We start from the raw sequence: 57,671 nt of genomic DNA on the forward strand, positions 1-57,671 counted from the left end.
CAAAACTGTCCTTACTCGAAAGTAAGAAGTAATTTTAAAGCTATTACCATTCCAACAGAATGGTAATGAATTGACTGTGCCAAATAACTTCTTTCTACAAGAGAAAGTCATTATTYGTATTGGTCACTCAGTTCATTGAACCCAATTTGTTTCCGAAGAAACAGTCTTTGCCTAAGCAAAAACTTATTGGATTATCATCAACGAGTGCCCACACAGATTGATAGGTTTATATTGTTAAAGAGCGTTGCTTTAAAAGAAACTTTTCTTTCGAAGCGGAGGTGAATTCTAACGAGATAATTAAAAGAGTCAAACACTTTTTTAATTTATTTTTCTCATCGAGTAAAACCTCGAGACTAACCGCTGAAGCCTTGTGGCATCTGCCGTGTCAGTGGATGCGCATTATAGATAACTGAACTTTCTTGGCAAGTGTTTTTGCTAAAAAAAATCAAAAAAACTCACGTTCGATGAATAAACAATCAAAGCGTACAAAAACAGAGCTAAAACTCATTATTCCCAATGAGTTTTAGCCTGAAAACTATATAAAGGCGTATGCATCCGCAAACATACGATCACTACGAGCTTGCTTATTTTGGGTAAACAACTCTCTCGCTGCCCCCGCCATTTCAAAACGTCCCGCTATATAGATATCGTAATCTTGTAAGCTATCAAAGTCTGCATTAATAGCTTCAAGAACATTGCCCACTTTACCATCCCAGTTGTCAGCGGTTTCTTCAACGACCGGAATAAAGTGAATATTGCTGTATGCTTTAGCAATTTCAAGCAACTCTTGTTTGGCATATAACTGACGACTATCTCGAGCTCCCCAATATAGATATATAGGGTTTTCCCTCTGCTGAGCAACACAATGATCTAAAATAGAGCGTACATAGCTAAATCCGGTGCCACCCGCAATTAATAGTAAAGGTCGCTCACTTTCCTCTTGAATCCAAGCATCACCATGAGGTGCGTCGATCATGATATGGCTATTATCATTCAATGCCGCTTTCATTGCTTCGACGACTTCCAAAGCATAAGCATTGTGTTCTGCTGCGCCGATGTGTAATTCCAACTCCCCCTCATGACGACATGGGCTGCTTGCAATAGAAAAAGGTCGCTTGTCTTTCTCGGCCATCTCAACCATTAAATACTGGCCTGCTTTAAAGCTGACAGGGGATTCAGGGTGCAACAAAATCTGGTAGGTATTGCATGCTAAAGGCTCTATTGACTTTACTTTACATTGAATACTCATGGTTTCCTCTCGCTTACTCTTCAAAAGTAAGGACTAAATGACTTTCTGTATGAGCTAGACAGGGAAATATCCAGCCTTGTTGTTGTTCTTTATCGGTGAGCATCGGTTCTAATTCGTAACTGATATCTCCCGACACTTTCTTACACATGCACATTGCACAGGCCCCAACCTGACAACGATGTGGGAAGCTTATATTATTGTTGAGCGCAGCTTCCAACACCGTTTGTCCAGCCGGGACATCAAACTCTATCTTGCTAGGCAAGAGTGTCACTTTATGTATCATTCAATACCCAATTGGTGCCAGATAGCATCGATCTTAGCGACTAATTCTGAGTTTTTCTTGATTGGGATCCCCCACTCTCTAAGTTTTTCATTCCCTAGTTTATTGGTTGCATCCCATGCCATACGGCTAACACCTGAAGCAGTTTGAGTATCAAGATGGCTATCACGAGCAGGATCCATACGAGTTGTTACCGCCCAAATTACATCATTCCAATCACGAATATTGACGTCACCATCGCATACAATCACAAATTTTGGTTCGACAAACGCTTCAAGTTGAGACCAAACATTATCAATCACCTGACGGCCATCACCAACATTTTGCTTATTGATAGACAATAGAATCATTTCACCAGAGGTTGGCCCCTCCGGTAAGTAAATATCTAATATCTGCGGCATACTTTGTTTAATCTCAGCAAGCTTCTTCTCAAAGTCGATGACTAATGCTTTTGGCTCACAGTGAGATAGGGCTAGCTCCGCATCCCATTTTATTGTGGCATCTAAACCCATTTTAGAACCTAGACCGACAACTGGAGAAGCAAAGTCGAGTGAATCTATCGGGGTATTTTCAATCATTAAAGTGTCGCGAACTGGATCCATATTGACCGTCATCGCTTTAGACACCTCACGCCAATCTCGTGCATTAACCGATTCATCGCAGACTATCACGTACTTGGTATACATAAATTGACGTAAAAAAGACCATACTCCCATCATCACCCGTTTGGCATGACCAGGATATTGCTTTTTCATAGTCACGATCGCCATACGATACGAACAGCCTTCAGGAGGAAGGTAGAAATCTTCAATCTCAGGGAATTGCTTTTGTAGAATAGGCACAAAAACTTCGTTTAATGCCACTCCTAATACGGCTGGCTCATCAGGTGGTCGTCCTGTATAGGTGCTGTGATAAATTGGCTTATTGCGCATAGTAATATGCGTAATAGTGAAGACATGATGCTTTTCTTTTTCGTTATAGTAACCAGTATGATCGCCATAAGGGCCTTCATCGGCAAACTCAGTTGGATCTATATAGCCCTCCATTACGATTTCCGCACTCGCGGGGACTTCAAGATCATTACTCACTGATTTAACCACTTCGGTACGGCTACCACGTAGTAACCCAGCAAAAGCATATTCTGATAAAGTATCAGGAACAGGTGTTACCGCACCTAGAATCGTCGCAGGATCAGCACCGAACGCTACGGATACTGGAAACAATTCACCAGGATTAGTTTCCATCCAGTCTCGTAAATCAAGAGCACCACCACGATGGGCTAACCAACGCATGATAATCTTGTTTTTACCGAGCTTTTGCTGACGATAAATACCCAAATTTTGTCGTTTCTTATTCGGACCTTTCGTGACGGTTAAACCCCAAGTCAATAATGGCGCGACGTCATCCTGCCAACAACTCATCACAGGTATTTTATCGAGATCAACATCCTCTCCTTGCCAAACAATCTCTTGGCAAGAGGCTTTTCGCAACCTTTTTGCGGGCATATTCAAAACTTGCTTGAACACTGGTAGCTTATCGAGAGCGTCTTTAAACCCTCTCGGTGGCTCAGGTTCTTTTAAATAGGCGAGTAATTTCCCTACTTCACGCAGTTCTTGAACATTGTCGCGCCCCATGCCAATTGCCACACGCTCTGTCGTTCCAAACAAATTGGTCAATACGGCATAATCGTAACCAATAGGGTTCTCAAACAACAGTGCCGGACCGCCAGCACGTAATGTACGATCGCTAATTTCCGTCATTTCATAATGCGGATCAACGGGGTGAGAAATGCGCTTTAGCAGGCCTTTTTTTTCAAGGTGATCGATAAAGTCGCGTAAATCCTTAAAACTCATAAGCTTTCTAGTGGCTGGTTAAACTACAAGCAGTATACCAAAAAGAAAAATTATCAGATCCCCATTTTTATTGTGGGTACCTGAACAAAAGAAGCATCAAGGAGAGAGAACTTGTAAAATTGCGCGGTCTTTCACACTCTTATCCTGTGTGACTAATTCTTCCAACCATGAGGTATAACCTTGGTTCGCCAATTCCCTTGCGACAAAAGTGACATCTTCTTTTAGCGCCATCCGAGAGATTAGAAATGCTTTTACGTCAGTACTCATCGGTTTTATTCGCGTTAAATTGCGTAAAGCTTGTTGCTTTAAACTTGGGTTATGCGTTGCTAACATAATTTGTTGTAGTGCAAATTCGTCAGCCACCATTGCTAACCTATCCAACTCACCGCGACTCACTTCATCGGTTTTCATTAACCAAAGGAGTTTATAGACCTGAGGATCTTCGCTCACTTGAGCCAAACGTACCATCACTTGAGTTGATGGTAACCAGCTTGTCACGAGTTCATCAGTGAGTTGATTAGTAAGCGTTATTATTGCATCGGGGGATAAACTATCGAGTTCTCGAATGAGTAGTGCTTCTCGGGTTTTCTTTTGATATTCCGATCCTGAAAGCCAAGTTTTTAGGTCCAACTCATTACGCTCCGCTTTTAGTACAAAATCGAGCGTTGACTGATCTTGTTCCCAACGTTTCATTAAACGGTTTGCGACAGCGGGATAATTAAAGGCAGGGACACTAAACTCATAGCCATCATTACGTTCTAATATTTGATAGGTCGGAATCTTGCGTTTTTGCTCTTCAACAAAAATAGCCATTTTAGGCGTTAAGATAATATTTTGCTGTTCGAGTTTTTTGAGTAATAGATAACGAGCAACCTCTTGCTGAGGTAAAGCTAGGCGTTCTAAAGAAAAATCTAGTGAATCAATACTATCTTCTATGACGTACTGTAACAACTCGCCGACTTTCTGGTGAATCTGTTCGCTTCTCAGCCATTGTTCTGCGCGTTCTGGTTCCATTTCCGTTGCGGAAAGATTGGTTGGCCAAAAAACGAGAAACAGAGACAGGAGAACTGATGACAACATTCCTTGTTGCATATTAACCTCCTTGTAACATTCGCATCCATTTTGCGATTAACTGCTATTGAATGCAAACAAAAACGCCACTGATTCAATCAGTGGCGTTTTTATTTTAAACTATTTTATTGACGGCGCATTGCATCGAAGAACTCATCATTGGTCTTCGTCATAGCAAGCTTATCAATTAGGAATTCCATTGCATCCGCTTCACCCATTGGATGAACGATCTTACGCAGAATCCACATTTTTTGTAGTTCGTCAGTCTTAGTTAGTAACTCTTCACGACGAGTACCAGAACGGTTGAAGTCAATCGCTGGGAATACACGTTTTTCTGCAATCTTACGGTTTAGGTGCAGTTCCATGTTACCTGTACCTTTAAACTCTTCGTAGATTACTTCATCCATCTTAGAACCAGTATCAACTAGCGCTGTTGCGATGATAGTTAAGCTACCACCTTCTTCAACGTTACGTGCTGCACCAAAGAAGCGTTTTGGACGATGTAATGCGTTTGCATCCACACCACCTGTCAATACTTTGCCTGATGATGGAACTACAGTGTTATAAGCACGCGCTAGACGAGTAATCGAATCAAGCAAAATAACCACGTCTTTCTTGTGTTCAACAAGACGTTTTGCTTTTTCGATAACCATTTCTGCCACTTGTACGTGACGAGATGCTGGCTCATCGAACGTCGATGCAATTACTTCGCCTTTAACAAGACGTTGCATCTCAGTTACTTCTTCTGGACGTTCATCGATAAGAAGTACCATCAACTCACATTCAGGGTGGTTGTACGCGATGCTTTGTGCAATATTTTGCAACAACATTGTTTTACCCGCTTTCGGCGGAGCAACAATCAGACCACGCTGACCTTTACCAATAGGTGAAGCCAGATCCAGAATACGAGCCGTAATATCTTCTGTTGCGCCGTTACCACGTTCCATAACCATGCGCTCATTGGCATGTAGAGGAGTAAGGTTTTCGAACAGGATTTTATTACGTGCGTTATCTGGTTTGTCGTGGTTTACCGTATTTACTTTAAGCAATGCAAAGTAACGTTCGCCATCTTTTGGTGGACGAATTTTTCCGGCAATCGAATCACCTGTACGCAGGTTGAAACGACGAATTTGACTTGGTGAAACGTAAATATCGTCAGGACCAGCAAGGTAAGAGCTGTCTGCGCTACGTAGGAAACCAAAACCGTCTTGCAGAATTTCCAGAACCCCATCGCCAAAAATATCTTCACCACTTTTTGCATGTGCTTTAAGGATGGCGAAGATTATGTCTTGCTTTCTTAGACGAGCAAGGTTTTCTAAACCTAAGCTTTCGCCAAGTTTGACAAGATCAGACACAGGTCTGTTCTTCAGTTCTGTTAGATTCATGGTGGTAGATGCTTGTTTAGTCAAAATAGGATCTGTTTTCTAGTTAAGATGGATTTGGTCTCTGGATCGACCAAGAAGAGAATACTTGTTTAATTAACGTGCGATAAATTATCACTAAATACTAGCCTAGTCTATCTTTTGTTGCCCTTCAAAAACAAAACCGTGTATTTGGTTAAATACACGGTCTACATTGGCTACTTGCTTATAAGTTTGCGTCCAAAAACTCTTTTAATTGAGTCTTAGACAGCGCGCCAACTTTCGTTGCTGCAACGCTACCATCTTTAAAAAGTAATAACGTTGGGATGCCACGAATACCAAATTTCGGTGGAGTACCAGCATTTTGGTCAATATTTAGTTTACCGATAGTGAGCTTGCCTTCGTACTCGTCTGCGATTTCATCAAGAATAGGCGCAATCATCTTACAAGGACCACACCACTCTGCCCAAAAATCAACAAGAACTGGGCCTGCAGCATTGATTACATCGTTTTCAAAACCATCATCAGACAACTGCAAAATCTTATCACTCATCTTCCACTCCAATATATTTTTCGGGACTGGTTGGATGATAACCAGTATTTAGATGCTCTATTGGAATGTATTTACTTTCGTATTGCAAGCGTAAGCTGATATTCTATACCCATGAAAAAGACGCACATCACAGAGCAAAAGTTCGCCGATTTGGCTTTACAGCCCCAAATCATTGAAGGATTGGATAAAAAAGGGTTTGAATTTTGCACCCCTATCCAAGCCTTGGCGCTCCCGGTACTGCTCACCGGCCAAGACATTGCAGGCCAGGCCCAAACGGGTACTGGTAAAACGCTTGCGTTTCTTACTGCTACTTTTAACCACCTAATGACCACGCCTGAGCATGAAGGGCGTAAGCCAAATCAGCCGCGCGCTATTATTATGGCACCAACGCGTGAGCTGGCGATTCAGATCTTTAATGATGCTGAACCACTGATCGCAAGCACCGGAATTAAAGCAGCACTTGCTTACGGCGGCGAAAGCTATGAGAAGCAGCTCTCAAAACTGGAAGAAGGTGTCGATATCCTAATCGGTACAACTGGCCGTATTATCGACTTCTACAAGCAGAAAGTCTTTAACCTAAACCACATTCAAGCGGTTGTTCTAGATGAAGCCGATCGTATGTTCGATTTAGGATTTATTAAAGATATCCGTTTCTTGTTCCGTCGTATGCCTGAACCAAAAGAGCGTTTGAACATGCTGTTCTCAGCAACGCTTTCATATCGAGTTCAAGAGTTGGCATTTGAACACATGCACAATCCTGAGCACGTGGTTGTTGAACCTGAACAAAAAACAGGTCACCGCATTCAAGAAGAACTATTTTATCCATCTAACGAAGATAAAATGGCACTGCTTCAAACGATTATTGAAGAAGAATGGCCAGACCGCGCGATCATTTTTGCTAACACTAAGCATAAATGTGAATCAGTTTGGGGACACCTTGCTGCCGATAAACATCGTGTAGGTCTGCTTACTGGTGACGTTCCACAGAAAAAACGTGAGCGTATCCTAGAGCAATTCACTCAAGGTGAAGTCGATATTTTAGTCGCTACTGACGTAGCTGCTCGTGGTCTACATATTCCTCAAGTAACACACGTATTTAACTTCGATCTACCTGACGATTGTGAAGATTACGTACACCGAATTGGTCGTACTGGTCGTGCTGGCGCAAGTGGCAACTCAATCAGCTTCGCTTGTGAAGAGTATGCGATCAACTTGCCAGCAATCGAAGAATATATTGAACATACCATTCCAGTATCTGAATATGACGCTAGCGCGTTAATTCAAGATCTTCCTGCGCCAGTTCGTTTGCGTTCAAGTCGTCCGCAACAACGTCGCACGAATACTGGTGGTTCTCGTTCAAATAATCGTCGCTCACCAAACCGCTCTCGTCCGCGTCCACAAAAGGAATCTTAAGTCGCCTATGAGCCAAGCAGTCTCTTCCCCACTTTACGCAGCCATCGACCTCGGGTCGAATAGCTTTCATATGCTCGTTGTGCGTCACATTGATGGCAGCGTTCAAACAATGGCAAAAATAAAGCGCAAGGTTCGCCTTGCCGCCGGCTTAGATCAAAACAATGCGCTAAGCCAAGAAGCCATGCAGCGTGGCTGGGACTGCTTGAGTCTTTTTGCAGAGCGACTGCAAGATATTCCTGAAAAAAACATCCGCATTGTCGGCACTGCTACCTTGCGTACCGCGACAAATGTGGATGTTTTTCTACAAAAAGCGAATGAAATTCTTGGTCATAATATTGACGTAATTTGTGGCGAAGAAGAAGCAGCAACAATTTATAAAGGTGTCGCACATACCTCGGGAGGCTTAGGCCGACGTTTAGTTGTCGATATTGGTGGGGCGAGTACAGAGCTCATCATTGGTGAGGGATTTGAAGCCAAAGCTTTAACAAGCCTTAAGATGGGTTGTGTTACCTGGCTAGAACGCCATTTCAAAGACCGCCAATTAACAGAAAGCAACTTTAACAACGCGATTCTGTCAGCAAAAGAAACATTGCGACCTATCCTTACCCAATACACCGACTTAGGTTGGGATGTTTGTGTTGGCGCTTCCGGAACAGTGCAAGCTTTACAAGAAATTATGCTGGCACAAGGCATGGATGAAGTCATCACTCATGCAAAGCTTAAACGTTTACAAAAACAAGCTATGCTAGCCGATCACCTAGAAGAGTTAGATATCGATGGTTTAACCCTTGAACGCGCATTAGTTTTCCCTAGTGGCCTCTCTATCTTAATTGCTATTTTTGAGCTACTTAATATCGATTCAATGACACTCGCAGGTGGTGCATTACGTGAGGGCTTAGTATATGAGATGGTTGATGAACTCAAGCAAGATGATATTCGCGTTCGTACGATTACTAGCATTCAAAATCGTTACCAAATTGACACCGCCTATGGCGAGCAAGTCGCAACACTTGCTCAACGACTACTTGAGCAATGTAGCCCTGAATGGGTCGCCGAAACTCAAGGTCCAATCTTATTAGAAACTGCTGCCAAACTGCATGAAATCGGTTTAACCATAGATTTCAAACAAGGCGGAAAACATAGCGCGTATCTACTACAGCACTTAGATTTACCTGGTTACACGCGTGCTCAAAAGCATCTCCTTGCTGAGATCACGCGTCGCTATAGAGAGCAACTGACCTCTCTACCGGAACAACATGCCCTTTCAGGGATTAGTGCTAAGCGAGTCTTACGCTTGTTGCGTTTAGCGGTGCTACTCACCCATCGCCGTAACCCAGCTTTAGAGCCTAAAGTGATTCTAAAATCTGATGGCGAAAACCTAACGTTAAGTATTAACCGTTTATGGTTTGAAGCAAACCCATTGACGGCAGCAGAACTCGAAATAGAAGCTAACCGCCAATCCGATATTGGTTGGCCACTGGTCATTGAACTTCTATAAGAAAAGCTCTCTCGTTCAGAACAAATAAAAAAGCCCGCATTTAATGCGGGCTTTTTTATTTTCGTCGGTATCGCATAACCTAAGAAGTTGCGTTCGTCACGCCCATCAACTTAAATTCCGGATTAACCGCAGTGAGTTTTTTCACTAAGTAATTCAGCAATACACCATACATAGGAACGAATAGTCCCAAGCTGATAATTAACTTAAAGCCATAATCAACTAAAGCAATTTCAGTCCAGTGCTGAGCCATAAATGGATCAGGGCTTTGGTAAAACGCAACAGAGAAAAACGCTAACGTATCAATTGCATTTCCAAACAAGGTTGAACATGTTGGTGCGATCCACCATTGCTTCATTTGACGCAGACGGTTAAATACTGACACATCCAGTACTTGGCCTAATAAATAAGCAAAGAAGCTTGCCGCTGCAATGCGTGCAACAAACAAGTTAAATTCACTCAACTGACCTAAGCCTTGAAATTGGCCTTCAAAGAAAACAACAGACAAAAAGTAAGACACAACTAAAGCAGGTAGCATCACTAAGAAGATAATCTTACGAGCCATTTTTGCGCCAAAAATGCGGACAGTTAAGTCAGTAGCGAGAAAGATAAACGGAAAAGTGAAAGCACCCCACGTGGTGTGGAAGCCAAAGACTGTGAAAGGTAACTGAACCAAATAGTTGCTTGATGCAATAATGATCAGGTGAAACAATGCTAAATAAAGAAGGGCGTTGCGCTGCTGCGCAGGGGTGAAGTTACTCATGCGATACCTTTTTAATTTGGTTTGGGGGCGAGGGAACCCAAATCGAATTCAGCTAGAAATTCCAGCGAATCCTTACCAACAATGTAAATAAAATAATGCTCAACTGAGCGGCGAGCGATTATACATTAACCGCTCAGAGTCGCAAGTATGAGTTTAGTGAATAAAAGAGCATCATCGCGACATTTAAACTAAAAGCCGCGTTCAAACAATGACGCTAAATACGCAAGTTCCTCTTCGCTATTTTGTACGCCTAATGCCTCAAACCACACACATTCACTATAATGTTCTGCTTTAAGAAAAAGCTGACAATCTTCGAAATCAATCAACCACGAATGAATATCCGCATCGCATTGTTTCTCAATAACAGATGCCGATAATATCTGTAACAGGCGTTCACCTAACTCAGGAAAGGTATCAAAATCAAAATGAGGCGCTCGAATAACAATCCGCCCTTCCGTAGGTAAAAACTCCATAAGTCCAAATTCTGTTTGATGCTCATCCATTATGAGTAATGTGCTCCTGAATCAAATCTAAGAAAGGGTCAGCATATTTTTCTAGCTTACGTTGTCCAACTCCGCTAACTGCTAGCATTTCGCCATAAGACATCGGCAATATTTCTGCCATATCGATAAGTGTGGCATCACTAAAGACAACATAGGGTGGTAATCCATCTTCATCTGCAATGGATTTACGTAGTTTCCGCAGTTTCGCAAACAATTTTTTATCGTAATTTTTACTCGATAATTTATCTGATTTAGCAGCACGAGCCGCGGTGTCTAAACGGGGTACCGCTAATTCAAGAGCCATATTGCCACGCAATAATGGCCGTGCCTCTTCAGTTAATTGCAATGTGGAATTACGGGTAATATTTTGGAACAACAACCCTTTATGAATCAATTGTCGAAAAATACTCACCCAGTAGTCATGACTATGATCTCGACCAATTCCATAAGTGGATAGTTTGTCATGACCATTTTCTCGAATACGAATATTTTGCATTCCTCGCATCACTTCAACAACGTAGCCAATACCAAAACCTTGATTTACACGGTAGACACAAGAAAGTGCTTTCTGTGCTTCTTGAGTGGCATCAAAGTGTTTTGGTGGGTCAAGGCAAATGTCACAGTTACCACATGGCTTCTCACGATATTCACCAAAGTAATTTAATAACACTTGGCGACGGCAAGTTTGTGCTTCAGCAAACGCACTCATCGCATTGAGTTTATGGCTTTCAACTTGTTTTTGTGGACCGTCCGGTTTTTCATCAAGCATTCGACGCAACCAGCTAATATCGGCTGGGTCATAAAGCATTACCGCTTCAGCTGGCAATCCATCACGACCGGCACGACCCGTTTCTTGGTAATAAGATTCGATATTACGTGGAATATCAAAATGCACGACAAAACGGACATTAGGTTTGTTTATCCCCATACCAAAAGCGACAGTAGCCACAACAATTTGAATATCATCGCGTTGAAATGCTTCTTGTACATAAGCACGTTCGTCAACATCTAATCCTGCATGATAGCTTGCAGCTCGAATATGGTTATTGCATAGTTTTTCGGTCAGCATTTCCACTTTCTTGCGGCTACCACAATAAATAATGCCGCAGTTGCCTTTTTGAGTATCAAGGTAACGAATGACTTGCGAGACAGGCTTATGTTTTTCTAACAAGGTATAGCGAATATTAGGTCTATCAAAACTCCCCAAATGAATATGGGGTTCCACTAAACTCAAGCGGCTCATAATATCGTTGCGGGTTGCATCGTCAGCTGTTGCGGTAAGTGCCATAAATGGAACATGGGGAAAATGCTGCTTTAACTGCCCAAGAGCTGCATATTCAGGTCGAAAATCATGGCCCCATTGCGATATACAGTGAGCTTCATCAACCGCAATCATACTCAGTGGCAGGCTGGTTAGGCGCTCAATAAAATCGCGCATTAATACACGCTCAGGAGAAACATAAACTAACTTTAGAGATCCAGAGTGCATACGATTATAGACACTAACCAAGTTCTCACGCGACATAGTGGAGTTAACACATTCTGCCGCAACACCATTTGCCTTTAATTGATCGACTTGATCTTTCATCAAAGAGATCAATGGTGATATAACCAATGTAAGCCCTGAACGTACCAAAGCGGGAATCTGATAGCATAATGATTTCCCCCCGCCTGTTGGCATAATGACCAAACTATCTTGACCTTCTACCGCAGAATCAATCACTTCACGCTGCCCATCTCGAAAATCTTGATAGCCAAACACCTGTTCAAGAATGCTCTGTGGGGTGTTAATTGTGTCATCAGCCGATTGCGCTAAAAGTGTCGAGGTCATGTATTGTCTCAGTTATAAAGAATGCTCAATGCGCGCCTGCGCAAGGGGGGTCATTGTAGTGGGGAATGGTGGCGAATAAAACCGCAAATTGTTAGGTGTTTCTATAGTGCGCTCGTATACTGACCAATCCTGTTCAACATATAAATGAAGTGATGTTGTATGACACCTGAACAACAACAACGATCTCGTCAAGGCGTTTTGCTTGCGATCGGTGCCTACACTATGTGGGGCATTGCACCTATTTATTTTAAATCCATTGTAGAAGTACCACCGTTAGAAATTCTAAGTCACCGTGTTGTGTGGTCTTTCTTCTTACTTGCGGGTTTATTACATCTGAGTAAACGCTGGCGCTCAGTCCGAGATGTTTTGCGTTCCAAGCCCAAAATGCTCTACCTTGTTACAACGTCTATTCTTATTGGTGCAAACTGGTTAATTTTTATTTGGTCGGTTAATAGCAATAAAATGTTAGATGCCAGTTTAGGCTATTACATCAACCCCTTAGTCAATGTACTACTCGGCATGTTATTTTTAGGTGAACGACTCCGTAAATTACAGTGGTTTGCTGTTGCGCTTGCGGCCTGTGGGGTTCTCGTTCAGTTGATTGCTTTCGGCTCCGTACCTATCGTCGCAATTGCGCTGGCGATGTCATTTGGTTTCTATGGGCTACTGAGAAAAAAAGTCAGCCTTGATGCGCAAACGGGATTATTTATTGAAACTTTAATCATGTTACCCGCAGCCGCGGTCTACCTGTTGTTTATTGCAAACTCTGCTACGTCAAATCTAGCCAATAATCCGATGACACTAAATATTTTGTTAATCGCCGCAGGGGTCATAACCACCTTACCGCTACTCTGCTTTACGGGGGCAGCAACACGGCTAAAGCTATCCACTCTGGGTTTTTTCCAGTACATCGGACCGAGTCTGATGTTTACACTGGCAGTACTCGTTTATGGTGAAGCTTTTAGTCCCGATAAAGCTATTACATTTGGATTCATTTGGGCTGCATTGGTTATTTTCAGTTTTGATGGTATTACGACAAATCGCCGAAGTAAAAAAGTAGCCACGGCACAATAAACTTTTTTACAAGACAATCGAATAGTAGAAAGTTAAGCTTGGTCGTATTTACTACCAAGCTTTTTTTATTTTATGGAACGAGTCAGCTATCACAATACGATCAGCGATGCGATAAGTTTGATTGAAGCAAGCTACACACAGTTTGCCTTCTCACGTCACTATCATCTCGATTTCCATATTGGCCTCATCACTCACGGTGAGCAAAAATTCAATCACAACGGCAAAACAAATCACGTGGGACATGGACAAATCGTCATCATGCAACCTGATGAATTGCATGATGGGAAATCCACTCTTGAGGCCGGATATCAAACTCGAGTATTTGCTATCGACCCCGCTTGGTTTCAACAACTGACCGATCTTCAACACCCGACTCATACCCTTGCTTTTAAGCAAAGCATTGTTTCAAACACGGCATTATTTAATCATCTCAAACAAACCCATTGTCGTCTCTCAACATCCCATATCAGCCAACTTGAAAAAGATTGCCTGCCTTTTGATGGGCTTTATCAATTGCTGGAACAATTTAGTACGACCAAATCCATCAGTAACTATTCGCTCGGTGTGCAATCCATTCACACTCTCAAAGAGTATTTACTAGAACATCTTGATCAACCAGTGCGCCTCGAACAACTTTCAAACTTATGTCACTTAAGCCCGACACAATTTCAGCGCCATTTTAAAAATCAAATGCACATCACGCCTTATGCTTGGCTATATCGTTTGCGATTAGAACAAGCGATGAAGCTACTTCAATCTGGTTTAAGTTCAACGGATGTCGCTTATCGTGTTGGCTTTTATGATCAAGCTCATTTTGCCAAAGCTTTTAAGCAAACCTATGGTGTTCCACCCTCACAAATCATTGGCTGATCAAAATTTACAATCATGTCGGGACTTTCAACGTAATAATGTCCACCACATATCCCTAGTCAATAACAATCATGAACGAAATAACCACTCTGGCAACGTTAGCCACTGTCCACTTTGTTGCCTTAATGAGCCCAGGCCCCGATTTTGCCCTCGTTGTTCAAAACGCTACTCGTCACGGCCGACAAACTGGTCTCTACATCGCATTAGGGTTGTCTTGTGGCATATTACTCCACTCTATTTTTAGCTTAACCGGGGTTAGTTACATTGTTCATAAACACCCAATGCTATTTTCTCTATTACAAATATCCGGTGGTAGCTATCTACTCTATTTAGGTTTTGGAGCAATACACGGTGTTTGGAATAGCGTTACTCAATCAACGCCAATACAGGAAAAAACTGCAGAAAGTGTAATTTTAACCAATAAACGCCAAGCATTTTCCCGTGGATTTACAACGAATATTCTTAACCCAAAAGCCCTAGTGTTTTTTGTTAGCTTAATGTCGAGCCTCGTTCCTGCAGGTATGTCTCTGACAGGAAAAGGGGCTGCACTCATCATTCTATGGGGGCTATCTCTCATTTGGTTTTCATTTTTAGCTTGGGCGCTTTCAACTAAAAGATTGCAACGAAGGTTACACGCCATCGCGATCTACATAGACGGTTTATGTGGTGCTATTTTTACGTTACTCGGGGGCACAATTGTGTGGCAGGCGATCAGCGCTTTCTAGGTAGCGATTAAAGAATGAGTACGAAGTAAGACATCAAGCAACCTGACACAGATCACATTTATCTAGTTGTTTTATATAAATAAAAATCACTACCATTTACGAGTAATGGCAATTCTCTACTCCTCTTGTAAGAGATCTCTCACAAAAGGATAAGGATATCTCGTATTCTCTCTATGAGAGATCAAAGCAAGACAAATGTAAGTCACTAATACAAAAGGAAAAACGACAATTACCGTTATATTACAGAAAAGGTAATCGTTTTCCTTTTATTGCAGAAACAAGGAAAAAACGTAATATTAACCCTGTTGGAAGGATTCTGACACGGAACAGGAAATAGCCACGGATTAGGTAATCTTCAGGAAGAAGATACGGTTATTCAGGAAGAATAGTCGGCACGGATAGCAAATTGGACATTGAACGGAATCAATAGTAACTAGGATGGTTACTACTAAGGATGGGAAATGGACACCTCTGGACGAGGCAAGGACTAAACATCAGGAAGATGTAGGGACACCGCTCAGGGAACAAGTGATGAGAGCTAATCAGGATGATTAGTGGACCAGGATAAGGTCAAGGACACCGCTAGGATGGCGACGAAAGGAATACGCTGAAGGATTACAGCACACTATCATGGATTTGATGCATGGAGCACTTTTAGTAGCCGGATTGCTGCGAGTAAGACTATAACCCCGATGGGCCTTGGCCCTCGGGGTTTTTCTTTTCCCTCTACCTGCCTATTTCTTTCTGATGCGTTGTTGGCTACTTTCTCTCCTCCCATCACATAGAAAACTATGCTCAGGGATGTCGTTCAATTGCCGCCTAGCATCAGCTGAAAATAGATTGGTAGGTACGGTATTGCTCAGGGGATTCACTTATTTATTGCCTAGCTAAAACTTCCTCTACTTTGAAGTAACCACGAGCTTAGAAACCAAACTATCGACCAAAACATAATGGTTCTAGTGAAGCATTGCTTGAAAGAATCAGCTGCAAATAGATTGGTAGGTACGGTATTGCTCAGGGGATTCGCTTATTTATCGCCTAGCTAAAACTTCCTCTACTTTGAAGTAGTCACGAACGGAGAGACTAAATAATCAAACAAACCATTTCTTGATACGACTAGCTAAATCTGTACAGCTAAAAACTTTTTAGCTCATGATAAGCGAATTAGCCCAGTTAAAACCAAACAGATTAAATTATTTAATAACAACAACTTAGTTAACAAGCGTTACTTGATGTACAGCTTTTCTAGCTTTTGGACACCCATAGGCCAAATACTAAAAAGGAGTGCCGAAGCACCCCTTTGTTATTTGAATCACTGGAATAATTACAGTTTTTCTAAACGAGCATAAGCAGTCACTAACCACTTAATTCCCTCGCCATTAAAGGCAACTTGGACACGACTTTGTGGGCCACTCCCCTCAAAGTTAATAATGGTGCCCTCACCAAATTTCGCATGCATAACACGTGAACCTAAACTAAAGCCCGTTTCATTGAAGCTCTCTTTCACCACAGTTTGGCTAAAACGGCCACTGCTAGTTGGACGGCTCACTTTGGCTTTCATGCGGACTTCATCTAGGCATGTTTCTGGTAATTCTCGGATAAAGCGAGATGGCTTATGATATTTATCTTGGCCATATAAACGACGCATCTCAGCATAAGTAATGTAGAGTTTCTCCATCGCACGAGTCATACCGACATAGCAAAGTCGACGTTCTTCTTCCAAACGCCCAGCTTCTTCTGCTGACATTTGGCTAGGGAACATCCCCTCTTCTACACCAACCATAAACACGAGAGGGAACTCCAAACCTTTTGCACTGTGCAGCGTCATAAGCTGAACAGCATCTTCAAATTCATCCGCTTGTCCCTCGCCAGCTTCAAGCGCGGCATGAGTCAAAAATGCGGTGAGATCTGACAGTTCTTCTGCTTCTTCAGGTTTTTCAAATTGACGCGTTGCCGTAACCAGTTCTTCCAAGTTTTCAATTCGCGCTTTAGCTTTCTCGCCTTTCTCTTGTTCGTACATAGCGTACAAACCTGAATATTTGATTACATGGTCAGCTTGCTCATGAAGAGACATTTCATTGGTGTCATCTTCCAGTGCATTAACCAATTCAACAAAACGACTCAAAGCTCCAGCAGCTCGACCAGGTAAAACTTGCTCATCAAGCAACGCAACGCTCGCTTCCCACATAGTGCAACCACGATCTCTCGCAGCAAAGCGAATAGTCTCTAACGTTTTATCCCCCAATCCACGTGTTGGAGTGTTTACCACACGTTCAAAAGCGGCATCGTTAGCGCGGTTAGACATCAAGCGTAAATAACTTAAAGCATCACGAATTTCTTGGCGCTCGAAGAATCGCATACCACCGTAAATTCGATAAGGTAATCCTGCCTGAATCAATGCCTCTTCAAGTACACGTGATTGGGCGTTGTTACGATAAAGCATGGCAGCATCATTCAACGCGCCGCCTTTATCTTGCCATTCTTTAATTTTTCCCACCGCGAAACGAGCTTCATCCAATTCGTTGTAAGCGGAATAGACCGAAATGGGCTCACCTTCGACACCATCGGTCCAAAGCTCTTTACCCATGCGTTCAGTATTATTCGCGATCAGGGCATTGGACGCTTCTAGGATCGTTTTAGTTGAACGGTAGTTTTGCTCCAAACGAATGGTATTCACACTAGGGAATTCTTGGGTAAACTTCTCAATATTCTCGATTTTTGCACCACGCCAGCCATAGATTGACTGGTCATCATCACCCACGATCATTACATTCGACTGCGGACCCGCCATCATTCGAAGCCAAGCATATTGAATGTTATTGGTATCTTGAAATTCGTCGACCAAAATATGCTTAAAACGCGCTTGGTAATGCTGGCGAATCGCAGCTTTATCACGCAACAACTCATGTGTACGTAATAAAATCTCAGCAAAATCGACTAGACCTGCACGATCACACGCTTCTTGATACGCCGAGTACAACTGCAAGTAGGTTTTTGTTACTGGATCATGGTAAGCATCGATGTGGTTAGGGCGTAGACCCTCATCTTTTTTACCGTTAATCCACCAGCAAACCTGACGAGGTGGCCATTGTTTTTCATCGAGGTTTTGCGCTTTAATCAATCGTTTTAATAAACGCTGCTGATCATCACTATCAATGATTTGAAAATCTTCCGGTAGCTTGGCATCCAAATAATGTGCGCGAAGAATGCGATGGCAAATACCGTGGAATGTACCATTCCACATGCCTGATGCTGTCCCCATCATCAACTCTTCTATACGACCACGCATCTCAGCCGCCGCTTTGTTAGTGAACGTCACTGACATAATCGAGAATGGTGATGCTTGCTCCACCGACATAAGCCATGCAATGCGATGAACTAACACACGAGTTTTACCACTCCCTGCGCCAGCAAGGACAAGCATATTTTCAAGTGGGGCTGCTACGGCTTCACGCTGTTTATCGTTAAGGCCGTCGAGAAGTAAAGATGGATCCATCATGAGCAAGCTACTGGTTATTTATACATAAAAGTTGATTATAACCTAAACAGTCCCCTTGAATCAGAAGAAAAATCAGAATTTTTTTAAGATTTTTAACGGTTGCAAATCAAACAATTGCGCAACATTTTGTTATCATTTTGGCTCGTGATATAAATTTGATGAAAGTTTTTCCGCTGGTTTTCTATCCTTTTATGTAAGCAAGTTAATGAATTGGCTTGCGAAATTAAATCAAGGAAATCAGTCTGAGGATATTACTATGAAAAAGTCTAATCTTGCCGTTACCGCTGCCATCACTGGCTTAATTGCACTTGGTGGAACCATGCTAACAGCGGCTCCTGCGGTCGCAGCAGAAAAGGAAAAATGCTACGGCGTGGCGAAAGCAGGCAAAAATGACTGCGCAACAAAAACCAGTTCATGTGCTGGTACAGCCAAAGAAGATAATCAAAAAGATGCGTTTGTAGTCGTACCAAAAGGACTATGTGGAAAACTTGCAGGCGGTATGACTGAAAGTTAAACCTTTTTATGTGAGGTGTGTTGATGCTCAACCATCACACCTCTCGTCTTTTATATCACGACCATAATTAGGGATGATAATACGTGACTCGAACAACGCATCATCACAAAGTTGGGGTTGGTTTACGCTCCCCCCATCATGAATTTTTTTCTACTGAGCCTGCGCAATTATCTTGGTTAGAAATACACAGCGAGAATTACTTTCAACCCTATTCTCCAGCCAGAAGAGTGCTACAACAGTTACTCGAAGAGTATCAAATAAGCTGTCATGGTATTGGGTTATCACTGGGGAGCGTTGAACGAATTAACCCTATTCATATTCAACAACTTCGCACGTTAATCGATGAAGTCGATCCAATCCTGGTTTCAGACCACTTAAGTTGGAGCGAAAATGGTGGTCATTATTTTAATGACTTACTACCACTTCCTTATACTGAAGAAGCACTGAACGTGTTTTGTCGTAATGTACTTGAGGTACAAGACGCACTAAAGCGTCCGTTGCTTATAGAAAATCCATCGAGTTATCTCAAGTTCAATCATTCAACCATCACCGAATGGGACTTTCTTGCGGAAGTTCACCGCCGTACTGAATGTCGCCTCCTGCTCGATTTCAATAACGTACATGTTTCTGCATTCAATCACGGCTTTGATAGCCAAACCTACCTACAAGCAATCCCAGCAGAAGCGGTAGATGAAATTCATTTAGCCGGATTTACCGTCAAACAATTGGAAAAAGGTGAGATTTGGATAGATACCCATAGCCAACCAGTCAGTGACGAAGTCTGGCGGTTATTTAAATCGTGGACACAGCAACATGGTACGCGACATACATTGATCGAGTGGGACTTAGATATCCCAGAACCTGAAATATTGCTCGCCGAAGCGAGTAAAGCCAGTCAATGCCTGTTTGAATTCGAAGAACAACGCGAAATCGAACACCCACAAGACACATTAAATAAAGACGTGAAGAGGCAAGTATCATGAATTTGTCTTTAGCTGAACTACAAGAACAATTTGCCAAATCACTCCATTATCAAGCCAAAGGTGAGCAATGCGATATTGTCAGTGATACTTTTTCAGCAGATGAACGAATGCAGATTTATCGCAATAATTTTATCATCAGTTTAAGTGAAGTCCTTCAAACAACCTATCCCATGGTAACCGCCCTCATTGGAGAAGAGTGCTTTGAGCAAATTGCGCGACAACATGTTTTAACTCATCCTCTCACGGTCGGAGATGTTTCTCACTATGGCGATGGGTTTGAATCGACCATTCTCTTATTTGACGAAGTGGCTAAAGCCGCGCCGTACTGTGCTGAAGTTGCGCGCTTTGAATGGGCTCAAGATCTTGCACAACAAAAATATAATACTCAGCAAATACGCCCAGCCAGACCATTAGCACATTTAGCCACGCTCAATGAAAACCAACATGGTGACATTCGCTTTCAGCTTCACCCTGATGTCATGCTTTTTCAAAGTGAGTATTCACTCTTTTCTTTGCAGCACGCTATCAATAACCATCAATTCGATGGGCTTAATATTAACCTTGCGGAACAAGGTGTCATCGCCTGTCATCGTGATGGGACGGTTTGGGCTCACACTCTCGAACACTCAGCTTATCGGCTATTAAGTGATATTCAATATGGCCAACCCCTGAGTGCAATCGCGGAACCATTATTGGCACAATTAAATGTCTTAATCGAGCTCAATCTCATCGCTGGTTTTTACATAAATGAGCTTTTGGACACCCATAGACCAGAACATCACTAAGGAGAATCGAATGACGAATAACACTCGCAGTATCGTTGAAACTTATGACGCCTTAATTGAGCAATTACAGTACGTTTTTGTTCCCGTTTTACTGCTGTTTTGTCGTTTATGGGTTGCTTGGGTCTTTTTCAATTCAGGAGTCATTAAAATTTCATCTTGGGATAGCACGCTTTATTTATTTGAGTACGAATACCAAGTCCCACTCATTCCTTGGACACTAGCAGCCTATATGGGTACCGCTGCGGAACTTATTTTACCGGTATTCCTCACATTGGGCTTACTGACTCGACCGATGGCAGCAATTTTATTTGTCTTCAATATCATCGCCGTTGTTTCTTATCCACTACTTTGGGAAAAAGGCTTTTACGACCACCAGCTGTGGGGAATGATGATTTTAGTGGTTGTAGTTTGGGGACCTGGGCCACTTTCACTCGACAAGATAATCAAAAGCAAACTACAAAGTTAGCTCTAACATTGAATACTTAATTTTTTAAGCTCTTAACGTACTAGACTCTTAACGTACTAGGCTCTTAATTTCCTAGACACTTAAATTCTTGAACTCAAAAAAAAACAGCCTCCCAAATGGAAGGCTGTTTCTCTTTATGCACTACCCGAAGAACTTAAAGTAGGACGAGTAGATAATGTGTTGCCCTAAGCTGTAATACCACAGTGGCGCAGTAAGGCATCAATTTGAGGCTCACGACCTCTAAAGCGTTTAAACAGTTCCATTGGCTCTTCGCTGCCGCCCATTTCAAGAATATTATTCAAGAAACTTTGGCCAGTTTCTTTATTGAAGATCCCCTCTTCTTCAAAGCGAGAGAACGCATCCGAAGACAAGACTTCAGCCCAAAGGTAGCTGTAGTAACCAGCACTATAACCACCAGCAAAAATATGACTAAAGCTGTGAGAAAAACGATTCCACTCTAGGCTTGGTAATACCGCTACTTTTTCTTTCACGCTCGCTAACGTTTCTAATACACGCGGGCCAACTTCTGGATCGTATTCCGTGTGTAAGGTGAAATCGAACAAGCCGAATTCTAGCTGACGTAAAATAAACATCGCTGATTGGAAGTTCTTCGCCGCTAACATTTTATCGAGCATTTCTTTTGGTAGAGGCTCGCCTGTTTCATAGTGACCAGAGATAAAGGCAAGTGCATCCTCTTCCCAACACCAGTTCTCTAAGAATTGACTTGGTAGCTCAACCGCATCCCACGGCACACCATTAATGCCTGAAACTGCACCCGCATCAACTTGCGTCAACATATGATGAATACCATGACCGAATTCATGGAATAACGTCACGACTTCATCATGGGTAAATAGTGCAGGCTTACCACCAACTGGCTTATTGAAGTTACATGTGAGGTACGCAACTGGCGTTTGTAATTCTCCAGCTAACGTAATTCGACGACCACGACAATCATCCATCCAAGCGCCACCACGCTTGTGTTCACGAGCGTATAAATCTAGGTAGAAACTACCTCGTAGCTGACCCTCACCATCAAAGATATCAAAGAAACGAACAGATTCGTGCCACGTGTCAATTCCCTCACGCTCTTTTACTGTCATACCAAAAACGCGGTTAAGTACTTCAAATAGACCACTAACTGCTTTTGATTCAGGGAAATAAGGACGCAGTTCTTCATCTGAAATTTGGAATAAGTGCTGCTTTTGCTTTTCGCTGTAATAAGCGATATCCCAAAGATTTAGCGTATCGACACCAAATTCTTTCTTAGCGAACTGGCGAAGTTCTTCCACTTCTCTCTCGCCTTGAGGCTTAGCTTTCACGGCAAGATCATTTAGGAATCCTAATACTTGTGCAGGATCTTCCGCCATTTTCGTTGCCAGTGATTTTTCACTGTAAGTATTAAAACCAAGCATTCGTGCAACTTCATAACGTAGCTTCAATTTTTCAGCGATCAGTTCTGAGTTATCCCACTTACCCGCATTAGGGCCACGATCAGAAGCACGAGTGACATAAGCTTCATAAAGCTCTTTACGAAGATCTTGATTGTCACAGTAAGTCATCACTGGCAAGTAAGATGGAATATCTAATGTGAGCAGATAACCATCCAACTCTTTTGCTTGTGCCGCCGCCTGAGCAGCTGCTAATGCCGATTCAGGCATCCCTGCTAATTCTTTTTCATCAGCCACATGTTTAGTCCAACCCATAGTGGCGTCTAATACATTATTAGAGAACTGCGAGCTCAGCTCAGACGTACGCTTGCTGATTTCACCGTAACGGTGTTGCTCATCGGCAGGTAGACCAATGCCTGATAACTCAAAATCACGTAGTGCATCAGTAATCGTTTTCTGTTGTGCGCGATTCAGTTGGGCAAACTCTTCACTCGCCTTAATCGCTTTGTATGCATCAAACAAACCTTTATGCTGACCAACCCATGTTCCGTAATCAGACAGTAATGGCAGACAGCTCTCATAAGCGTCACGTAACTCATCACTGTTCATGACTGAATTCATATGGCTCACTGGTGACCAAATACGACTTAGGCGGTCATCAGCCTCTTCAATCGGTGCAACTAAGTTCTCCCACGTTGGGTGAGTATTGTCTTTTAATACCGATTCGATTTTTGTGCGACAGTCTGAGATCACTTGCTCAACTGCAGGATGAATGTGTTCCGGCTTAATCTGTGAGAATGGCGGTAAATCCGTAAAGGTAAGAAGAGGATTAGACATAAAGCATTCCTTTTGTTGGAGTAAGCGAACTGACGGGTTCGTCTTTTGAGTATATCGAGTAATTTCAGCGTTCTGGATTCCATCACCAAAAATCACCGTGTTATATAAGTAAATATAGGTAAGTTAAGCGATTTTCAATAGCCATCATCATGGTTTCGTCATAGTGGCGGCTAAATGTCGTGAACAAGGCTCCCGTAGGCCAATTACTTTGAACTGGGTTTGAGTATATAATGAGCCATATTATTTCCATCTATACCTAACAAAATGAAGAAGTAGGTTCGCGAGAAGTCAGTACTAAACGAAAGCATCACTAAACGTTGCTATCGAATAGACGAACATCAACGCCACCAGCACTACTTCAAATTACAGGTGTATTTATTCAATACGGTCATGCGACCGTTTAGAGAGTGTCCTTTGCTTAGTTATCGTCATAGCTTCCACGCCGGAAACCACGCAGATGTCGTCAAACACATCGTACAAAGCCTAATTTTGAATGCCTTATGTCAAAAAGATAAACCATTCGTTTATCATGATACGCACTCTGGCGTTGGCCGTTACGACCTGACTCATGAATGGTCTGAAAAAACCGGTGAATACAAGCAAGGTATCGCTCGTATTTGGGACAAAAATGATATCCCAGAAGAGATTCAAAGCTACCTTGAAGCGATCAAATCACTAAATAACGGTGAAACTCTTCGTTACTACCCTGGTTCACCACGTGTGGCGCGCGCTCACTTACGTCGCCAAGACCGCATGGTATTAACTGAACTTCATCCAAGTGATTTCCCACTATTAGAACAAGAATTTGACCGCGATCGCCAAGTTGCTATCTACAAAGAAGATGGATTTAAACGCTTAAAAGCAAGCCTGCCACCGCAAGAACGCCGTGGTTTAGTGCTAATCGATCCTCCTTATGAGTTAGCAAAAGAGTATCGCGATGTGGTTCAAGCCATTGCTCAAAGCCACAAGCGCTGGGCTACTGGTATTTACGCGATTTGGTACCCGGTAGTTAACCGTTGTGATATCGAAGATATGATTGAGGGCTTAGAGGGATTAGGTATCCGCAATATTCTTCAAATTGAATTGGGCGTATCCCCAGACACCAATGAACGTGGTATGACTGCGTCAGGCATGATTGTTATCAACCCGCCGTGGAAGTTGGAAAGCCAAATGAATGCAATCCTTCCATTCCTTAAAGAAGCGATTGCACCAGTAACGGGCCACCACAAAGTAGAATGGATCGTACCAGAGTAAGTCTGTGTAAAATCTATTTTAAAAGAACAAAAATAAATCAGAAGGTAGATTGAGTTCAACCAATCTACCCTCAATATAAATAATAATCAGAATTAAAACTCATAGGGATCGTGTGGTTGGTTAAGATTACGCGCACCCGCATAACAATTGGAGAAAGTAATGGCGACTCATTTTGACTATATCTGTATTGGTGGCGGTAGTGGTGGTATTGCTTCTGCAAACCGAGCATCAATGTATGGCGCAAAAGTGGCACTTATCGAAGCACAAGATCTAGGTGGTACGTGTGTCAACGTGGGTTGTGTGCCTAAGAAAGTCATGTGGCATGGCGCTCAAGTTGCTGATGCAATGAACCTATACGCTGAAGATTATGGCTTTGATGTAGATGTAAAAGGCTTTAATTGGAGCAAATTGGTAGAAAGTCGCCAAGCTTATATTGGCCGAATTCACGAATCTTACGACCGTGTACTTGGTAATAACAAAGTAAATGTTATCAAAGGCTTTGCTCGATTTGTTGACGAGAAAACCGTCGAAGTAAACGGTGAACATTACACTGCAGATCATATCTTAATCGCAGTGGGTGGCCGTCCAAGCATTCCAAATATCCCTGGCGCAGAATACGGTATCGATTCAAATGGATTTTTTGAACTGAACGAGCAACCAAAACGTGTCGCCGTGATTGGCGCAGGTTACATTGCAGTAGAAATTGCAGGTGTACTACACGCACTAGGTTCAGAAACACATTTATTCTGTCGTAAAGAAACGCCAATCCGTAGCTTTGATCCAATGATCATCGACACGCTCGTTGAGGTGATGAATACAGAAGGCCCAACGCTACATACTCACTCTGTACCTAAAGAAGTGGTTAAAGAAGCAGATGGTAGCCTAACGCTGCACCTAGAAAATGGTGAAAGCCAAAACGTTGATAGCCTAATTTGGGCAATTGGTCGTCATCCGGCAACAGACGCAATCAACTTAGCGTCAACCGGTGTTGAAACCAATGACCGTGGTTATATCAAAGTCGACGAATATCAAGAAACCAACGTAAAAGGTATCTACTGTGTTGGCGATATCATGGAAGGTGGTATTGAACTGACACCCGTCGCGGTTAAAGCTGGTCGTCAACTTTCTGAGCGCCTATTCAACGGTAAAACCAATGCAAAAATGGACTACACCCTAGTTCCTACCGTGGTATTTAGTCACCCACCAATCGGTACTATTGGTTTAACAACGCAAGAAGCTGAAGAAAAATACGGTAAAGACAACGTGAAAGTCTACACCTCTAGTTTCACGGCTATGTACACCGCCGTAACCAAACATCGTCAACCTTGTAAGATGAAATTAGTGTGTGCTGGTGAAGACGAAACGGTAGTTGGTCTTCATGGTATCGGCTACACCGTTGATGAGATGATCCAAGGCTTTGGTGTTGCGATGAAGATGGGTGCAACAAAAGCTGATTTTGATTCAGTTGTTGCTATCCACCCAACTGGCAGCGAAGAATTCGTTACCATGAGATAAAGATATCTACCGTGATGCGATATTGTCGCTACAGTGAATAAATAAAAATCCGAGAGTGTTAAATCACGCTCGGATTTTTTTATACCTTAAACCAAGATTACTTTACTTGTTGCAGGTACTTGTACACCGTTGGCTCTGAAATATTCAAACTGTGCGCTACTTTCCCAACCGTTCCTTTCAACAAGAAGATACCCTCATTGTTTAAGTCGGTAACAATGGTAATTTTGTCTTCTTTAGACAAATCATCCAGCGCCACTGGGTAAGCTGCTAATACCTTATCAATGCGCATATCTACCATCTCTGGAATGCTCACCCCTAAGTGTTCATCAATTTGATCGTCTTCTGAAATGTTGGGATAGCCTGAAAGCAGTGAATCAATAAATCTTTTTGCATTCACAAATTGCTCGACCATCATATTGATACAAAGGGCTCCGACAATCTTCTTTTCTGAATCTCGTATATACAGCGTTGCGCATTTCAGCTTTTTATTTTCTTTCGATAAACCAACATAATTGCAGTGATAATCAACCGACTTATCTGTTGCTAAAGACTTAGCAACCAAGTTAGTTATCGGATCCCCGACTTTACGTCCACTGATGTGACCATTTCTGATCTTGTAAATAGACTGCTCTAAATCAGACACGTCGTGTAGAACAACTTCAACGTCTTCACCTAGAAAATCAGCCAGCATATCCACCATTGGCTCATAAAATGACAAGTAATCCATCCTAGGTGCTCCTTTCTTCCCCTTAAGAATATAATAATTTATCACAAATCCTCGAAATAAGTCAGTTTGTATAATTATTTTTATAAAACACAGCCATTTGAGATCATAATCACGGTTTAGTGATAATTTTTTAGTAATAATATATAAAACAAACCTCAAAACGATAATTTTTTATCTATTCGACCTCCTAAGAGTAAAATTTATGTGGAAAAAGCTTGAGCCATACCGCTCATCAATAGTGTTACTAATGGCACTTATCATTGGCGCAATCTTCGGTATCGCGGCACCTGAACTTGCACTAAAAGTAAAACCAATCGGTCAAATCTTTCTAAACCTCCTTTTCATGGTGATCGTTCCTCTGGTTTCACTTAGTGTTATGTCTTCAATTGCGAGCATGACTGACCTGAAAAAACTTGGCAAAATCCTAGGCCTTGTATTGGTTATCTCAATCGCGATGGCTTTCTTCCCTGCACTGGGTATTGTTGGCATCGCACAGATGTTCGACATCTCTCAAGGTGTAACTATCGACCTTAGCCAAGAGTTCACTGGCGGCAACGGCGGTATGGATTTCGTTAGCATGTTCACCACCAATGATTTTGTTGGTCTACTGTCTAAATCAAACATCCTTGCACTGATCATCATGTCTGTACTTGCAGGTATCGCGACAAGCCAAGCTGGTGAGAAAGGTCAGAAAATTGCTGAACTTATCGATGCTGCAAACGCTATCGTGATGAACATCGTAGGCCTAATCATGAAGCTTGCTCCTGTTGGTCTTGGTGCATTCTTCGCAGCAACAATGGCTTCACAAGACAGCTCAATCCTTGCTCCTCTAGCAACGGTTATCGGCCTACTTTGCGGCTACATGGTGGTTTACTACGTCGTTGGTGCTTGCGTTTACTCGTACATCGGTGGTGGTGTGAATGGTGTGAAACAATTCTGGAAATACGCAGCGGCGCCTTCTATTACGGCACTAGGTACTTGTTCATCTCTAGGTACACTGCCAGTAACGATTAAAACAGCTGACAACATGGGCATCCGTAAAGATATCTACGATATCTGTATCCCACTGTTCGTAAACTTAAACAAATCTGGCGTAGCAATCACTGCAGCAATCAAAGTGGTCTTCATCTACGCAGTACTTGGTCTACCGTTCACTTTTGATGTATTCGCTATGACTATGGTTATCGCGGTGCTATCTGCAATCATCATTGGTGGTGTACCTGGTGGTGCTTTCCTAGGTGAAATCTTCATCGTAACCACTCTAGGTCTACCACTTGAAGCAATTCCAGTACTTGTAGTAATCGGCACTGTGTGTGATGCACCAGCAACCGTACTAAACGTAGTTCACGACTTAAACGCAACACAAATCGTAGAACGCTTCATGGGTAAAGAAACACAACAACAAGAACAATCTCAACCTGTTGAACAATTGGCATAGGACACAGAAAAATGACAAGCAAACATATCGAAACAAAATTAGTTAACGCTGGCCGTAAATCACGTTTCCTACAAGGTTCTGTAAACCCAGTAATCCAACGTGCTTCTTCACTTGTATTTGAAAGTGTTCAACAGAAAAAACACGCAACAGCTAACCGCGCTAAAGGCGAATTGTTCTACGGTCGTCGTGGCACCCTAACTCACTTCTCTCTGCAAGATGCAATGTGTGAACTTGAAGGTGGTGCTGGTTGTTACCTATACCCATGTGGTGCTGCTGCAGTTTCAAACTCTATCTTGGCATTCGTTGAGTCTGGCGACCACGTGATCATGACAGGCGCGGCTTACGAGCCAACTCAAGATTTCTGTAACATTGTACTGAAAGGTATGGGCGTAGAAACTACTTACTACGACCCAACAATTGGTGCTGAAATTGCTGAACTAGTGAAGCCAAACACAAAAGTATTGTTCCTAGAGTCTCCAAGCTCAGTAACAATGGAAGTACAAGACATCCCTGGTATCGTAAAAGCTGTTCGTGCGATTTCAGAAGATATCATCATCATGATCGACAACACTTGGGCTGCGGGTATCCTATTCCCAGCACTTGAGTACGGTATTGATATCTCAATTCAAGCAGGTACTAAGTACATCGTTGGTCACTCTGATGCAATGCTAGGTACTGCTGTAAGTAACGAACGTTGCTGGGATCGCCTACGTGAGCGTTCATACCTAATGGGTCAAATGGTTGACGCAGACACGGCATACGTTGCACTACGTGGCCTACGCACTATGGGTATTCGTCTTGCGCAGCACGAACAATCAAGTATTGAAGTAGCAAAATGGCTATCTGAGCGTCCTGAAGTTGCTGTGGTTAACCACCCTGCACTACCAAGCTGCAAAGGCCACGAATTCTATGTTCGTGACTTCAAAGGTTGTAACGGTCTATTCAGCTTCGTACTGAATAAAAAGCTAACTCAAGAAGAACTTGAAGCGTACCTAGATAACTTTGAACACTTCACCATGGCTTACTCATGGGGTGGTTACGAGTCTCTAATTCTTGCTAACCAACCAGAAGAGCTAAACGCAATTCGTCCAGCAAACCCTGTTGACTTCGAAGGTACGCTAGTACGTATCCACGTTGGTCTAGAAAATGTTGATGACCTAATTGAAGACCTGGAAAACGGCTTCAACCGTGTTTACAAATAATCGCGTTTAACCAATCATATTATTTAGCACCATCGACAGGTGGTGCTTTCTTGGAGTTTCCATGCAAGTCGTATTTTCAGAACAAGCACCAGCAGCGGTTGGCCCATTTTCTCAAGCTATCAAATCAAACGGTATGCTTTACCTTTCAGGTCAATTACCTCTAGACCCTGCAACAATGAAATTTGCTGCTGACACAGTAAATGGCCAATCACTACAGATTTTCAAAAACATTGATGCTGTGCTCGCTGAAGCAGGTTGTGACAAAACTAAAGTTGTGAAAACAACTGTATTTCTTTCAGATATGGCGAACTTTGCTGAGTTCAATGGTTTGTACGCTGAATACTTCGGTGAACATAAACCTGCTCGTTCATGCGTAGAAGTTGCTCGTCTTCCTTTTGATGCTCTGGTTGAAATCGAACTGATTGCTGAACTGTAATTTGCTCCCAGCCTGATTAAAGAAATCTAAAAACCACCGCTCCCCCCGGTGGTTTTTTTATATCCAATACAAAATAATGATCAATTAACCAGCAAAACACCACTCGAAACGCCAACTCGCTTCCAAAACTACAACATACAGCAGTTGATTAATTCACCAACCAATCGATTGACAACATAAAAGTTCATGCATCGATCACATTCCGAATGAAATTCTGTATGCGAAGTATCATTTACAATACAGAATGCGCTGATTTTTGTAAGAAAAATCCTACTAAAACAAACTCTTAACAAAAAAGAAGCATAATTAAAATGAATAAAAAAATATCACTGATTGCTGTGTCGGTTGCTCTAGCACTTTCTGGCTGTGGTTCGGATGATTCAAACAGCTCAACGGCAACACCTGTTACTGGCAAGTTTATCGACAATGCTGTTGAAGGTATGTTCTATACCACAACGTCAGGTAAATCAGGCTTAACCGGTAGTGAAGGCGAATATCAAGCAATGTCAGGTGATACCATCACTTTCTACATTGGCGGCAAAAACGGCCTAAAAGTAGGTGCTGGTTCTACTCGTGATGTACTAACACCATTCGAAGCGGCGGGTAAATATGAGCGTGCTGTAAACCTAGCTATACTTCTACAATCTCTAGATTCTGTAAAAGATGATAATGTCCTTACGATTCCTGATGAACTGCGTAATCCATCTTCAGATATTTTAAAGAAAATGGTAAGCCTATCACTGGATAATCGAGACAGTGTTGAAGCGTTCATTAGTTCATTAGGCAACGATTACACCATCGTTGATGAAGAAGCGGCGATTGCACACATGAACGACTCTTTCGGAGAGATGATTCGTGGTGGTGAAGGTCGTAACCCATTTATCCAGCAAGGTAAATTCGTACGCCAAATTCAAGTCACACAAAACGCAACTCAAAGCGGCACTACAAACACTTTTATCCACGCCGACACCATGATGGACGAAACGCTATATAACCGTACCCGTGGTATGAGCGAAATGACAATCGAAATGGCAGATGCTGATAATATCCGTGTTATGGCTGGCTCTATCGATTCTAGTATCTCCGGTGTTCGTGCATCAGCATACTTGACTTGTCTAGATAAAGGACATGAGTGGTCAGAAGACTCAAATAGCTGTTCAACAGATGTAGCTCTTAATCCGAAATTTAGTTTAGACGGTAACTATCAATACTTATTGCGCGATATTACTAAAGCATCTAAAACAGATGAAGCGCCTGAAGATCGTAAAGTATTTATGCCATTCCGTGCTGATACTATCGCACAACTAAACCACTACACCGCTAACCATGTACGTAATGACCGAGCACCAAACGAAGATAAAGACAGATGGAAGCGCGAAACCATGTCGGGTTCTTACGATCCTGTAACAGGCATTTACACTGAGATCATGAAAGATACATCGCTTGTCATTGGTAGTAATGACATCGCCTGTGATAGCACCGGAAATAACTGTACCGATAGCCGTACCTCAGAAAAAGTATTCTACTCATACAATGTAGAAAAAGATGCTAAAGGTAATTTTGCTGATCGCTACATTGATTTTGTAGGTACTTGGGAAACAACTGCTATTTGTAATGATGGTCAAAGTGCTGTTATGACCACTGTTTTCACAGAAGAAGGTCAATATATTAAAGGTCAAGAATGTGGCACTGGAGGGTCAAATGATTCGTATTATGCATCGGAAGATCAACCAACGTCACCACAAGATATTACCGACACGGATCTGTACAAATATGACGTCACCAGTGACATGTGGTGGTTTGGTCAAACAGGACGTGAATCAAAAGCAACACTAACTGAACTGAATACCCTTGTCCGTTACTGTGATGCTGATAATTACCAACAAGGTGAGCCTTGTGTTGAGAATAATGGTTCTGGTGGCTCATTCGAACCTATTTACTATGTTAAATGGGAATACCAGCCAGCAGGTAAAAACTGGGACCAAGGTTTGCTAATCCGAACAAAAACAAACCGTTCTGGTCAAGTTGAAGACTTTAGCATCATGCAAAAAGTGAAATAATTTACTACTTTGCAAAAAAAAGAGCGGATTGAATCCGCTCTTTTTTATGCTGTTTTCATCACCACCACAGCGGTGATCATCACGATGATCCCAACCCAACCGATGGGTTTTAATTTCTGTCCAAACAGGAAGTAACCACCTATCGCTGTGCCTAAAATGCCAATCGCTCCCCAAGAAGCGTACGCAATCGCTAAGTCTATTTCTTTTACCGCTTGGGCTAATAAAGTAAAGGCACTCATAACGAGTAAAATAGACAACACGCCCCAGCGTTTATATCGGAAACCCTCTGAGCGTGTCAGAGCCATATTGGCCAGAATATCGACCAGCGCCGCCATAACAACAAAGCCAAAAGAGACACTAAAAAACTGATCCATTAGTTTTTCTCCTCTTTTACTTTAGGCCCATGATGGGGCTCTCCCAAAGTAACACATACAATACCAACCACCGCGAGGCCAAGCCCCACCAGTTGTTGAGCATTCAAGTCAGAATCAAATAAGAACAAAGAAACCACGGTAATGAGAGAGATACCAAGCCCCTCCCAAATAGCATATGCAACACCAATAGAAATTTGCTTCGCAGCTAACGACAAAAAGTAGTAAGAAATGGCAATGAGTAGGTACATAACTAAGTACCCCCATATCGCATCGTTATTGCTAATAAAGTTCATGGTACTCGTCCCCGCCACTTCAGCCACAATGGCAAGCAGTAAGAACATTCGTGCAAGAAACATCATTCACCTTCATAGAAAGAAATAACGGAGAATTTTCGCTTCATATCGCCAAGTTATCGCTGCAAGCACAGCATTAACAACTTCGCTTTTTTGAGTAATCTAAAAAGTAGAGATGGGAAGAAATTCAACGGTCGCAGTGAGCGACCCCTACAGGTTATCGCTGGGTAAGAAAAACCGAAAGGTAATTGAGATATTCAAATATGAATATCTCTCTAATTTTGTTCACTATAGACTGCTTTCTTGTAGTGCGGTACTGATCACCTGATGCAAGTGTTGGTGTAAAGGATGATTACGGTAAGTCTGCAAATAACCACCAGAAATCACAAAGTGACTAAATTCACGGTTAACCGTCGGCATAGGATAGCTTTCCACGCCATCCATTAATCGAGCGGTACTTTGACTAGCAAACATGATCGCATTTGTCTCCAGCAACATCTGCTGAGCCACTCGTAAACTGTAAGATTTCAGAATGACATTGGGTTGATAGCCCATGCGTTGATACTCTGATTCAACTGTACACTCGGGTTTATAAAGATCCGGAGAGGGTAAAGAAATGATCGGCAACTGAGATACGGTAGGCCATTCATTACAAAGTGATAGGGTCGGATGGTTTGATCTTGCGACGATCATACGTTTTTCCCGATACAGCGGTCGCATGTAGATATCACTTAATAAATCCGTTTCTTGATCCAAAATGCAATACTCGTGCAAGCCTTCCAACATCTCATCTTGGCTATAAGCACTCCAATGAGAAAAGCAAAACGACGCGTTGGGAAATGCGCGATAGCAATGTTTCAGCAGCACAGCCCCTTGTTCATCCATCAAAAAAGGATCAATAACAATAGAAATACGCCCGGTGTAACTGTGTGCATCGAAGTTTTCAAACTCATTCAACACTTTTTCTATCGGTCTTAGAATATTATCGAATTCTTCTGCCAAGCGTATTGCCATTGGTGATGGTTCAACGCCATGTGCTTTACGTACAAACAGTGACTCGTTAAACACAGCTTTTAGTTTCATCACGCCACGACTGGCGCTCGGTTGCGAAATACCTAATTGTTTAGCCGCAAGTTTAATACTCTTATTGTCGACCACGGCTTTTAGTAAACGCATTAAGTTTAGGTCTAAAGAATCAAGTTGATGAGACATCGTGCTACCCGTTAGAGGCGACTTATTAAATACAGTCAGGAAACATAACTACAGGCTTGCAGCATACTAAAGTTTCCTGACTTTGGTAATCGCTAACCCTAACCTAAAATAGAGACCTGAGAGGCCTGCCCATTGGGTCACATTAAATCAATAGGGTTAAGAAGTTACGCCAGAATTCACACACATCACATTAAGCAGTGACGTCCCTTTTAATTGGTTTACTTTACCACTGGTGAATAGGCCCAATCGTTCTTTCCCCCAATACGGAAGATGTATTGGCCAATCATTTTTTGTCATAACCTTTGAATCTAATAGCATTTCCCACTGCTGCTGATTCGGTAAGGTCATCCCTAACCCATTACATAAAGAAGCGGCCCCGTCATAGCTTAAACGATTCCACGGCAAGCCATTTTCCATATAAAACTGCTCATCGGTAGAGAGCATATAAGGAACTTGATAGCGGGTGTCTGAAAGCAATGTTTGCACTCGAATCGCCACTTCCGTGGTTTTCTTTGCTGGCTTGGCCGGTTCGACGGAGGTAAGGTTTGTCTCAATTTTTTTGCTTGGCGCAAAGACCGACGTGACTTGCTTTTGAGTCGTTTTCGTCGCTTTCGGCACCTCTTTGTGATCATTCAATGATGATTGTTGTGAAGTGGTGGATTGCGGAACGGTAGATTGTGGAACGGCAGATTGCGGAGCGGTGGAACGTTTTTCGCCTTTTACCACTTCACGGATAAAAGCTTCTTTGTAGGTCGTGAGCTGTTTTACTTGTGATAAATCACGTTTTGCTTGAGAGAAATCAGTATATGGACCAATTAGACACCGGTAGTCCTTACCCTCTTTTTTCATCCAAACGTCTGTCGATATACGAGCATAAATAGGCTTTGCTTGTGCTAAAGCAAGGGGCTCTACTAATAAGCCACACTGTATCCAAAAGTTGGATTGCTGACCACGAGGTTGCTGCTTACCCCATAAACCTTTGCCAATTGGACAAGAAGTATCAAGCATCGGCAGTTCTTGAGTCGATGATTGAGTCGCATCACAAAGAAATTCTTCTGCCATTGCTGAGGGTGACATCAACGGCAAAGCACATAATGCAATACCGGCAAGCTTTAACATCGTATATTTCGGTAATCGGGTCATATTGATATCCATTCGCTAATCTCAAATCTTTTCATACCCAGCCTTTGCTGCACATATCAGATGTTTGTCCGGGTATCTCTGCATTATTAATGACTCACTGTGGAGAAAAGATGAATGCAAAAAAAGAGCCGCAATTCATTGCGGCCCCCAGTGTAAATAAGATTAAGTGTTCAATTCTCCAGCGAAGATCACCCTTTATAGATTTTTGGGTTAAACACGTCGCGTAACCAGTCGCCAAGGAGGTTAATCACCAGCACCAAAGTCACCAATACAATCCCTGGAAACGCCGTAATCCACCAAGCGCCAGAGAAAATATAGTTAAAACCAATACTAATCAGAGCGCCCAAAGAGGGTTGATCCACCGGCAAACCCAGACCTAGGAAAGAAAGTGCCGCTTCCGACATAATGGCATTCGCAACTTGCACGGTTGAAATCACCAAAATTGGAGATAAACAGTTAGGCAAAATATGACGGAACATAATACGAGGCGCTTTGAAGCCCATCACTCGCGCAGCTTCAACATACTCTTTTTTCTTTTCTGCGAGTACAGAAGCACGAACCGTACGGGCATACTGTGGCCATTCGGCAACCCCGATAATCACCACCAGCATAATGACCGCATATTGATTGTAAAAATCACTACCAAAGCTCGCTTTGAAAATAGCGGAGACAATAATGGCAACCATCATGGTTGAAAAAGACAACTGAACATCAGCAAAACGCATCAGGAAGTTATCGATTCGACCACCAAAATAACCCGCAGATAAACCAATAACGATGCCTAAGAACAGTTGTAAACCAACCGCTAAAAAACCAATGGTTAGAGACAGTCTAGAACCATAAAGAATCGTGGAGAGTATGTCTCGGCCTTGCTCATCAGTCCCAAGCAGGAAGCGTTCTTCACCTCCCTCCATCCATGATGGCGGCAGTTCTGAGTCCATGATGTCTATTGATGCCAAATCATAAGGATCAGTCGGCGCAATCAAAGGAGCAGCTAACGCCAGCACCAAGAAACACATAAAGACAAAGAAACTGAACATGGCGACTTTGTCGCGCAAGAAGTAGTACAGAAAATCCGATTGTTTAAAACGAGCCCAACGTGACGGAGCTTCAGCAAGTTGTTCCATGATTAAGCTCCTTTACCAGTAAGGTTAACGGTTGGGTTAATAATGCCGTACATCAGGTCAACAATGGTGTTAGTGACAACGAAAATAAGCCCAACAAAGATAACGTAGGCTGTAATTAACGGCGTATCGACTCGATTAATCGCTTCCAAGAATAAGAAGCCTGTGCCCGGCCACTGAAAAACTGTTTCCGTCAAAATCGTATACGCGACCATGGTACCAATCTGTACTCCACCCACGGTCAATACCGGCAACATGGTATTTTTAAGTGCGTGTTGATAATAAATTTTGTTCAGTGCCAGTCCTTTTGCTTTAGCAAATTTAATGTATTCCGAGCTCAACACTTCCAACATTTCAGAACGCACCAAACGAATAAATAGCGGCAACATGATAGAGGCTAAAGAAATACAAGGTAGAACCAAGTGCGCTAAGCCATCCAGCGTGAAATACCCAGATTGCCAACCTAAAACATTCGCCGTTTCACCTCGTCCATAAGATGGGAGCCAACCGAGTTCAATTGAGAAGACATACATCAACATAATGGCGGTTAAAAAGACCGGAATAGAAATACCAACACTACTTAAAGCCATCACAACTTTGGTGAAAAAGCTTTTGGGGTGAATCGCAGAGTAAACCCCTAACGGAATAGAGCAGACAATAATGATCACTGCTGCACCAAAGACAAGCTCGAGAGTGGCCACTAACTTATCAAGAATAACGTCCACCGCCGGACGTTTAAAGAAGTACGAAGTACCGAGATCCCCTTGCAGGGCGGCACCGATAAATCGAGTATATTTGGTAATGAAGGGATCGTTGAGACCGAGATCATCTCGCAAAGCTTGACGCTCTGCTTCAGAAACGGACTGGCCTACAAGCTCACGCAACGGGTCACCCAAGTTATCCTGGATGGCAAACGCCACTAAACTGATCACAAACATCACTATCAGTGCCTGAAACAGGCGATTGACCAGAAACGAAAACATTCCTTGCCCCTTTATCTATCCATAGAATTCTGTCTGCCTTGAAATTCATGAAACCAAGACAGATGATACTTTCAGCCTAATATTGATACTTAATCCGACTGAAATAAAATTAAGTACATTCAACGTGTAGAATTAAGTGTCACTATCAACGTTTAAAATGAACATATTGATAGTGAACACTTACTTTAGTTTACCGCTTCACTTTAATTACTTAACCACTAGGTCGCCAAAGTAAGGCATTACCATTGGGTTAACGATATCCGCCGCTTTCACGTTAGATTTCGCGCCCCACGCTTCACTTTGCCAATGTAGAGGAACAAATGCAGCATCGTTGTACAGCGTTGCTTCTACGCCTTTCAGCATAGCTGCACGTTTAGCTGGATCAGTTTCGATGTTAGCCGCTTCAACCACTGCATCCATTTCTGGATTAGAGTAGTAACCACAGTTGTACTGGCCACGACCGGTATCTTCGTTACGCGTCATGGTTAGGAACTCATTAAAGTTCGCTGAATCTTCTGTATCTGAGTGCCAGCCGATCATCAACATATCTGCTGCACACAGGTCAAACTCAGGCCAGTATTGCGCCTTAGGCATGGTTTTAAGATCAACCTTGATACCGATTTTCGATAGCATTGCCGCCGCCGCTTGTGCCACTTTAGCGTCATTCACGTAACGGTTGTTCGGTGCCATCATGCTCAGAGTAAAGCCATCTTCATAACCCGCTTCTTTCATCAGCTGTTTAGCTTTTTTCAGATCGTAACGTGGTACCAGTGCAGTATCATGACCGACATAACCGTCAGGACTTTGTTGGCCTGCCGCAGTCGCGAAGCCTTTCATGATTTTCTTCACGATACCTTCGTTGTTAATCGCATGCACAATAGCTTGACGTACACGTACATCTTTTAATGCTTCATTACTGTTTTGGTTCATTTGGAACGTGATGATACGAGTACCCGGTAGCGTCACAAGATCGATGCCCTCAGCCGACTTCACGCGCTTATGGTCGTTCGGTGCTACTGGGTGAATCATATCCACACCACCAGAAAGTAGTGCAGCTACACGAGTCGCATCTTCTTTGATTGGTACAAGCGTAAGCTTCTCTACGTTACCTTCTGATTCCGTATCCCAGTAATCACCAAAGCGTTCAAACTCGACTTTTACGCCTTGTTCACGCTCAGTCACGATAAATGGACCAGTACCAGAAACGTTAGTTGATGCAAAAGAATTGCCGTGTTTCACTAACTCAGATTTATCTTTACCATCAGCGGTCTTACCTGAATAAAACTTACTATCCATTGGGAAGATATAAGTCGCCGTTTGAAGAACCAATGGATATGGACCTTTGGTCACTAGGTCAAAAGTGTAATCATCCACTTTCACAATCTTCTCATATGGGTCGAAGATCGCTTTAAAATCTGGTGAGCTTTGTAGACGGTCGAAAGTCCAAACTACATCATCAGCAGTTAGTGCGTTACCAGAGTGGAACTTCACTCCCTCACGTAGTTTGAAACGCATAGTCTTGTCATCAATACGTTCCCAGCTTTGTGCAAGACGAGGTTCAAAATCCATCTCTTGGGTGAAGCGAACAAGTGGATCAAATACCATGTGTGACATTTGCAGCGTACCGCCAGATAGCTGCTCATGTGGGTCTAAAGATACTGGGTCAGCTGCGTAGCCAACTTTAATATCTGCTGCCATAGCGTTAAAGCTTAGACCTGCAGCCATTAGCGCCACTGCTAATTTGCTTTTCATGGTTTTCATTGCATAACTCCTTATGCGGGATCCAATCCCTAATTGTTGTGTTTGCATCAAATTGATAGCGAAGCTACTGCCTGCCATCCACGACTTATGCCGTTTTTATTGCTTCTCTTAATCCGGTAAATTCCGGCATCAAAGAAATAAGTTGTTTACTGTATTCATGCTGCGGAGCAGTAAATAAACGTTCAGTAGGAGCGACTTCAAGTAACGTACCCATCTTCATTACACCAACGCGGTCGCACATTTGGCGAATAACCGGCAAATCATGGCTAATAAATAACATGGTGAGGTTGAGCTCATCTTGAAGGTCTTTAAGTAAGTTCAGAATCTGTGCCTGTACCGATACATCCAATGCTGAAGTCGGTTCATCACAAATAAGTAGACGTGGCCTTGTAGCAAGAGCGCGCGCGATAGAAATACGTTGACGCTGACCGCCAGAAAATTCATGTGGGTATTTCACGCCTGCCATTCTGCCTAAACCAACATGATCTAACAGATCGTTAACGATCTGTCGCGTTTCTGCTTCACTATTGGTAAGTTTATGAAAGCGAATAGGTTCTGCGATGATATCGAAAATTTTCATGCGTGGATTCATCGAAGAGTATGGGTTTTGAAACACCATCTGCATTTGGCGACGTAAAGGACGACGCTGCTTTTCAGAGGTCATTGCCGTTAAATCGGTTCCCTCAAAGGTTACTCGTCCTGAGTTCGGTGCATATAGACCGGCAATAATTCGAGCGATAGTCGATTTACCCGATCCCGATTCCCCAACAAGACCGAAAGTCTCACCTTCAATCACATCAAAACTGACATTGTTAGATGCTTGAACGTATTCACGTCGACTTTCAAACAATGAATCTTTCGTCACAAAGCGTAGACTGACATTTTCAACGGTTAATAGAGAACCCTCATAAGAGCGCTGATCTTGGCTTTGCCCTAACCAGTGATTTTTAACGTCTAACGGTTCCATTTCGTGCGCTTCTTCTATGTAGCTCACCAAAGGAAAACGAGACAATTTAATATCTGAACGAGGCACTGCTGAAATTAAGCTGCGAGTATAGGAATGATCGGGATCGCCAAGAACCTTAGCCGTGGGGCCAAATTCAACTAAATCACCACGGTACATTACCGCAACGCGATCCGTTACATTGGAAACAACACCCATATCGTGGGTAACCAACATACAACCTACGTTGTTCTTAATGCACAACTCACGAATCAAACTCAAGATTTGGTCTTGGATAGAAACATCTAAAGCCGTGGTCGGTTCATCTGCAATAATTAAATCGGGCTCGCCGGCTAGCGCTATCGCAATCACAACACGCTGACGCATACCACCAGAAAACTGGTGAGGGTATTGTTTCAAACGATTTTCAGGTTGTGGGATACCGACTTGGTTCATTAATGACAATGAACGCTGATAAGCTTCTTCATCTGTCACCGACATGTTGGCGTGAATGGTTTCTTTTAACTGCTGTTCAACCGTAAAAAGAGGGTTCAACGAAGTCATCGGATCTTGGAAGATAAAACCAATTTTTGAACCACGCACTTTGCGCATCTGCTCTGGGGATAAACCAGAGATTTTCTCTCCTTCAAGATAAACATCACCACTGGCGATCAAACCTGGAGGGCTTAACAAATCAATGACGGCATTACCTACCGTTGATTTCCCCGCACCAGACTCGCCAACAACACCAACAATTTCACCACGTTCAATATTTAATGACAGCGACTTAACAGCCGCATGCACACCATGACGTGACGGATATTCAATACGAAGGTTTTTAACTTCTAAAAGTGACATTACCAGACCTCTACTGCTTTGGCAGTTTTCTGCCCTGTCTGTAAAAATGAATCCATTCTTTGCCAGAACAGTGTTCTGACAATTTACAAGAGCATCAATTTGGCAAATATTTCACAAAAAAGCAACAAACACAGTATAAAAAGTCGAAATGGAACAAAAAACAAGCAGCATATCAAAATATCTATGCATAACCTTTGGATCATTCATTGTCATATTCTTAGCTTACTTAATGGTATAACCAGTCAAAAACACCACTAAAATGATTAAAACAGGCTAAATAGCTAAAAGGCCTACCAAAGCAAACTGCATACTCAAACATATAAATCGCATACTTAATCGTTAACAGTGACGATACATAACATCAATGAAGTAGTGTTATTTCAGACAATTAGATCTCCATAAAAGACCGAATCCAGCATAGACACCAAAAACATAAGGAATTGGCAGTTAAATCATTCAATGAAGTACTCATAAGTTGCTTAGGGTCACTCATGAATAGTCATATAGAATATTAAAGACAGCAGAATCGTTGGAAAAAGAAATAATGCCGCTTTTCGTGGATATTAAAAGGCAATGGGTATCAAAATATTTATAAGCAATAAAAAGGCCCTAGCATTTCTGCTAAGGCCTGAAGATAGGGTGTAGAGAATTCTGCGCTGATTAGAATATCTCTTTATAGCGCGCACTCTTTCAAATTAATATTTCTAATATCATTAAATGACAGATGTAAAAAAGCCCCAGCATTTCTGCTGGGGCTTAGTGTAGTGGTCGGTGAAGAGGGATTCGAACCCCCGACCCTCTGGTCCCAAACCAGATGCGCTACCAAGCTGCGCTATTCACCGACAAAGTTTTATCTTAATTTTCATTAAGAAAGGGAGCAAAGCTACCTAAATAATGGGGTGGCTAACGGGATTTGAACCCGCGACAACCGGAATCACAATCCGGGACTCTACCAACTGAGCTATAGCCACCACAATTTCTTCTGTCTATCGCTTAATCTAAGCCACAAACTAAATAGTGGTCGGTGAAGAGGGATTCGAACCCCCGACCCTCTGGTCCCAAACCAGATGCGCTACCAAGCTGCGCTATTCACCGACTAAAGTTTCTTCTCGATTTTAATCAAGAAAGGAAGCAAATGCTACCTGAATAATGGGGTGGCTAACGAGGCTTGAACTCGCGACAACCGGAATCACAATCCGGGACTCTACCAACTGAGCTATAGCCACCACTGTTTTTTACCGATAATACTTCCGAGGCACATGGTACGCCCGAAAGGATTCGAACCTTCGACCTTTGGCTCCGGAGGCCAACGCTCTATCCAACTGAGCTACGGGCGCATGCCCTATCGGCGGAGAGGAATAATACGGATATCACACTATGCCGTCTAGTGTTTTTTTTACTTTTTTTCCTGACTGCTGTCTTTTTCGGCAATATAACAGTAATAAGCAACAAATAGGGATGTGATGTAACCCTTGTCGCGAGTATGTAGTGGTTTATTGCAACAACTTATCGGGATATAATCACTCAATATTTACATTGTTTTAACAGCGTTAAAGCATACACATCAGTCACACTCTAATAATTAGGTAAGCACGAACTTACCCTTAGGAATGTAAAGTGAGTTTAATGGATATGTCTCGAAAAATCTTAACCGTTTTGGTCGCGGCGCTAACTTTCGCTAGTGCCTCTATTGCAGCAACTGTCAGTCAAGCAGAGCACGACTCTATTGTTGAACGAATTCAACCCGTTGGTAATGTCTATTTAGCAGGTAGCGAGCCGGTCGTCGTCGTTCAGACAGGCCCACGTGATGGCGCGAGTGTTTATGGCACATTCTGTATTGCTTGTCATGCTAGCGGTGTCAGCGGTGCACCTAAACTAGGTGACGCGGCAGATTGGGCCCCTCGTATTGCTCAAGGCACTGAAGTCTTAAACAACCATGCGATTAACGGTTTTAATGCTATGCCACCAAAAGGCTCTTGCATGGATTGCTCTGATGATGAAATCATCGCCGCTATCGAACACATGATTGCTGGCTTATAAACCCTCTCAATATTGCTTCAAAGAAAAAGGCTTGGTCATTGACCAAGCCTTTGTTTATTTTTTATTGAACATCGATCTTATATTGGCAATATGCGCCTGCCCTTTCGCCATTCGCTCTTCTTGTGTAACGGGCTTTTTGTTTTGCTCCCAATCCACATCATCGAACGGCAGTTCATCTAAGAAACGACTTTGAGTTGGTTTAAGTAACTCACCATACTGACGACGTTCCTTACACATGGTGAACGTCAGCTCTTTCTGTGCTCGGGTAATGCCCACGTACATCAATCGTCGTTCTTCTTCGACGTTATCTTCATCAATACTGGTTTGGTGAGGCAAAATCCCCTCTTCAGCACCAATTAAGAAGACATAAGGAAATTCCAGCCCTTTAGACGCGTGTAGCGTCATCAATTGAACCGCATCGCTATCATCATTTTCTTCCCCACGTTCCATCATGTCACGCAGTGTGAGGCGTTGTACGACTTCTTTCAGGTTCTTCTCTTCTTGATCATAGTTATCCCCCTCAAGGTCCGACACAATCCAAGAATAGAGATCAGAAACGTTCTTCATACGCATTTCTGCGGCTTTTGGGCTAGAAGAGGTTTCATACAACCAGTCTTCATAATGAATATCCCGCACTAAAGAACGTACTGCTTCAACGGTATCTCCACGCTCCGCTTGATCGGCAATCTTCACTAACCAATGGGTAAATCGGCGTAGATTCTCCAACCCTCGCCCAGACAGATGCTGCTCTAAGCCCATTTCAAAGCTCGCTTCGAATAAACTCTTGCCACGCATGTTAGCGTAACTGCCTAGCTTCTCTAGGGTTACAGGCCCTATTTCACGTTTCGGCGTGTTCACGATGCGTAAGAAAGCATTGTCATCATCAGAGTTCACTAGGATTCGTAAGTACGCCATCATGTCTTTGATTTCAGCACGAGCAAAGAATGATGTTCCGCCAGAAAGCTTATAAGGCACTCGGTTTTGCATTAGCGACTTTTCAATCAAGCGAGATTGGTGATTACCACGATATAAAATGGCGTAATCACGATACTCGGTTCGATTTAAAAATTTATGCGCAATGATTTCACCGGTAACTCGTTCTGCTTCATGATCTTCATTTTTCGCCAATAATATTTTGAGTTTCTCTCCATCGGGTAGTTCAGAGAATAACTTCTTCTCATAGACGTGAGGGTTGTTAGCAATCAAGATATTTGCAGAGCGCAATATACGGTTCGTTGAACGATAATTTTGCTCCAACTTAATCAAACGTAGATTAGGGTAATCCTCCCCAAGCAAGACTAAGTTCTGCGGTTTAGCTCCGCGCCATGAATAGATCGACTGGTCGTCATCACCAACCACCGTTAGTCGGCAACGCTCGCCCACGAGTAGTTTTACCAATTCATATTGACTGGTATTGGTATCTTGATACTCATCCACCAGCAAATAACGAATGCGGTTTTGCCAACGCTGACGAACCTCTTCATTGGTTTTTAGTAACCACACGGGCAAAGCAATTAAATCATCAAAATCAAGCGCGTTATATGCTTTCATCTGCTTCTGATACATTTCAAAACAGAATGCAAACAACTGTTCCTGCTCACCTTTTGCCAACCCTTTTGCTTGGTCAGGAGTGAGCATGTCGTTTTTCCAGTTTGAAATCGTACTCAGTAATTGACGTAAGAGATCCTTGTCTCCATCCAACTGCTTTTCTGTCAGCTCTTTTAATAGGGCCAATTGGTCCTGATCATCAAACAATGAAAAGCCTGATTTCAACCCAAGGGATTTGTACTCTCGCTTAATAATATTTAAGCCAAGAGTATGGAATGTGGAGACCATCAACCCTTTAGACTCTGCTTTACCTAAAGTTTGCCCAACACGCTCTTTCATTTCACGTGCGGCTTTATTGGTAAAGGTCACGGCGGCAATGTTGCGAGCTTTATAGCCGCATTGCTGAACCAAGTAAGCAATTTTATTGGTAATAACTCGAGTCTTACCGGAACCTGCACCTGCAAGCACTAGGCACGGCCCTGATACATATTTAACTGCTTGATCCTGTCCGGGGTTCAGCTTCATAGATGCCTCAATGACGAAAAATAATGGCGCTTATAATAATGGCGCAACAATGGGATTGCTACGATTAAAACTCGAGCAGCGCACCAAGGTTCAACGATTAAACCCAATCAAATGAAAATAAAGGCAATTAACCTGATTTTTACAAATTTCAGGCCATACTCTATTGCATAGATGTATATACTTTAGTCTATAATGAATGAACGTTCATTCATTATAGATAGGCAAATGTCTAGAAAATCTTCGGTAGATAAGCAAGTACAAATATTAACAGCAGCAGAAAAACTGATTGCTGAGTCCGGATTTCAGGGCTTGTCGATGCAAAAAGTGGCCAACGAAGCTGGAGTCGCTGCTGGCACTATTTATCGCTATTTTTCCGACAAAGAGGATTTACTAAATGAAGTGCGTTTGCATGTTGCCCAGCGTATAGCAACCGCTGTTCAAGCTGGGGTTAACGATGAAATGCCGTTAGAAGTACGCTTTCGAACCATGTGGTTAAACATCTGGAATTTAGCGTCCTCTAACATGAGTGCATTAAGCAATCGAGTCCAATATGAATCTCTTCCGGTCACAAACGATAAAAAAACTCGGGAACTCGAGCGAGAAATGTTTGCCCAAGTGGAGCGCCTATTTACTGAGGGTCAGGAGCAAGGAGTTATTAAGCAGCTTGATAGCCGAGTGCTTTTTGTTTTGAGCTTTGAAGCAAGCGTAACACTGTCGCGCAAACATGCCTTGGGATTCTATCAACTGGATGATGCGGCCCTTGATGCGGTCATTGAAGCCAGTTGGGATGCAATAATCAATCATTAACTTGGAGTTCTAATTAGAATGAAAAAGTGGACTTTCTTTATGTTACTTATCGCCGTACTGCTATTTGGTAGTGTGATAGGTTTCAATCTTTTCAAGCAACAGAAGATTGCTGAATATATGGCTAATCGCCCAGAACCAGATTTCCCGGTTACGGTGACTGACGTTCATTCGGTCGATTGGGTTCCAGTCATTGAGGCCATTGGTTTCATCGAGCCGAATCAAGGGGTCACAGTCGCGAGCGAAACAAGTGGCGTGATTGATAAAATCAGTTTTGAGTCTGGCACTCAAGTTGAAAAAGACCAACCGCTGATTGAACTCGACTCAGAAGTTGAAAAAGCCAACCTGAAAAGTACTCAAGCCAAACTGCCTGCTGCACAAGCTAAGTACAAACGCTACCAAGGTCTTTATAAGAAAGGCTCTGTTTCTAAAGAAGCTTACGATGAAGCTGGAGCGAATTACTTCTCACTACTTGCGGATGTTGAAAGCTTAAAAGCCTCGATTGACCGCCGTGAAATCAAAGCTCCATTTGCAGGTGTTATTGGTATTCGTAATGTTTACCTCGGTCAATATCTACAAGCTGGTAGCGACATTGTTCGCCTCGAAGATACCAGTGTAATGCGTCTACGCTTTACCATTCCTCAAAACGACATATCCCTTATCAAGCTTGACCAGCCGGTTGATATTTTTGTCGATTCTTACCCAGAAAAAGCATTCAAAGGTTCAATTACTGCTATCGAACCTGCGGTTAATGTACAAAGTGGCCTTATCCAAGTTCAAGCAGACATTCCAAACAGCGATGGTCAATTGCGTAGTGGTATGTTCGCTCGAGCGAAGATCATTTTACCTAAGCTAGAAAACCAAATCACTCTGCCACAGACTGCAATCACCTATACGCTATATGGCGATAACGTTTATATCGTTACCGAAGAAGATGGCGTGAAACGTGTGAAACAACAAGTAGTTAAAGTGGGTGAGCGTACTGGTAGTGTCGCGCATATTTTAGAAGGCGTGAAACCCGGCGATGTGGTGGTCACAACCGGTCAGATCCGTTTAAGTAACCACGTAAAGGTTCGCATTGTTGAAAGTAATGCGACTACACCACCGGCAGAAACACCAATGCTCTAATTGGAGGCATCATGCGCTTTACTGATGTTTTTATTAAACGTCCAGTTTTGGCGGTATCGATCAGCTTTTTGATTGCTTTGCTTGGTTTACAAGCAATTTTCAAAATGCAGGTTCGTGAATACCCTGAAATGACCAATACTGTGGTTACAGTAACCACAAGTTACTACGGTGCGAGTGCGGACCTAATCCAAGGCTTTATTACTCAGCCTCTGGAACAGGCCGTCGCTCAAGCTGACAATATTGACTATATGACTTCTTCATCGGTTTTGGGTAGTTCAACCATTACCGTCAACATGAAGTTAAATACCGATCCGAATGCGGCTCTGTCTGATATTTTGGCCAAGACCAACTCCGTTCGTTCTCAACTACCAAAAGAAGCTGAAGATCCAACGGTAACCATGTCGACTGGCTCGACAACCGCGGTTCTTTATATCGGCTTTACCAGTGATGAGCTTTCTTCTAGCCAAATCACAGACTACCTTGAACGTGTAATTAACCCACAGCTATTTACGGTTAACGGCGTATCGAAAGTCGATCTGTACGGTGGTATGAAGTATGCCCTACGCGTTTGGTTAGACCCTTTTAAAATGGGTGCTCTTAACCTAACCGCGACTGATGTGATGGGTGTGCTTAACGCGAACAACTATCAGTCGGCAACGGGTCAGGCAACCGGTGAATTTGTTCTCTATAACGGTAGTGCTGATACACAAGTATCTAACGTTGATGAACTCAAAGCATTGGTGGTAAAAACCGATAGTGGTGAAGTAATCCGCCTTGGCGATATTGCCGATGTTACTCTAGCGAAAAGCCACGATGTTTACCGTGCAAGTGCAAATGGTAAAGAGGCTGTCGTTGCAGCAATCAACGCCGCTCCAAGTGCAAACCCAATCAATATTGCTGCTGATGTGTTGACGTTGCTTCCTCAATTAGAACGTAACCTTCCTAGCAATATTAAAATGAACATCATGTATGACTCGACCATTGCAATCAATGAGTCGATCAATGAGGTGGTGAAAACCATTTTAGAAGCGGCCGTTATCGTATTGATCGTAATTACCCTCTTCTTAGGTTCATTCCGTGCGGTTGTTATCCCAATTGTCACTATCCCACTCTCTTTGATTGGTGTGGCCATGGTAATGCAGGCAATGGGCTTCTCGTGGAACTTGATGACACTACTGGCAATGGTTCTGGCCATCGGCTTGGTGGTGGATGATGCTATCGTTGTACTTGAAAACGTTGACCGACATATTAAAGATGGCGAATCACCGTTTAGAGCCGCGATCATAGGTACTCGAGAGATTGCTGTTCCGGTTATCGCTATGACGTTAACGCTAGGTGCGGTATACGCGCCAATCGCTCTAATGGGTGGGATTACCGGTTCCCTGTTTAAAGAGTTTGCATTAACCCTAGCGGGCGCGGTTTTTGTTTCAGGTATTATCGCACTAACTCTCTCTCCAATGATGTGTTCGAAAATGCTCAAGTCCACGGACAAGCCGAGCAAATTCGAAGCTACGGTTCACCGTGCGTTGGATAGTATGGCAAACCGCTATGAGCGCATGTTGACAGCTATCATGATGCATCGTCCTGTGGTTATTGCCTTTGCGTTAATCGTATTTGCAAGTTTACCTATCTTGTTCAAGTTCATTCCAAGTGAACTTGCTCCATCGGAAGATAAAGGCGTGGTCGTTCTGCTGGGTACAGGTCCATCGAATGCCAACCTAGACTTCTTGCAAAACACCATGAATGACGTGAATAAAATTCTATCTGAACAGCCAGAAGTTGAATTCGCTCAGGTGTTCACAGGGGTTCCAAATGCAAACCAAGCATTCGGCCTTGCGACATTAAAACCATGGAGTCAACGAGAAGCGAGCCAAGCTGAAGTCACAAAACGTGTGGGCGACCTTGTTGCTAACGTACCTGGTATGGCAGTAACGGCATTCCAGATGCCAGAGCTTCCGGGTGCAGGTTCTGGTCTACCTATCCAGTTCGTTATCACGACACCAAATAGCTTTGAAAGCTTGTTCACGATTGCGAGTGATATTCTAACCAACGTAATGAAGAGTCCTCTTTTCGTATACTCAGATCTCGATCTGAACTACGATTCTGCGACGATGAAAATCAGCATCGACAAAGACAAAGCGGGTGCTTACGGCATTACGATGCAAGATATCGGCATTACTTTGGGCACCATGATGTCTGACGGTTATGTTAACCGTATCGACCTTAATGGACGTTCGTACGAGGTTATTCCTCAGGTAGAGCGTAAATGGCGTCTAAACCCAGAATCAATGGATAACTACTATGTTCGAGCAGCGAATGGCAAAGCGATTCCTCTGGGCAGCTTAGTGACGATTGATGTGGTTGCTGAGCCTCGTTCATTACCTCACTTCAACCAGTTGAACTCCGCTACCGTGGGTGCGGTTCCGTCTCCTGGAGTTGCAATGGGTGATGCCATTACTTGGTTTGAAGATATAGCACAGTCAAAATTGCCATCAGGATATAACCACGACTACATGGGTGAATCTCGTCAGTATGTGACGGAAGGAAGTGCTCTGTATGCGACGTTTGGTCTTGCTCTTGCCATTATTTTCCTAGTATTGGCGATTCAATTTGAGTCGATTCGCGATCCGATCGTTATCATGGTTTCTGTACCATTGGCAATTTGTGGTGCGTTGATTGCCCTCGCATGGGGTGCGGCAACGATGAATATCTACTCGCAGGTTGGTTTAATTACCTTGGTTGGCTTGATTACCAAACACGGTATTTTAATCTGTGAAGTAGCGAAAGAAGAGCAGTTACATAATAAGCTGTCTCGTATTGAAGCCGTAATGGCGGCAGCGAAAGTGCGTCTTCGTCCAATCCTAATGACGACGGCAGCGATGATCGCAGGTCTTATTCCTCTGATGTTCGCCACAGGTGCTGGTGCTGCACAACGATTTAGTATTGGTATTGTTATCGTGGCAGGTCTTGCGATTGGTACCATCTTTACGTTGTTTGTACTGCCGGTTATCTACAGCTACCTTGCTGAAAAACACAAACCATTACCTGTCTTTGTTGAAGATAAAGATTTGGAAAAATTGGCGCGTATTGATGAAGCAAAAGCGGTACATCGCGATCGTTCAAACAAGCCTGCTTAAGGTATTGAGTTAAAATATCCCTATCTAAAGGTCACTTCGGTGGCCTTTTTTTTCGAAGCCGATTTGAGCTTTACCGACACAACACGGAATTGTTCTGATTTTTATTATTGAACTAGCGACATTCGAACCACGTTTAAATAGAATGAATGCAACGATACAGGAGTGACTATCACCATGTTTGATCCAAAAAAGTTAGAACAAATCGCGAAACAAATTCATGATTCAATGCCACAGCCAGTTAAAGATCTTGGCTCTGATGTTGACCAAAAAGTCCGCCAAGTAATTCAAGGTCAATTGAATAAGCTTGATGTCGTTAGCCGTGAAGAATTTGATGTTCAAACTCAAGTACTTCTACGTACGCGCCAAAAGCTTAATGAGATGGAAAAGAAACTTGCTGAACTAGAAGAAAAGTTAGCGGACAAATAATCTCATGCTCTAACAAAGGAAAGCACCATAGCCATTGTTAGAGAGAACAAGTAGAAACAAAAAAGGCTTGGTCAACGGCGACCAAGCCTTTTATTTTTGATTGTGTTTGCTTTTGTATTTAATGACCCCAGTCTGCCTGGAGTTCTTTTATTCGGAGTTGAAGCCTCTCTGTGCTTTCTTAACCGAACCTTTTATTAGCCACCAACAGCGATACGTTTCATATCGGTCATGTAACCACGAAGCTCTTCACCAATATATTCAACAGGATGGTTACGAACTGTTTCGTTCACATGGATTAGCGTTGCGTTATCCACTTGATTTGATGTTTCGCCTAACCCTTTGCCGATAACGTCCGTATTAACTGAAGACATAAATTTCTCGCGCAACAGTGGTGTAGCAACATTTGCAAATAGATAGTTTCCGTATTCTGCTGTATCAGAGATAACTACGTTCATTTCGTATAAACGCTTACGAGCTATAGTATTGGCAATCAACGGAAGCTCATGCAAAGACTCGTAGTACGCGGATTCGTCAATAATGCCTGATGCGGTCATTGCTTCAAAGGCTAATTCAACCCCAGCGCGTACCATAGCAACCATTAAGATACCGTTATCAAAGTATTCTTGCTCTGAAATTTCAATGTCAGTCACTGGGTAGTTTTCAAAGGCAGTTTCACCAGTTTCTGCGCGCCAACCTAGAAGGTTCGCATCATCATTTGCCCAATCCGCCATCATAGTGCGAGAGAATTCGCCCTCAATGATGTCATCCATGTGTTTGTTGTACAGTGGACGCATTAACTCTTTCAACTCTTCTGAAAGCTCAAATGCTCTGATTTTAGCGGGGTTTGATAGGCGATCCATCATGTGTGTAATGCCACCAAACTTCAGTGCTTCAGTAATGGTTTCCCAGCCGAATTGAAGAAGTTTTCCAGCATAACCAGGATCAATGCCATCGGCGATCATCTTTTCATAACAGACGATAGAGCCAGCTTGCAACATACCACACAAGATGGTTTGTTCACCCATCAGATCCGATTTTACTTCCGCAACGAATGAAGACTCTAAACAACCTGCGCGATGGCCACCTGTTGCCGCAGCCCATGCTTTAGCAATGTCCCAGCCCTCACCTTTTGGATCGTTTTCTGGGTGTACAGCGATAAGTGTTGGAACGCCGAAACCACGTTTGTACTCTTCACGAACTTCAGTGCCCGGACACTTAGGAGCGACCATCACAACCGTGATGTCCGAACGAATTTGCATGCCTTCTTCAACGACGTTGAAACCGTGAGAGTAACCCAGCGCGGCGCCCTGCTTCATTAGTGGCATCACCGTTTCAACCACATTAGTGTGTTGTTTATCCGGTGTTAAGTTCATCACTAAATCCGCTTGAGGGATCAATGTTTCGTAGCTACCGACTTCAAAACCATTCTCACTAGCGTTTTTAAACGACTGACGCTTCTCATCAATGGCCGCCTGACGTAGTGCATAAGCCACATCTAGGCCAGAATCGCGCATATTTAGACCTTGGTTTAGACCTTGAGCACCACAACCAACGATGACCACTTTCTTACCTTTCAGGTAATCCGCTTCTGATGCGAATTCTGAACGGTCCATAAAACGACAGCGACCTAATTGGTCAAGCTGCTCACGCAAATTTAAGGTATTGAAATAGTTAGCCATTGCAGGGTACTCCTTTAAGATTCTTTCCATTAGGTCGATAGTCCTCTATCGAATGATTCGATACTAAAACAGACACCAAATTGCTTAAAGTGATATATTCACAATTAGTTATTGCAATAAATGCAACATGGAAGTTATCGCGTAATGAACATTAAAAGCCTGAAGTTATTCATCCATTTATGTGAAAGTAAAAGCTTTGCAAAAACAGCTTCAGCTATGCACATAAGCCCATCCGCGCTTAGTCGTCAGATTCAAAAATTAGAAACTGAAACTGGGCAGGCCCTTTTTCTTCGTGACAATCGCAGCGTAGAACTGACACCAGCAGCTAAGAAACTACTTCCTGTTGCATTGAGAATTTCTGGGGAATGGCAGAGTTACCATCAGCATTTGAAGCAACTTAACCCTGAACTGCGGGGTGAAATTCGTTTGTTCTGCTCGGTCACCGCAAGCTACAGTCATCTGCCTCAATTGCTATCCGAGTTTCGACTCCAACATCCTTTTATTGAGTTCAAACTGTCAACGGGAGACCCAGCTCAAGCGATAGATAAATTACTCAATGGAGACGTGGATATTGCGATTTCTGCCCTCCCTGATCATTTACCAAATCGAGTCGCTTTCGAAACCATCAGTGAAATCCCACTTTCGGTGATTGCTCCAGATGGCGTCAGTAATTTTGCACAAGAGTTACAGAAAACATCACCTGATTGGTCAGAGGTTCCCTTTATCGTACCGGAAGCCGGAACGGCGAGAGACAGAGCAAATGCTTGGTTTAGAGAGATGAAAATTAAGCCTAACATCTATGCGCAGGTTTCTGGACACGAAGCCATCGTAAGTATGGTTGCACTTGGGTGCGGGGTCGGGATTGCTCCTGATGTGGTGATCAATAATAGTCCGGTACGAGATAAAATTGCCCGTTTGAAAGTCGCTTCTATTGAACCATTCAAACTAGGGGTATGCTGCAAAAAGTCAGAGCTCGAAAATCCGCTGGTTAAAGCGTTATGGAATGTGGCTCAAGCAAATTACATCACGCCATAGCCTTTCGATGCCTAATTATCATCTCTATCGACTAGAAACCAAAAAGCCTCGCTAAAACGAGGCTTTATGTTCAGTGTCACTCATCAAATGATGGATTAAATAACGCGAGAAAACTGCTGCTGACGAGCGCGATCACGTAAGTACTTATCGAAACACATACAAATATTACGAATCAACAAACGACCGCGCAATGTGACTCGAATTTCACTATCATCAACTTCAACTAGCTCATCATTAATAAAAGTTTGAAGCAGTTCCATATCCTGCTTAAAGTAATGATTAAACGTCAAACCAAATTCACGCTCAATGGCGGTTTTGTCGAGTTTGAAGTTACAGATAAGCTGTTTAATCACTTCACGACGAATCAGATCATCATTATCAAGCGCTACGCCTTTCCATAGCGCATGACGATGCTCATTCACTTGTGCGTAGTATTTTTTCAATTCTTTCTGGTTTTGAGCGTAAGCATCACCAATCATCGATATAGCTGATACACCAAAGCCGACTAAATCACACTCACCTTGGGTGGTGTAGCCTTGGAAATTACGATGCAAAATACCCTCACGCTGAGCAACAGCAAGTTCATCATCTGGCAGTGCAAAATGGTCCATACCAATAAATTGATAACCCGCATCTGTTAGTGTTGAAATGGTATCTTGTAGAATCGCCATTTTTTCTTCAGCAAGCGGTAAATCTTCATCTTTAATTTTGCGTTGCGCTGCAAACAACTGCGGCATATGAGCATAGTTAAAAACAGATAAACGGCCCGGCTTCATTTGCAATACTTGTTGCATGGTGTCAGCAAATGACTGCTTCGTTTGCTTTGGTAAGCCATAAATAAGATCAAGGTTTGTCGAGCGGAAACCCAATTGCTTAGCACGGGCAACCATAGCAAAGATAAACTCTTCATCTTGCTCGCGGTTAACCAAAACTTGAACTTCTTTATTAAAATCTTGCACGCCAATGCTTAGGCGGTTAAAGCCCTCGCTGCGTAGGTGATCCAACATATCGAGCTCAATCTCGCGTGGATCCACTTCAATACTAATTTCAGCGGTTTCTTCAAAGAAAAATTCACCGCGTAATATCGCCATAACTCGGGTGATTTGGTCTTTAGATAGGAATGTTGGTGTACCACCGCCAAAATGAAGTTGAGTCACTTTTCGGCCTTGTAGCAATGAAGCTCGAGTACGAATTTCTAACTCAAGTGCATCAAGGTATTCATCCGCTTTGTGTACGTGGCGAGTAATTACCTTATTACAGCCGCAGTAGTAGCAAAGCTTATGACAAAATGGAATGTGTATGTACAAAGATAATGGACGTTCAGGGTATTCCGTACACGCCATATCAAAGTCTGCGCCAGTGAACGCTTCATGAAACTCTAAAGCGGTCGGGTAAGACGTGTAGCGAGGCCCAGAGTAGTTGTACTTATCGAGAATGGCTTGATCCCATACAATTTGTTGGCTTGCGACGACTGACTGCGACATATACGACTTCCGTTTGTGACTTATTTGTTATTAACAGGCTATTTTGCCACACCTATAGGTGTTACGTAGAGTAGCAAAGCCTATTTTAAGAATGAAAATTCAGAACTGATAGCTCGATCACTTACTCTTTTTAAGTGTATACGTAATGACCTTAAATCGACATTACACAAACAAAAGACCAGTGACCAAGCTAGCGATTAGATCATTTGAATATTGATCTGATTATTTAAAGGTCGGATTTTTTGCTGAAGTAGCTTCAACTCTTCAATCATCGCATCTTGTAAGCGAGATTCTGCTTTATGACGCGTAAGATTTTGCTGCATGCGTTCTTGCTTAGCCAGTTCCTGACGCTGTTCACCTCGAGGCATATCTTTTACAACATGATATAGCTCGGAGATAGCTGGATATTCTTGCTCGAAATCAACACGCTCATCGCCTTGGACGTAATCCATAATGCAATAAACACGAATGCTGATTTCTGACAAATCACACTGACCTTGAATTCCCGCTAAACATAACGTATTCACATTTTCAAAAATATTAGCGTTACGTTTTTCAATCGCGAGCTTACGGTGTTGCAGCTGCAATTCCTTTTGCTTCTTAAGTTGGAGCAGAAGGTAACCCGCATATGATGCTAAGCCGAGGATTATGACTCCACCAGCAATGGCTAATAAGGTTACACTCATGACTTCCCCTTACCCTTTAAATTGGTCCAAATCGATGTCTTCAAATTGAGAAAGCAAATCTTCATCTGAAGAAGATTTTTTACCTACTTTTTTCGCACTAGGTGCAATAGAAGCAGCTTCATCTTCGTACTCTTCTTCAAGATCCGCATCTACTTCGTAGATACCTAGCTGCTTCATTAGAGCTTCGATGCGATTTAGTTTTTCATCTACATATTTCTGTAGACCAACACCAAGCTTCTCACCTTCTTCTAGACGATCTAATAGCACATTCAGTTGTGCATCATTCTCTAGCATTTCTAGTTCTTTCTCAGCGCTAATACGACGGTCAGCTTTGCTTAGTTTTTTCGGCGCTTCAACAATAAGAGGAATTTTTTTCTTACTGCCTAAGCGCGGATCACGCTGTTGTCCGTTACCTTGCTTATTTTGCTCTTTTGTTTCAGCGTTACGGCTACCGGTTTTCAGGCCTTTGCGGTTTTTAATACGCTTACGTAGACGACCGTCTACATCAGATTGACTACGGTTACGTACGACAATCACTTCACTACTACTTGTGCCCGAACGGCTTTTTTTAGTACGGCTCATTACTGGGTTTTCCTCAGCAAAATTACATCATTTTCAATAAATTCAAGTTCGAGCTTATCCCGCTCCGCCAAGTACTGAAATGTTTTGCAGCTAAAAAACACCACGTGAGTCAGGTCATTTTTATAGTGCCATCCAGCGAACGCTTCCACGTCGATTACCATCTTGGTCATCAAACCAATCCAGCCACCTGGTTTAACCAAATTCAACCATTGCTGCCACACTTTATCAGGCTCATATAAATGCTCGATAACTTCAGTGGCAGTAATAAAGTCATACGTATTTAGCAGTACCGACGTATCAGTATGGTAGTAAATATCGTACAACTGCATTGTGTGTCCGTGTTCTTGCAACATAATTGATAATGTTGGACCGGGACCACAACCAAAATCTAACCCATTCGAGTTTGGCGCCACTTTTTCTAGTAACGGAACTGAAAGCCGAGATAAAAAGCGACGGTAACCTACATCTGTAGGGTTATTCTCATGCAGATCATAGTGCGCTTTTTCTGCCTTTGCATCCAAACGTTGTTCTGGGTTTACAAACACCAAATCGCAACGTTGGCATTGCAGATACTCACGACGCTTATCTACAAAGTATTGCGGAGTTTGTGTGCTTTGACAAAGTGGGCAGTTATGCATCTATCCATCCTCAAATAAGGATGCGAAACATACCAGAAACTCACTATAGAGTGGAGCCCTATTGCGTAAATAATCGTCAATTTGGTAAAAATAGATATAAAAAAAGCGATAGGTAGACCCTATCGCTTTCTAAATGCCACTTGGCAAAACTTAGTTGCACAAAACAATGTGCCACCAAAATCCATTTGTTGTTTCCGCTTTCCTTGCTAAAAGGGTATCGTTTTTCATCATCCTAATGAATTTTAGCTTTCCGTTTTTAACATCCTATCACTGGGTTCACCCTGAACCGGATCCATTTCACTGTCTACACCATTAGACAAATCGACCATCCCTATCCAGTAAGTCTCCGACCTACTAAAGTTCCATCTTGACTCTTTCAGATATTCCTTACCTGCATCCTTGGAGACAAGCCTTGTCTTAAATCCATTATGTAGCATCCTGCTATTGGGATTACTTTATCCCATCTCGATAACGAGGCAAGGCTCCAACCAAAAATTTTAGCGACAATTTATCAAGCATATACAATGGCATTTAAAATCAGAACCTTATAAATAAGAGAGAGAAATTGACCGAAAATGATATGGTCATTCTCTTACAACAAGAGGAGCAAGTTGGCTCTCTTCTCCCATTTTTCCATTGTGATACTGCTCAAAAGAAAAAGCCCCAGCAGTTGGCTGAGGCTTTATCATGTTAAATTGCTCGAACGATTATAGGTGATTAGTGAAGGCCACCAACATAGTTAGAAAGGACGGTAATATCTTCATCCGTTAACTTTTTCGCTACATCACTCATCATGGCATTCATATCATTACCACGTGTTCCTGAACGGAATTTCTCGAGTTGTAGTTTAATATAATCTGCATGTTGCCCCGAAATTTTAGGGAAACCAGACAGTTCAGTGCCATTACCTCGTGGGCCATGACAAGCGATACATGCGGTTAAACCACGCTCAGGATCGCCAGCTGCATATAGCTGTTTACCCGACTCAACAACATTTTCTGGAGTCGTATTCGATGAAATTGGTAGTGATGCATAGTAAGCAGCGAGATCTTTCATGTCTTGTTCAGACAGAGGCATCGCCATACCACTCATGACAGGGTCCATGCGGCCTTGCTTACCA

48 protein-coding genes and 5 tRNA genes (1 of these 53 running past the window's edge) are annotated in these 57,671 nt (G+C 42.7%); 21 read left to right on the forward strand and 32 right to left on the reverse strand.

The window, feature by feature from the left end:
* Positions 1-535 precede the first annotated feature (535 nt).
* The 6 genes from fre to trxA all read right to left on the reverse strand — a co-directional run bounded on the left by fre (position 536) and on the right by trxA (position 6,367).
* On the reverse strand, positions 536-1,249 hold the full coding sequence (gene fre / locus DZ860_RS16160; RefSeq protein WP_120033353.1) for an NAD(P)H-flavin reductase: 714 nt from the start codon (positions 1,247-1,249) through the stop codon (positions 536-538).
* 13 nt (positions 1,250-1,262) lie between these two features.
* Positions 1,263-1,532, reverse strand: a complete 270-nt coding sequence (locus DZ860_RS16165; protein ID WP_120033356.1) for a 2Fe-2S iron-sulfur cluster-binding protein — start codon at positions 1,530-1,532, stop codon at positions 1,263-1,265.
* On the reverse strand, positions 1,529-3,382 hold the full coding sequence (ubiD, locus tag DZ860_RS16170; RefSeq protein ID WP_120033359.1) for a 4-hydroxy-3-polyprenylbenzoate decarboxylase: 1,854 nt from the start codon (positions 3,380-3,382) through the stop codon (positions 1,529-1,531). Before ubiD ends, DZ860_RS16165 begins: the two co-directional genes overlap by 4 nt.
* Positions 3,383-3,478: 96 nt before the next feature.
* Positions 3,479-4,474 carry a hypothetical protein gene (locus tag DZ860_RS16175; RefSeq protein WP_120033362.1) on the reverse strand — a complete coding sequence of 332 codons (996 nt, stop codon included), beginning with the start codon at positions 4,472-4,474 and terminating at the stop codon, positions 3,479-3,481.
* A gap of 104 nt (positions 4,475-4,578) precedes the next feature.
* Positions 4,579-5,838 carry a transcription termination factor Rho gene (rho, locus tag DZ860_RS16180; protein ID WP_120033544.1) on the reverse strand — a complete coding sequence of 420 codons (1,260 nt, stop codon included), beginning with the start codon at positions 5,836-5,838 and terminating at the stop codon, positions 4,579-4,581.
* A gap of 202 nt (positions 5,839-6,040) precedes the next feature.
* On the reverse strand, positions 6,041-6,367 hold the full coding sequence (trxA, locus tag DZ860_RS16185; RefSeq protein ID WP_120033364.1) for a thioredoxin TrxA: 327 nt from the start codon (positions 6,365-6,367) through the stop codon (positions 6,041-6,043).
* A 111-nt stretch (positions 6,368-6,478) separates the two neighbouring features.
* Here trxA and rhlB point away from each other — a divergent pair, with 111 nt between their 5' ends.
* Both rhlB and gppA read left to right on the forward strand, forming a co-directional pair.
* On the forward strand, positions 6,479-7,780 hold the full coding sequence (rhlB, locus tag DZ860_RS16190; protein ID WP_120033367.1) for an ATP-dependent RNA helicase RhlB: 1,302 nt from the start codon (positions 6,479-6,481) through the stop codon (positions 7,778-7,780).
* 7 nt (positions 7,781-7,787) lie between these two features.
* Entirely contained in the window at positions 7,788-9,278 is a 1,491-nt protein-coding gene (gppA, locus tag DZ860_RS16195; RefSeq protein ID WP_120033370.1) for a guanosine-5'-triphosphate,3'-diphosphate diphosphatase, read from the forward strand.
* A 79-nt stretch (positions 9,279-9,357) separates the two neighbouring features.
* Here gppA and DZ860_RS16200 read toward each other — a convergent pair whose 3' ends face one another.
* The 3 genes from DZ860_RS16200 to recQ form a co-directional block, all read right to left on the reverse strand.
* Positions 9,358-10,038, reverse strand: coding sequence for a 7-cyano-7-deazaguanine/7-aminomethyl-7-deazaguanine transporter (locus DZ860_RS16200; protein WP_120033373.1), 681 nt, complete (start codon positions 10,036-10,038; stop codon positions 9,358-9,360).
* A gap of 188 nt (positions 10,039-10,226) precedes the next feature.
* Positions 10,227-10,541: a DUF3630 family protein gene (locus tag DZ860_RS16205; protein ID WP_120033376.1), complete on the reverse strand. Its 315-nt coding sequence runs from the start codon at positions 10,539-10,541 to the stop codon at positions 10,227-10,229.
* Positions 10,534-12,372: an ATP-dependent DNA helicase RecQ gene (recQ, locus tag DZ860_RS16210; RefSeq protein ID WP_120033379.1), complete on the reverse strand. Its 1,839-nt coding sequence runs from the start codon at positions 12,370-12,372 to the stop codon at positions 10,534-10,536. Before recQ ends, DZ860_RS16205 begins: the two co-directional genes overlap by 8 nt.
* 159 nt (positions 12,373-12,531) lie before the next feature.
* Here recQ and rarD point away from each other — a divergent pair, with 159 nt between their 5' ends.
* The 3 genes from rarD to DZ860_RS16225 all read left to right on the forward strand — a co-directional run bounded on the left by rarD (position 12,532) and on the right by DZ860_RS16225 (position 15,041).
* Positions 12,532-13,446 (forward strand): EamA family transporter RarD, encoded by a 915-nt coding sequence (gene rarD / locus DZ860_RS16215; protein WP_120033381.1) that lies wholly within the window; start codon positions 12,532-12,534, stop codon positions 13,444-13,446.
* A 72-nt stretch (positions 13,447-13,518) separates the two neighbouring features.
* Entirely contained in the window at positions 13,519-14,316 is a 798-nt protein-coding gene (locus DZ860_RS16220; RefSeq protein WP_120033384.1) for an AraC family transcriptional regulator, read from the forward strand.
* Between the two features lie 71 nt (positions 14,317-14,387).
* Positions 14,388-15,041, forward strand: a complete 654-nt coding sequence (locus DZ860_RS16225; RefSeq protein ID WP_120033387.1) for a LysE family translocator — start codon at positions 14,388-14,390, stop codon at positions 15,039-15,041.
* 1,324 nt (positions 15,042-16,365) lie between these two features.
* Here the strand turns inward: DZ860_RS16225 and uvrD are convergent.
* On the reverse strand, positions 16,366-18,540 hold the full coding sequence (gene uvrD, locus DZ860_RS16230) for a DNA helicase II (RefSeq protein WP_120033390.1): 2,175 nt from the start codon (positions 18,538-18,540) through the stop codon (positions 16,366-16,368).
* Between the two features lie 256 nt (positions 18,541-18,796).
* Between uvrD and DZ860_RS16235 the strand changes: the two genes are divergently transcribed.
* The 4 genes from DZ860_RS16235 to DZ860_RS16250 all read left to right on the forward strand — a co-directional run bounded on the left by DZ860_RS16235 (position 18,797) and on the right by DZ860_RS16250 (position 21,288).
* Positions 18,797-19,054 carry a BufA1 family periplasmic bufferin-type metallophore gene (locus tag DZ860_RS16235; protein ID WP_120033546.1) on the forward strand — a complete coding sequence of 86 codons (258 nt, stop codon included), beginning with the start codon at positions 18,797-18,799 and terminating at the stop codon, positions 19,052-19,054.
* Positions 19,055-19,137: 83 nt separating this feature from the next.
* Positions 19,138-20,037, forward strand: coding sequence for an MNIO family bufferin maturase (gene bufB, locus DZ860_RS16240; RefSeq protein WP_120033393.1), 900 nt, complete (start codon positions 19,138-19,140; stop codon positions 20,035-20,037).
* Complete coding sequence (locus tag DZ860_RS16245; RefSeq protein ID WP_120033396.1) at positions 20,034-20,822, forward strand: HvfC/BufC N-terminal domain-containing protein; 789 nt, start codon at positions 20,034-20,036, stop codon at positions 20,820-20,822. The genes bufB and DZ860_RS16245 overlap by 4 nt, the downstream gene beginning before the upstream one ends.
* 10 nt (positions 20,823-20,832) lie before the next feature.
* Positions 20,833-21,288 (forward strand): DoxX family protein, encoded by a 456-nt coding sequence (locus tag DZ860_RS16250; RefSeq protein WP_120033399.1) that lies wholly within the window; start codon positions 20,833-20,835, stop codon positions 21,286-21,288.
* A gap of 185 nt (positions 21,289-21,473) precedes the next feature.
* On the opposite strand, the gene prlC is transcribed toward DZ860_RS16250, so the two are convergent.
* Entirely contained in the window at positions 21,474-23,516 is a 2,043-nt protein-coding gene (prlC, locus tag DZ860_RS16255) for an oligopeptidase A (RefSeq protein ID WP_120033402.1), read from the reverse strand.
* A 414-nt stretch (positions 23,517-23,930) separates the two neighbouring features.
* On the opposite strand from prlC, the gene DZ860_RS16260 reads away from it, so the two are divergent.
* Together DZ860_RS16260 and gorA are read left to right on the forward strand one after the other, a co-directional pair.
* Positions 23,931-24,770: a 23S rRNA (adenine(2030)-N(6))-methyltransferase RlmJ gene (locus DZ860_RS16260; protein ID WP_120033405.1), complete on the forward strand. Its 840-nt coding sequence runs from the start codon at positions 23,931-23,933 to the stop codon at positions 24,768-24,770.
* A 159-nt stretch (positions 24,771-24,929) separates the two neighbouring features.
* Positions 24,930-26,285 (forward strand): glutathione-disulfide reductase, encoded by a 1,356-nt coding sequence (gorA, locus tag DZ860_RS16265; RefSeq protein ID WP_120033408.1) that lies wholly within the window; start codon positions 24,930-24,932, stop codon positions 26,283-26,285.
* A 97-nt stretch (positions 26,286-26,382) separates the two neighbouring features.
* Here the strand turns inward: gorA and DZ860_RS16270 are convergent, their stop codons facing one another.
* Positions 26,383-27,012, reverse strand: a complete 630-nt coding sequence (locus DZ860_RS16270; protein WP_120033411.1) for a helix-turn-helix transcriptional regulator — start codon at positions 27,010-27,012, stop codon at positions 26,383-26,385.
* A 247-nt stretch (positions 27,013-27,259) separates the two neighbouring features.
* Between DZ860_RS16270 and DZ860_RS16275 the strand changes: the two genes are divergently transcribed.
* The 4 genes from DZ860_RS16275 (at position 27,260) to DZ860_RS16290 (ending at position 32,148) form a co-directional block, all read left to right on the forward strand.
* Positions 27,260-28,450: a dicarboxylate/amino acid:cation symporter gene (locus DZ860_RS16275; RefSeq protein WP_243641874.1), complete on the forward strand. Its 1,191-nt coding sequence runs from the start codon at positions 27,260-27,262 to the stop codon at positions 28,448-28,450.
* A gap of 11 nt (positions 28,451-28,461) precedes the next feature.
* Positions 28,462-29,652: a cystathionine beta-lyase gene (metC, locus tag DZ860_RS16280; protein ID WP_120033417.1), complete on the forward strand. Its 1,191-nt coding sequence runs from the start codon at positions 28,462-28,464 to the stop codon at positions 29,650-29,652.
* Positions 29,653-29,713: 61 nt separating this feature from the next.
* Entirely contained in the window at positions 29,714-30,088 is a 375-nt protein-coding gene (locus tag DZ860_RS16285; RefSeq protein ID WP_120033420.1) for a RidA family protein, read from the forward strand.
* A 311-nt stretch (positions 30,089-30,399) separates the two neighbouring features.
* Positions 30,400-32,148: a hypothetical protein gene (locus tag DZ860_RS16290; protein WP_120033423.1), complete on the forward strand. Its 1,749-nt coding sequence runs from the start codon at positions 30,400-30,402 to the stop codon at positions 32,146-32,148.
* A 44-nt stretch (positions 32,149-32,192) separates the two neighbouring features.
* On the opposite strand, the gene DZ860_RS16295 is transcribed toward DZ860_RS16290, so the two are convergent.
* The 13 genes from DZ860_RS16295 to DZ860_RS16355 form a co-directional block, all read right to left on the reverse strand.
* Positions 32,193-32,522: a multidrug/spermidine efflux SMR transporter subunit MdtI gene (locus DZ860_RS16295; RefSeq protein WP_120033425.1), complete on the reverse strand. Its 330-nt coding sequence runs from the start codon at positions 32,520-32,522 to the stop codon at positions 32,193-32,195.
* Positions 32,522-32,878 (reverse strand): SMR family transporter, encoded by a 357-nt coding sequence (locus DZ860_RS16300; RefSeq protein ID WP_120033548.1) that lies wholly within the window; start codon positions 32,876-32,878, stop codon positions 32,522-32,524. Before DZ860_RS16300 ends, DZ860_RS16295 begins: the two co-directional genes overlap by 1 nt.
* Positions 32,879-33,103: 225 nt before the next feature.
* Complete coding sequence (locus DZ860_RS16305; protein WP_120033428.1) at positions 33,104-34,027, reverse strand: LysR family transcriptional regulator; 924 nt, start codon at positions 34,025-34,027, stop codon at positions 33,104-33,106.
* A gap of 156 nt (positions 34,028-34,183) precedes the next feature.
* On the reverse strand, positions 34,184-35,170 hold the full coding sequence (locus DZ860_RS16310) for an SPOR domain-containing protein (protein ID WP_120033550.1): 987 nt from the start codon (positions 35,168-35,170) through the stop codon (positions 34,184-34,186).
* A gap of 188 nt (positions 35,171-35,358) precedes the next feature.
* Entirely contained in the window at positions 35,359-36,297 is a 939-nt protein-coding gene (locus DZ860_RS16315; RefSeq protein ID WP_120033431.1) for an ABC transporter permease, read from the reverse strand.
* A 2-nt stretch (positions 36,298-36,299) separates the two neighbouring features.
* Positions 36,300-37,277 (reverse strand): ABC transporter permease, encoded by a 978-nt coding sequence (locus DZ860_RS16320; RefSeq protein ID WP_120033434.1) that lies wholly within the window; start codon positions 37,275-37,277, stop codon positions 36,300-36,302.
* Positions 37,278-37,484: 207 nt separating this feature from the next.
* Positions 37,485-39,038 (reverse strand): ABC transporter substrate-binding protein, encoded by a 1,554-nt coding sequence (locus DZ860_RS16325; RefSeq protein WP_120033437.1) that lies wholly within the window; start codon positions 39,036-39,038, stop codon positions 37,485-37,487.
* An 85-nt stretch (positions 39,039-39,123) separates the two neighbouring features.
* Positions 39,124-40,839: a dipeptide ABC transporter ATP-binding protein gene (locus tag DZ860_RS16330; RefSeq protein ID WP_120033440.1), complete on the reverse strand. Its 1,716-nt coding sequence runs from the start codon at positions 40,837-40,839 to the stop codon at positions 39,124-39,126.
* A 765-nt stretch (positions 40,840-41,604) separates the two neighbouring features.
* Positions 41,605-41,681: transfer RNA gene (locus tag DZ860_RS16335), tRNA-Pro, on the reverse strand.
* A 53-nt stretch (positions 41,682-41,734) separates the two neighbouring features.
* Positions 41,735-41,810 (reverse strand) — tRNA-His (locus DZ860_RS16340).
* A 47-nt stretch (positions 41,811-41,857) separates the two neighbouring features.
* A tRNA-Pro gene (locus DZ860_RS16345) sits at positions 41,858-41,934 on the reverse strand.
* 55 nt (positions 41,935-41,989) lie between these two features.
* Positions 41,990-42,065 (reverse strand) — tRNA-His (locus DZ860_RS16350).
* 34 nt (positions 42,066-42,099) lie between these two features.
* A tRNA-Arg gene (locus DZ860_RS16355) sits at positions 42,100-42,176 on the reverse strand.
* Between the two features lie 289 nt (positions 42,177-42,465).
* Between DZ860_RS16355 and DZ860_RS16360 the strand changes: the two genes are divergently transcribed.
* Positions 42,466-42,879, forward strand: a complete 414-nt coding sequence (locus DZ860_RS16360; RefSeq protein WP_120033443.1) for a c-type cytochrome — start codon at positions 42,466-42,468, stop codon at positions 42,877-42,879.
* Positions 42,880-42,933: 54 nt separating this feature from the next.
* Here DZ860_RS16360 and rep read toward each other — a convergent pair whose 3' ends face one another.
* Positions 42,934-44,952 (reverse strand): DNA helicase Rep, encoded by a 2,019-nt coding sequence (gene rep / locus DZ860_RS16365; RefSeq protein ID WP_120033446.1) that lies wholly within the window; start codon positions 44,950-44,952, stop codon positions 42,934-42,936.
* Positions 44,953-45,177: 225 nt separating this feature from the next.
* On the opposite strand from rep, the gene DZ860_RS16370 reads away from it, so the two are divergent.
* The 4 genes from DZ860_RS16370 (at position 45,178) to ubiK (ending at position 50,447) form a co-directional block, all read left to right on the forward strand.
* On the forward strand, positions 45,178-45,759 hold the full coding sequence (locus DZ860_RS16370) for a TetR/AcrR family transcriptional regulator (protein ID WP_120033449.1): 582 nt from the start codon (positions 45,178-45,180) through the stop codon (positions 45,757-45,759).
* 18 nt (positions 45,760-45,777) lie between these two features.
* The gene (locus DZ860_RS16375) at positions 45,778-46,884 is read left to right on the forward strand and encodes an efflux RND transporter periplasmic adaptor subunit (protein ID WP_120033452.1); all 1,107 of its coding nucleotides are present in this window, start codon (positions 45,778-45,780) and stop codon (positions 46,882-46,884) included.
* Positions 46,885-46,895: 11 nt separating this feature from the next.
* Positions 46,896-50,021: a multidrug efflux RND transporter permease subunit gene (locus DZ860_RS16380; protein ID WP_120033455.1), complete on the forward strand. Its 3,126-nt coding sequence runs from the start codon at positions 46,896-46,898 to the stop codon at positions 50,019-50,021.
* 174 nt (positions 50,022-50,195) lie between these two features.
* A complete protein-coding gene (ubiK, locus tag DZ860_RS16385; protein WP_120033458.1) occupies positions 50,196-50,447 on the forward strand; it encodes a ubiquinone biosynthesis accessory factor UbiK in 252 nt (83 codons plus the stop codon).
* 194 nt (positions 50,448-50,641) lie between these two features.
* Here ubiK and ilvC read toward each other — a convergent pair whose 3' ends face one another.
* A complete protein-coding gene (ilvC, locus tag DZ860_RS16390) occupies positions 50,642-52,126 on the reverse strand; it encodes a ketol-acid reductoisomerase (protein ID WP_120033461.1) in 1,485 nt (494 codons plus the stop codon).
* 144 nt (positions 52,127-52,270) lie between these two features.
* Here ilvC and ilvY point away from each other — a divergent pair, with 144 nt between their 5' ends.
* Positions 52,271-53,161, forward strand: a complete 891-nt coding sequence (gene ilvY / locus DZ860_RS16395) for an HTH-type transcriptional activator IlvY (protein WP_120033464.1) — start codon at positions 52,271-52,273, stop codon at positions 53,159-53,161.
* A 95-nt stretch (positions 53,162-53,256) separates the two neighbouring features.
* On the opposite strand, the gene hemN is transcribed toward ilvY, so the two are convergent.
* The 5 genes from hemN to DZ860_RS16425 all read right to left on the reverse strand — a co-directional run.
* Positions 53,257-54,645 carry an oxygen-independent coproporphyrinogen III oxidase gene (gene hemN / locus DZ860_RS16400; protein WP_120033466.1) on the reverse strand — a complete coding sequence of 463 codons (1,389 nt, stop codon included), beginning with the start codon at positions 54,643-54,645 and terminating at the stop codon, positions 53,257-53,259.
* Positions 54,646-54,842: 197 nt separating this feature from the next.
* On the reverse strand, positions 54,843-55,331 hold the full coding sequence (locus DZ860_RS16405; protein WP_120033468.1) for a DUF2489 domain-containing protein: 489 nt from the start codon (positions 55,329-55,331) through the stop codon (positions 54,843-54,845).
* A 9-nt stretch (positions 55,332-55,340) separates the two neighbouring features.
* A complete protein-coding gene (gene yihI, locus DZ860_RS16410; protein WP_120033470.1) occupies positions 55,341-55,913 on the reverse strand; it encodes a Der GTPase-activating protein YihI in 573 nt (190 codons plus the stop codon).
* Positions 55,913-56,551, reverse strand: coding sequence for a class I SAM-dependent methyltransferase (locus tag DZ860_RS16415; protein WP_120033471.1), 639 nt, complete (start codon positions 56,549-56,551; stop codon positions 55,913-55,915). Before DZ860_RS16415 ends, yihI begins: the two co-directional genes overlap by 1 nt.
* 717 nt (positions 56,552-57,268) lie before the next feature.
* A protein-coding gene (locus DZ860_RS16425; RefSeq protein WP_120033484.1) for a c-type cytochrome crosses the window boundary here: on the reverse strand, positions 57,269-57,671 show its 3' portion. The gene runs 215 nt beyond the window's last position; 403 of the gene's 618 nt are visible here — the last part of the coding sequence; the start codon falls outside the window, past its right edge — the gene reads right to left on this strand; its stop codon occupies positions 57,269-57,271.

The sequence above is a fragment of the Vibrio sinensis genome, assembly GCF_003605645.1.
In the GTDB taxonomy this organism is placed as follows: domain Bacteria; phylum Pseudomonadota; class Gammaproteobacteria; order Enterobacterales; family Vibrionaceae; genus Vibrio; species Vibrio sinensis.

Bases quoted from the DNA above. Each gene is read 5' to 3' on its own strand.
- fre (WP_120033353.1), bottom strand. From the start codon at position 1,249: ATGAGTATTCAATGTAAAGTAAAGTCAATAGAGCCTTTAGCATGCAAT.
- DZ860_RS16165 (WP_120033356.1), bottom strand. From the start codon at position 1,532: ATGATACATAAAGTGACACTCTTGCCTAGCAAGATAGAGTTTGATGTC.
- ubiD (WP_120033359.1), bottom strand. From the start codon at position 3,382: ATGAGTTTTAAGGATTTACGCGACTTTATCGATCACCTTGAAAAAAAA.
- DZ860_RS16175 (WP_120033362.1), bottom strand. From the start codon at position 4,474: ATGCAACAAGGAATGTTGTCATCAGTTCTCCTGTCTCTGTTTCTCGTT.
- rho (WP_120033544.1), bottom strand. From the start codon at position 5,838: ATGAATCTAACAGAACTGAAGAACAGACCTGTGTCTGATCTTGTCAAA.
- trxA (WP_120033364.1), bottom strand. From the start codon at position 6,367: ATGAGTGATAAGATTTTGCAGTTGTCTGATGATGGTTTTGAAAACGAT.
- rhlB (WP_120033367.1), top strand. From the start codon at position 6,479: ATGAAAAAGACGCACATCACAGAGCAAAAGTTCGCCGATTTGGCTTTA.
- gppA (WP_120033370.1), top strand. From the start codon at position 7,788: ATGAGCCAAGCAGTCTCTTCCCCACTTTACGCAGCCATCGACCTCGGG.
- DZ860_RS16200 (WP_120033373.1), bottom strand. From the start codon at position 10,038: ATGAGTAACTTCACCCCTGCGCAGCAGCGCAACGCCCTTCTTTATTTA.
- DZ860_RS16205 (WP_120033376.1), bottom strand. From the start codon at position 10,541: ATGGATGAGCATCAAACAGAATTTGGACTTATGGAGTTTTTACCTACG.
- recQ (WP_120033379.1), bottom strand. From the start codon at position 12,372: ATGACCTCGACACTTTTAGCGCAATCGGCTGATGACACAATTAACACC.
- rarD (WP_120033381.1), top strand. From the start codon at position 12,532: ATGACACCTGAACAACAACAACGATCTCGTCAAGGCGTTTTGCTTGCG.
- DZ860_RS16220 (WP_120033384.1), top strand. From the start codon at position 13,519: ATGGAACGAGTCAGCTATCACAATACGATCAGCGATGCGATAAGTTTG.
- DZ860_RS16225 (WP_120033387.1), top strand. From the start codon at position 14,388: ATGAACGAAATAACCACTCTGGCAACGTTAGCCACTGTCCACTTTGTT.
- uvrD (WP_120033390.1), bottom strand. From the start codon at position 18,540: ATGATGGATCCATCTTTACTTCTCGACGGCCTTAACGATAAACAGCGT.
- DZ860_RS16235 (WP_120033546.1), top strand. From the start codon at position 18,797: ATGAAAAAGTCTAATCTTGCCGTTACCGCTGCCATCACTGGCTTAATT.
- DZ860_RS16245 (WP_120033396.1), top strand. From the start codon at position 20,034: ATGAATTTGTCTTTAGCTGAACTACAAGAACAATTTGCCAAATCACTC.
- DZ860_RS16250 (WP_120033399.1), top strand. From the start codon at position 20,833: ATGACGAATAACACTCGCAGTATCGTTGAAACTTATGACGCCTTAATT.
- prlC (WP_120033402.1), bottom strand. From the start codon at position 23,516: ATGTCTAATCCTCTTCTTACCTTTACGGATTTACCGCCATTCTCACAG.
- gorA (WP_120033408.1), top strand. From the start codon at position 24,930: ATGGCGACTCATTTTGACTATATCTGTATTGGTGGCGGTAGTGGTGGT.
- DZ860_RS16270 (WP_120033411.1), bottom strand. From the start codon at position 27,012: ATGGATTACTTGTCATTTTATGAGCCAATGGTGGATATGCTGGCTGAT.
- DZ860_RS16275 (WP_243641874.1), top strand. From the start codon at position 27,260: ATGGCACTTATCATTGGCGCAATCTTCGGTATCGCGGCACCTGAACTT.
- metC (WP_120033417.1), top strand. From the start codon at position 28,462: ATGACAAGCAAACATATCGAAACAAAATTAGTTAACGCTGGCCGTAAA.
- DZ860_RS16285 (WP_120033420.1), top strand. From the start codon at position 29,714: ATGCAAGTCGTATTTTCAGAACAAGCACCAGCAGCGGTTGGCCCATTT.
- DZ860_RS16290 (WP_120033423.1), top strand. From the start codon at position 30,400: ATGAATAAAAAAATATCACTGATTGCTGTGTCGGTTGCTCTAGCACTT.
- DZ860_RS16295 (WP_120033425.1), bottom strand. From the start codon at position 32,522: ATGGATCAGTTTTTTAGTGTCTCTTTTGGCTTTGTTGTTATGGCGGCG.
- DZ860_RS16300 (WP_120033548.1), bottom strand. From the start codon at position 32,878: ATGTTTCTTGCACGAATGTTCTTACTGCTTGCCATTGTGGCTGAAGTG.
- DZ860_RS16305 (WP_120033428.1), bottom strand. From the start codon at position 34,027: ATGTCTCATCAACTTGATTCTTTAGACCTAAACTTAATGCGTTTACTA.
- DZ860_RS16310 (WP_120033550.1), bottom strand. From the start codon at position 35,170: ATGACCCGATTACCGAAATATACGATGTTAAAGCTTGCCGGTATTGCA.
- DZ860_RS16315 (WP_120033431.1), bottom strand. From the start codon at position 36,297: ATGGAACAACTTGCTGAAGCTCCGTCACGTTGGGCTCGTTTTAAACAA.
- DZ860_RS16320 (WP_120033434.1), bottom strand. From the start codon at position 37,277: ATGTTTTCGTTTCTGGTCAATCGCCTGTTTCAGGCACTGATAGTGATG.
- DZ860_RS16325 (WP_120033437.1), bottom strand. From the start codon at position 39,038: ATGAAAACCATGAAAAGCAAATTAGCAGTGGCGCTAATGGCTGCAGGT.
- DZ860_RS16330 (WP_120033440.1), bottom strand. From the start codon at position 40,839: ATGTCACTTTTAGAAGTTAAAAACCTTCGTATTGAATATCCGTCACGT.
- DZ860_RS16360 (WP_120033443.1), top strand. From the start codon at position 42,466: ATGGATATGTCTCGAAAAATCTTAACCGTTTTGGTCGCGGCGCTAACT.
- rep (WP_120033446.1), bottom strand. From the start codon at position 44,952: ATGAAGCTGAACCCCGGACAGGATCAAGCAGTTAAATATGTATCAGGG.
- DZ860_RS16370 (WP_120033449.1), top strand. From the start codon at position 45,178: ATGTCTAGAAAATCTTCGGTAGATAAGCAAGTACAAATATTAACAGCA.
- DZ860_RS16375 (WP_120033452.1), top strand. From the start codon at position 45,778: ATGAAAAAGTGGACTTTCTTTATGTTACTTATCGCCGTACTGCTATTT.
- DZ860_RS16380 (WP_120033455.1), top strand. From the start codon at position 46,896: ATGCGCTTTACTGATGTTTTTATTAAACGTCCAGTTTTGGCGGTATCG.
- ubiK (WP_120033458.1), top strand. From the start codon at position 50,196: ATGTTTGATCCAAAAAAGTTAGAACAAATCGCGAAACAAATTCATGAT.
- ilvC (WP_120033461.1), bottom strand. From the start codon at position 52,126: ATGGCTAACTATTTCAATACCTTAAATTTGCGTGAGCAGCTTGACCAA.
- ilvY (WP_120033464.1), top strand. From the start codon at position 52,271: ATGAACATTAAAAGCCTGAAGTTATTCATCCATTTATGTGAAAGTAAA.
- hemN (WP_120033466.1), bottom strand. From the start codon at position 54,645: ATGTCGCAGTCAGTCGTCGCAAGCCAACAAATTGTATGGGATCAAGCC.
- DZ860_RS16405 (WP_120033468.1), bottom strand. From the start codon at position 55,331: ATGAGTGTAACCTTATTAGCCATTGCTGGTGGAGTCATAATCCTCGGC.
- yihI (WP_120033470.1), bottom strand. From the start codon at position 55,913: ATGAGCCGTACTAAAAAAAGCCGTTCGGGCACAAGTAGTAGTGAAGTG.
- DZ860_RS16415 (WP_120033471.1), bottom strand. From the start codon at position 56,551: ATGCATAACTGCCCACTTTGTCAAAGCACACAAACTCCGCAATACTTT.